At 68.0% G+C, this 57,671-nt stretch carries 36 protein-coding genes (2 of these 36 only partly in view); 29 read left to right on the forward strand and 7 right to left on the reverse strand.

Going from position 1 to position 57,671, the window contains the following annotated elements:
- The 11 genes from argB to MSG_RS11555 form a co-directional block, all read left to right on the forward strand.
- On the forward strand, window positions 1-670 hold the 3' portion of the coding sequence (gene argB, locus MSG_RS11505) for an acetylglutamate kinase (RefSeq protein WP_096444378.1). It extends 221 nt beyond the left edge of the window; only the last 670 of its 891 coding nucleotides appear in the window; the start codon falls outside the window, past its left edge; its stop codon occupies window positions 668-670.
- 42 nt (window positions 671-712) lie between these two features.
- Window positions 713-1,909, forward strand: coding sequence for an acetylornithine transaminase (locus MSG_RS11510; RefSeq protein ID WP_096439706.1), 1,197 nt, complete (start codon window positions 713-715; stop codon window positions 1,907-1,909).
- Window positions 1,906-2,829, forward strand: coding sequence for an ornithine carbamoyltransferase (argF, locus tag MSG_RS11515; RefSeq protein WP_096439708.1), 924 nt, complete (start codon window positions 1,906-1,908; stop codon window positions 2,827-2,829). The genes MSG_RS11510 and argF overlap by 4 nt, the downstream gene beginning before the upstream one ends.
- Window positions 2,829-3,329 carry an arginine repressor gene (locus tag MSG_RS11520; RefSeq protein WP_096439710.1) on the forward strand — a complete coding sequence of 167 codons (501 nt, stop codon included), beginning with the start codon at window positions 2,829-2,831 and terminating at the stop codon, window positions 3,327-3,329. Before argF ends, MSG_RS11520 begins: the two co-directional genes overlap by 1 nt.
- Before the next feature lie 31 nt (window positions 3,330-3,360).
- Window positions 3,361-4,566: an argininosuccinate synthase gene (locus tag MSG_RS11525; RefSeq protein ID WP_096439712.1), complete on the forward strand. Its 1,206-nt coding sequence runs from the start codon at window positions 3,361-3,363 to the stop codon at window positions 4,564-4,566.
- A 64-nt stretch (window positions 4,567-4,630) separates the two neighbouring features.
- Entirely contained in the window at window positions 4,631-6,040 is a 1,410-nt protein-coding gene (argH, locus tag MSG_RS11530) for an argininosuccinate lyase (protein ID WP_096439714.1), read from the forward strand.
- A gap of 120 nt (window positions 6,041-6,160) precedes the next feature.
- Window positions 6,161-7,222 carry a type III polyketide synthase gene (locus MSG_RS11535; protein WP_096444380.1) on the forward strand — a complete coding sequence of 354 codons (1,062 nt, stop codon included), beginning with the start codon at window positions 6,161-6,163 and terminating at the stop codon, window positions 7,220-7,222.
- Between the two features lie 94 nt (window positions 7,223-7,316).
- Window positions 7,317-13,697, forward strand: coding sequence for a type I polyketide synthase (locus MSG_RS11540; protein ID WP_096439716.1), 6,381 nt, complete (start codon window positions 7,317-7,319; stop codon window positions 13,695-13,697).
- 17 nt (window positions 13,698-13,714) lie between these two features.
- Window positions 13,715-20,077 carry a type I polyketide synthase gene (locus MSG_RS11545; RefSeq protein ID WP_096439718.1) on the forward strand — a complete coding sequence of 2,121 codons (6,363 nt, stop codon included), beginning with the start codon at window positions 13,715-13,717 and terminating at the stop codon, window positions 20,075-20,077.
- Window positions 20,077-23,154 carry a type I polyketide synthase gene (locus MSG_RS11550; protein WP_096439720.1) on the forward strand — a complete coding sequence of 1,026 codons (3,078 nt, stop codon included), beginning with the start codon at window positions 20,077-20,079 and terminating at the stop codon, window positions 23,152-23,154. The genes MSG_RS11545 and MSG_RS11550 overlap by 1 nt, the downstream gene beginning before the upstream one ends.
- A 144-nt stretch (window positions 23,155-23,298) precedes the next feature.
- On the forward strand, window positions 23,299-24,369 hold the full coding sequence (locus MSG_RS11555; RefSeq protein ID WP_096439722.1) for a type III polyketide synthase: 1,071 nt from the start codon (window positions 23,299-23,301) through the stop codon (window positions 24,367-24,369).
- Window positions 24,370-24,386: 17 nt separating this feature from the next.
- On the opposite strand, the gene MSG_RS11560 is transcribed toward MSG_RS11555, so the two are convergent.
- Window positions 24,387-24,596, reverse strand: a complete 210-nt coding sequence (locus MSG_RS11560) for a hypothetical protein (protein ID WP_096439724.1) — start codon at window positions 24,594-24,596, stop codon at window positions 24,387-24,389.
- Between the two features lie 110 nt (window positions 24,597-24,706).
- Window positions 24,707-26,482 carry an ABC-F family ATP-binding cassette domain-containing protein gene (locus tag MSG_RS11565; protein WP_096439726.1) on the reverse strand — a complete coding sequence of 592 codons (1,776 nt, stop codon included), beginning with the start codon at window positions 26,480-26,482 and terminating at the stop codon, window positions 24,707-24,709.
- A 1,585-nt stretch (window positions 26,483-28,067) separates the two neighbouring features.
- On the opposite strand from MSG_RS11565, the gene MSG_RS11575 reads away from it, so the two are divergent.
- The 11 genes from MSG_RS11575 to MSG_RS11625 all read left to right on the forward strand — a co-directional run bounded on the left by MSG_RS11575 (window position 28,068) and on the right by MSG_RS11625 (window position 44,534).
- Entirely contained in the window at window positions 28,068-28,376 is a 309-nt protein-coding gene (locus MSG_RS11575; RefSeq protein ID WP_096439730.1) for a PE family protein, read from the forward strand.
- On the forward strand, window positions 28,373-29,965 hold the full coding sequence (locus MSG_RS11580; RefSeq protein WP_096439732.1) for a PPE family protein: 1,593 nt from the start codon (window positions 28,373-28,375) through the stop codon (window positions 29,963-29,965). Before MSG_RS11575 ends, MSG_RS11580 begins: the two co-directional genes overlap by 4 nt.
- 47 nt (window positions 29,966-30,012) lie before the next feature.
- The gene (locus MSG_RS11585; protein ID WP_096439734.1) at window positions 30,013-30,306 is read left to right on the forward strand and encodes a WXG100 family type VII secretion target; all 294 of its coding nucleotides are present in this window, start codon (window positions 30,013-30,015) and stop codon (window positions 30,304-30,306) included.
- Window positions 30,307-30,336: 30 nt separating this feature from the next.
- Window positions 30,337-30,627 (forward strand): WXG100 family type VII secretion target, encoded by a 291-nt coding sequence (locus MSG_RS11590; RefSeq protein WP_096439736.1) that lies wholly within the window; start codon window positions 30,337-30,339, stop codon window positions 30,625-30,627.
- 154 nt (window positions 30,628-30,781) lie between these two features.
- The gene (gene eccA / locus MSG_RS11595) at window positions 30,782-32,623 is read left to right on the forward strand and encodes a type VII secretion AAA-ATPase EccA (RefSeq protein ID WP_096439738.1); all 1,842 of its coding nucleotides are present in this window, start codon (window positions 30,782-30,784) and stop codon (window positions 32,621-32,623) included.
- Window positions 32,620-34,200 carry a type VII secretion protein EccB gene (gene eccB, locus MSG_RS11600; RefSeq protein ID WP_096439740.1) on the forward strand — a complete coding sequence of 527 codons (1,581 nt, stop codon included), beginning with the start codon at window positions 32,620-32,622 and terminating at the stop codon, window positions 34,198-34,200. The genes eccA and eccB overlap by 4 nt, the downstream gene beginning before the upstream one ends.
- Entirely contained in the window at window positions 34,200-38,159 is a 3,960-nt protein-coding gene (gene eccCa / locus MSG_RS11605; RefSeq protein WP_096439742.1) for a type VII secretion protein EccCa, read from the forward strand. The genes eccB and eccCa overlap by 1 nt, the downstream gene beginning before the upstream one ends.
- A gap of 144 nt (window positions 38,160-38,303) precedes the next feature.
- The gene (gene eccD, locus MSG_RS11610; protein ID WP_096439745.1) at window positions 38,304-39,728 is read left to right on the forward strand and encodes a type VII secretion integral membrane protein EccD; all 1,425 of its coding nucleotides are present in this window, start codon (window positions 38,304-38,306) and stop codon (window positions 39,726-39,728) included.
- Window positions 39,725-41,116 (forward strand): type VII secretion-associated serine protease mycosin, encoded by a 1,392-nt coding sequence (mycP, locus tag MSG_RS11615; RefSeq protein WP_096439747.1) that lies wholly within the window; start codon window positions 39,725-39,727, stop codon window positions 41,114-41,116. The genes eccD and mycP overlap by 4 nt, the downstream gene beginning before the upstream one ends.
- On the forward strand, window positions 41,113-42,117 hold the full coding sequence (gene eccE, locus MSG_RS11620) for a type VII secretion protein EccE (protein ID WP_096439749.1): 1,005 nt from the start codon (window positions 41,113-41,115) through the stop codon (window positions 42,115-42,117). Before mycP ends, eccE begins: the two co-directional genes overlap by 4 nt.
- A 65-nt stretch (window positions 42,118-42,182) precedes the next feature.
- On the forward strand, window positions 42,183-44,534 hold the full coding sequence (locus MSG_RS11625; protein WP_096439751.1) for an arylsulfatase: 2,352 nt from the start codon (window positions 42,183-42,185) through the stop codon (window positions 44,532-44,534).
- A gap of 544 nt (window positions 44,535-45,078) precedes the next feature.
- Here the strand turns inward: MSG_RS11625 and MSG_RS25165 are convergent.
- Window positions 45,079-45,234 (reverse strand): hypothetical protein, encoded by a 156-nt coding sequence (locus tag MSG_RS25165; protein ID WP_162899112.1) that lies wholly within the window; start codon window positions 45,232-45,234, stop codon window positions 45,079-45,081.
- Between the two features lie 1,275 nt (window positions 45,235-46,509).
- Here MSG_RS25165 and MSG_RS11635 point away from each other — a divergent pair.
- Together MSG_RS11635 and MSG_RS11640 are read left to right on the forward strand one after the other, a co-directional pair.
- The gene (locus MSG_RS11635) at window positions 46,510-49,503 is read left to right on the forward strand and encodes an acyl-CoA synthetase (RefSeq protein ID WP_096439755.1); all 2,994 of its coding nucleotides are present in this window, start codon (window positions 46,510-46,512) and stop codon (window positions 49,501-49,503) included.
- A complete protein-coding gene (locus tag MSG_RS11640) occupies window positions 49,496-49,723 on the forward strand; it encodes a Trm112 family protein (RefSeq protein WP_096439757.1) in 228 nt (75 codons plus the stop codon). The genes MSG_RS11635 and MSG_RS11640 overlap by 8 nt, the downstream gene beginning before the upstream one ends.
- Here MSG_RS11640 and MSG_RS11645 read toward each other — a convergent pair.
- The 4 genes from MSG_RS11645 to MSG_RS11660 form a co-directional block, all read right to left on the reverse strand.
- Window positions 49,689-50,315 carry a TetR/AcrR family transcriptional regulator gene (locus MSG_RS11645; protein ID WP_096439759.1) on the reverse strand — a complete coding sequence of 209 codons (627 nt, stop codon included), beginning with the start codon at window positions 50,313-50,315 and terminating at the stop codon, window positions 49,689-49,691. The genes MSG_RS11640 and MSG_RS11645 overlap by 35 nt on opposite strands.
- A gap of 163 nt (window positions 50,316-50,478) precedes the next feature.
- Window positions 50,479-51,294: an ABC transporter permease gene (locus tag MSG_RS11650; protein ID WP_096439761.1), complete on the reverse strand. Its 816-nt coding sequence runs from the start codon at window positions 51,292-51,294 to the stop codon at window positions 50,479-50,481.
- Entirely contained in the window at window positions 51,231-51,992 is a 762-nt protein-coding gene (locus MSG_RS11655; protein WP_096439763.1) for an ABC transporter ATP-binding protein, read from the reverse strand. Before MSG_RS11655 ends, MSG_RS11650 begins: the two co-directional genes overlap by 64 nt.
- 152 nt (window positions 51,993-52,144) lie before the next feature.
- Window positions 52,145-53,413: an ammonium transporter gene (locus tag MSG_RS11660; RefSeq protein WP_096439765.1), complete on the reverse strand. Its 1,269-nt coding sequence runs from the start codon at window positions 53,411-53,413 to the stop codon at window positions 52,145-52,147.
- A gap of 101 nt (window positions 53,414-53,514) precedes the next feature.
- Between MSG_RS11660 and MSG_RS11665 the strand changes: the two genes are divergently transcribed.
- From MSG_RS11665 to MSG_RS11685, 5 genes are all read left to right on the forward strand, one after another.
- Window positions 53,515-54,129: a DNA-3-methyladenine glycosylase gene (locus MSG_RS11665; RefSeq protein WP_096439767.1), complete on the forward strand. Its 615-nt coding sequence runs from the start codon at window positions 53,515-53,517 to the stop codon at window positions 54,127-54,129.
- 89 nt (window positions 54,130-54,218) lie between these two features.
- Window positions 54,219-55,490 (forward strand): tyrosine--tRNA ligase, encoded by a 1,272-nt coding sequence (tyrS, locus tag MSG_RS11670; protein ID WP_096439769.1) that lies wholly within the window; start codon window positions 54,219-54,221, stop codon window positions 55,488-55,490.
- Window positions 55,491-55,801: 311 nt separating this feature from the next.
- Entirely contained in the window at window positions 55,802-56,158 is a 357-nt protein-coding gene (locus MSG_RS11675; protein WP_096439771.1) for a DUF732 domain-containing protein, read from the forward strand.
- A 54-nt stretch (window positions 56,159-56,212) separates the two neighbouring features.
- A complete protein-coding gene (locus MSG_RS11680) occupies window positions 56,213-57,046 on the forward strand; it encodes a tetratricopeptide repeat protein (protein ID WP_096439773.1) in 834 nt (277 codons plus the stop codon).
- A gap of 19 nt (window positions 57,047-57,065) precedes the next feature.
- Window positions 57,066-57,671 carry the 5' portion of an HAD-IIA family hydrolase gene (locus tag MSG_RS11685; RefSeq protein WP_096444382.1) on the forward strand. The gene runs 405 nt beyond the window's last position, so the window shows 606 of its 1,011 coding nt (coding positions 1-606); the start codon lies at window positions 57,066-57,068; the stop codon falls past the right edge of the window.

Consider the following 57,671-nt stretch of genomic DNA (forward strand, 5'->3'; position numbering starts at 1 on the left):
CACCGCCATGCTGCGCCGCCTGGGCATCGACAAGGGCGACTTCAAGGGCGGATTCCGGGTCACCACACCGGAAGTGCTCGAGGTGGCGCGGATGGTGTTGTTCGGGCAGGTCGGCCGCGAGCTGGTGAACCTGATCAACGCGCACGGCCCCTACGCCGTGGGTATCACCGGCGAGGACGCCCAGCTATTCACCGCGGTTCGGCGCAGCGTTACCGTCGACGGCGTGGCCACCGACATCGGCCTGGTCGGCGACGTCGACACGGTGAACACCGCGGCGCTGCTGGATCTCATCGCGGCGCAGCGTATTCCGGTGGTCTCCACGCTAGCGCCGGATGCTGAAGGTGTGGTGCACAATATCAACGCCGACACCGCCGCGGCGGCGTTGGCCGAAGCCCTGGGAGCGGAAAAACTGTTGATGCTCACCGATGTAGAAGGCCTGTACACCAGCTGGCCGGACCGCGATTCGCTGGTCAGCGAAATCGACACCGCCACACTGGCACAACTGCTGCCCAGCCTGGAGACCGGCATGATCCCGAAGGTCGAGGCGTGCCTACGGGCGGTGACCGCGGGTGTGCCCAGCGCCCACGTCATCGACGGCCGGGTCGAGCACTGCGTGCTCGTGGAGCTGTTCACCGACGCGGGCACCGGCACCAAGGTGGTGCCCGCATGACGACGACGACGCAGAGCGCAGCGATGCTGAGGAGCGGCACCATTGACTAGGAGCAACACCGACACGATGCGGGCGCGGTGGGAAGCCGTGATGATGAACAACTACGGCACCCCGGCGCTGGCGCTGGCCAGCGGTGAGGGCGCCGTGGTCACCGACGTCGACGGCCGCAGCTACCTGGATCTGCTCGGCGGCATCGCGGTCAATGTGCTCGGTCATCGCCACCCCGCCGTCATCGAGGCTGTCACGCAGCAGATTTCGACGCTGGGACACACCTCGAACTTCTACGCCACCGAGCCGTCGTTGGCGCTCGCCGAGGAGCTGGTCGCGCTGCTCGGCGCAGACGGCCAGACCCGGGTGTTCTTCTGCAACTCCGGGACCGAGGCCAACGAGCTGGCCTTCAAGTTGTCCCGGCTCACCGGTCGCACGAAACTGGTTGCCGCACAAGAAGGTTTCCACGGTCGGACGATGGGTTCGCTGGCATTGACCGGTCAGCCGTCCAAGCAGGCGCCGTTCGAGCCGCTGCCCGGGTACGTCACACACGTGCCCTACGGCGACACCGGCGCGCTGGCCGCCGCCGTCGGCGACCAGACCGCGGCGGTGTTCCTGGAGCCGATCATGGGGGAGAGTGGCGTCGTCGTCCCACCCGCGGGCTATCTCGCCGCCGCCCGCGAGATCACGGCCCGGCACGGCGCGCTGCTGGTGCTCGACGAGGTGCAGACCGGAATAGGGCGCACCGGGGCCTTTTTCGCCCACCAGCACGACGGCATCACCCCGGATGTAGTGACCCTGGCCAAGGGGCTCGGCGGTGGCCTGCCGATCGGCGCGGTGCTGGCCGTCGGGCCCGCCGCTGACCTGCTCACCCCCGGACTGCACGGCAGCACCTTCGGCGGCAACCCGGTGTGCACCGCGGCGGCGCTGGCGGTGGTGCGCACGCTGGCCGCCGAGGATCTGGTGCGCCGCGCCGAGCTGCTGGGCAAGTCGTTGCGCCAGGGCGTCGAGGCGCTCGGCCATCCGCTGATCGACCACCTGCGCGGCCGCGGCCTGCTGTGGGGAATGGTGCTGACGGCGCCGCGCGCCAAGGACGCCGAGATCGCCGCCCGCGACGCAGGATTCCTGGTGAACGCCCCCGCTCCCGACGTGATTCGGCTGGCGCCGCCGCTGGTGATCACCGATGCGCAGATCGACAGCTTCGTCACCGCACTGCCGGGGATCCTCGACACCGTCGGGAGCCCGGCATGACCCGCCACTTCCTGCGCGACGACGCGCTGTCGCCGGCCGAGCAGGCCGAGGTCCTCGAGCTGGCCGCCGAGCTGAAGAAGAACCCGTTCAGCCGGCGTCCCCTGGAGGGGCCGCGGGGTGTCGCGGTGCTCTTCGACAAAAACTCCACCCGCACCCGGTTCTCGTTCGAGGTGGGGATCGCCCAGTTGGGCGGGCATCCTGTCGTCGTCGACAGCGGCAGCACCCAGCTGGGCCGCGACGAGACGCTGCAGGACACCGCGCAGGTGCTGTCCCGCTACGTCGACGCCATCGTCTGGCGTACTTTCGGCCAGGACCGGCTCGACGCGATGGCCTCGGTCGCGACCGTGCCGGTGGTCAACGCGCTGTCCGACGAGTTCCATCCCTGCCAGGTGCTGGCTGATCTGCAGACCATCGCCGAACGCAAGGGCGCGCTGAGCGGCTTGCGGCTGTCCTACTTCGGGGACGGCGCCAACAACATGGCCCACTCGCTGCTGCTGGGCGGCGTCACCGCGGGCATCCACGTCACCGTCGCGGCTCCTGAGGGCTTTGCGCCTGACCCGGCGTTCGTCGCGGCGGCCGAACATCGCGCCCAGGCGACCGGCGCCTCGGTGACGGTGACCGCCGACCCCGACGCGGCCGCCGCGGGCGCCGACGTCCTGGTCACCGACACCTGGACGTCGATGGGTCAGGAGGGCGACGGGTTGGACCGCCTCACACCGTTCCGCCCGTTCCAGGTCAACCGGCGGCTGCTCGGGCTGGCCGACGCGGAAGCCATTGTGCTGCATTGCCTTCCGGCTCATCGCGGCGATGAGATCACCGACGAGGTGATGGACGGGCCGGCCAGCGTGGTCTGGGACGAGGCCGAGAACCGGCTGCATGCGCAGAAGGCGCTGCTGGTGTGGTTGCTGGAGCGCGCCTGATGACGCGCAATGCCGCCAAGGCGGTTTCCGACATCACCCGCGCCGGCCGGCAAGCTCGTATCGTCACCATCCTGTCGTCGTCGGCGATCAGCAGCCAAGGTGAGCTGGCGGCCCGGCTGGCCGACGACGGGATCGACGTCACCCAGGCCACGCTGTCGCGCGACCTCGAAGAGCTCGGCGCGGTGAAGCTGCGCGGCGCGGACGGCGGCGTGGGGGTCTATGTCGTGCCCGAGGACGGCAGCCCGGTGCGCGGGGTGTCCGGCGGCACCGCGCGGCTGTCCCGGCTGCTGAGCGAGCTGCTGGTGTCCACCGACTCCAGCGCCAACCTCGCCGTGCTGCGGACCCCGCCCGGCGGAGCCGATTATTTGGCCAGCGCACTCGATCGTGCGGCGTTACCGTACGTCGTCGGCACCATCGCCGGCGATGACACCGTCTTCGTGGCGGCCCGGGAGCCGATGACCGGCGCCGAGCTGGCCAGCACGTTGGAAAACCTGAAGTAAAGCCTCACGGCTGCGGATTGGAGATTGATCGATGTCAGAGCGCGTCATCCTGGCGTATTCCGGCGGTCTGGACACCTCGGTGGCGATCAGCTGGATCGGCAAGGAGACCGGCCGGGAGGTCGTGGCGGTGGCGATCGACCTCGGCCAGGGCGGCGAAGACATGGAGCTCATCCGCCAGCGGGCCCTGGACTGCGGCGCGGTCGAGGCCGTCGTCGTCGATGCCCGCGACGAATTCGCGCAGGGCTACTGCCTGCCCACCATCCTGAACAACGCGCTGTACATGGACCGCTATCCGTTGGTGTCGGCGATCAGCCGGCCGCTGATCGCCAAGCATCTGGTCGCGGCCGCGCGCGAGCACGGCGGCACCATCGTCGCCCATGGGTGCACCGGCAAGGGCAACGACCAGGTGCGCTTCGAGGTCGGATTCGCCTCGCTGGCACCGGATCTCGAGGTGCTGGCGCCGGTCCGCGACTACGCATGGACGCGGGAGAAGGCGATCGCGTTCGCCGAGGAGAACGCCATCCCGATCAACGTCACCAAACGCTCGCCGTTCTCCATCGATCAGAACGTGTGGGGCCGTGCGGTGGAAACCGGCTTCCTAGAACACCTTTGGAACGCGCCCACCAAGGACATCTACGACTACACCGAGGACCCCACCCTCAACTGGAGCACACCCGACGAGGTGATCGTCGGGTTCGACAGGGGGGTGCCGGTGACGATCGACGGCAAACCGGTGTCGGTTCTCGAGGCCATCGTCGAGCTCAACGCCCGCGCCGGCGCGCAGGGCGTAGGGCGCCTCGACGTCGTCGAGGACCGGCTGGTGGGCATCAAGAGCCGCGAGATCTACGAGGCGCCCGGGGCGATGGTGCTCATCACCGCCCACGCCGAACTCGAACACGTGACCCTGGAGCGCGAGCTGGGCCGGTTCAAGCGGCACACCGACCAGCGCTGGGCCGAGCTGGTGTACGACGGGCTGTGGTACTCGCCGCTGAAGGTCGCGCTGGAAAGCTTCGTCGCCAAGACCCAAGAACACGTGTCCGGGGAAATCCGAATGGTGTTGCACGGTGGGCATATTGCGGTCAACGGCCGCCGCAGCGCCGAATCGCTCTACGACTTCAACCTGGCCACCTACGACGAGGGCGACAGCTTCGACCAGTCCATGTCGAAGGGCTTCGTGTACGTGCATGGGTTGTCGTCGAAGATCGCGTCGCGCCGGGACCTGGCCAGCGAGGCGTGAGTGTGAATTTCACGACGAGACACGCCGTCGAGCCGTCGCGGGAGGCACGCTCGCGGGGGACAGCGTGAGCACTCGCGAGGGGGCACTGTGGGGCGGGCGGTTCGCCGACGGGCCGGCTGACGCGCTGGCCGCGCTGAGCAAGTCCACCCACTTCGACTGGGTGTTGGCTCCCTACGACATCACGGCGTCGCGGGCGCACACCATCGTGCTGTTCCGGGCCGGGCTGCTCACCGAGGACCAGCGCGACGGCCTGCTGGCCGGCCTGGACAGCCTCGCCGCGGACGTGGCCGACGGCAGCTTTGCGCCGTTGGCGACCGACGAGGATGTGCACGGCGCCCTGGAGCGTGGACTGATCGACCGCGTCGGGCCGGATCTGGGCGGGCGGCTGCGGGCGGGCCGGTCGCGTAACGACCAGGTGGCCACGCTGTTCCGGATGTGGCTGCGCGACGCCGTGCGCCTGGTCGCCGCCGGGGCGCTGGACGTCGTCGCCGCTCTGGCCGCCCAGGCCGCCGCCCACCCGACGGCGATCATGCCGGGCAAGACCCACCTACAGGCCGCGCAGCCGATCCTGCTGGCCCATCATCTGCTGGCCCACGCGCATCCGCTGCTGCGCGACGTCGACCGCATCGTCGACTTCGACCGGCGCGCGGCGGTGTCGCCGTACGGCTCCGGGGCGCTGGCCGGCTCGTCGCTGGGCCTGGACCCCGATGCGATCGCCGCGGACCTGGGCTTCGCCACGGCCGCCGAGAACTCCGTCGACGCGACCGCCGCCCGGGATTTCGCCGCGGAGGCCGCCTTCGTGTTCGCCATGATTGGCGTGGACCTGTCCCGGCTGGCCGAGGACATCATCCTGTGGAGCTCGACGGAGTTCGGCTACGTCACGCTGCACGATTCGTGGTCGACCGGCAGCTCGATCATGCCGCAGAAGAAGAACCCCGACATCGCCGAGCTGGCCCGCGGCAAGTCCGGGCGGCTGATCGGAAACCTGGCCGGATTGCTGGCCACGCTGAAGGCCCAGCCGCTGGCCTACAACCGCGACCTGCAGGAGGACAAGGAACCGGTCTTCGATTCGGTGGCCCAGCTGGAGCTGCTGCTGCCGGCGATGGCGGGGCTGGTGGGCAGCCTCAGCTTCGACGTCGAGCGGATGGCGGCGCTGGCCCCGGCGGGTTACACGCTGGCCACCGACATTGCCGAGTGGCTGGTCCGCCAAGGCGTCCCGTTCCGCTCCGCCCACGAGGCCGCGGGCGCCGCGGTGCGGACCGCCGAGGGGCGCGGGGTGGGCCTCGAGGAGCTCACCGACGACGAGCTGGCGGCCCTCAGCCCCGACCTGACACCGCAGGTCCGCGAGGTGCTGACGATCGAGGGGTCGGTGGCATCCCGCGATGCCCGCGGCGGCACGGCGCCGAGCCGGGTGGCCGACCAACTCGAAGCGGTGCTGGCGACCAGCGCGGCGCTGCGCGACCGACTGAATTAGCCGGCGGCCTGCGGTCTGGGCCATTCTTTGCCGCAGCCCTGCGAGGACGACTAAACTTCCAGCTCAAAGCGAGCGGTTGAACCGTTCAGCCCAGATTTGCATACCCAAGGGGTGGGATCCATGAGCGTCATCGCAGGTGTATTTGGTGCGTTGCCGCCGTATCGCTATTCGCAGCGCGAACTCACGGACTTCTTCGTCAGCATTCCCGAATTCGAGGGCTACGAGGACATCGTCCGGCAGCTGCACACCAGCGCCAAGGTCAACGGCCGCCACCTGGTCATGCCGCTGGAGCGCTACCCCGAGCTCACCGACTTCGGCGTCGCCAACCAGATCTACATCGACAACGCCGTCGAGCTGGGCTGCCAGGCGCTGATGGGGGCGCTGGACGAGGCGGGCCTGCGGCCGGCCGACCTGGACGTGCTGATCACGACGACGGTCACCGGGCTGGCGATCCCGTCCATCGACGCCCGGATCGCCGGGCGGGTCGGGCTGCGCGACGACGTGCGGCGGGTGCCGCTGTTCGGGCTGGGCTGCGTGGCCGGGGCGGCCGGCGTCGCCCGGCTGAACGACTACCTGCGCGGTGCGCCCGACGGCGCGGCCGCGTTGATCTCGGTGGAACTGTGCTCGCTGACCTACCCCGGATACAAGCCCTCGCTGGCGGGCCTGGTCGGCAGCGCCCTGTTTGCTGACGGCGCGGCAGCGGTGGTCGCCGCCGGCGATCGTCGCGCCGAACGGATCGGCGCCGGCGGCCCCGACGTCATCGACTCGCGCAGCCATCTCTACCCCGATTCGCTGCGCACCATGGGCTACGACGTGGGTGCCACCGGATTCGAGCTGGTGCTGTCCAAGGATGTCGCGGCCGTCGTCGAGCAGTACATCGAGGACGACGTCACCGGCTTCCTCGGGGCGCACGGCCTGACCGTGACCGACGTCGGCGCGTTCGTCAGCCACCCCGGCGGTCCCAAGGTCATCGAGGCGATCAACGCGGCGCTCAGCCTGCCACCCGATGCCTTGGAGCTGACCTGGCGGTCGCTCGGCGAGATCGGTAACCTCTCGTCGGCGTCGGTGCTGCACGTGCTGCGCGACACCATCGCCAAGAAGCCGAACAGCGGAAGCCCGGGCCTGATGCTCGCGATGGGTCCCGGCTTCTGCTCCGAACTCGTGTTGTTGCGCTGGCACTGATGCGAGCGTGTGGACTCTGTTTCACCCCGTAGGCAATGACGCGTGATTGCGCTGCTTCGCCCGTTCGGTGGGGCGATACGAAAGGCCGGGTTGCATGAACAGCACTCCTGAGGAGCTGGTCAGGGCCCTGCGCGCGTCGCTCAAGGAAAACGAGCGGCTGAAGCGGGAAAACCGCGAATACCTCGCCGTGCTCGCCGAGGAAGCGACCGAGCCGGTGGCGTTGGTGGGCATGGCCTGCCGATATCCGGGCGGAGTGGACTCCCCGGAGGCGCTGTGGGAGATGGTCGCCGAGGGGCGCGACGTCGTGTCGGATTTTCCGACCGACCGCGGCTGGGATCTGGCCGGGCTGTACGACTCCGATCCCGACGCGACCGGCAAGTCGTACACTCGCAGCGGCGGGTTCCTTTCGGACGTCGGCGATTTCGATGCCGCGTTCTTCGGTATCGCGCCCAGCGAGGCGCTGGCGATGGACCCGCAGCAGCGGCTGCTGCTGGAGATCTCGTGGGAGGCGTTGGAGCGGGCCGGAATTGACCCGGTCACCTTGCGCGGCACGGCGACGGGCGTGTTCGTCGGCATCTTCCACGGTTCGTACGGCGGCCAGGGCCGCGTCCCGGGCGACCTGGAGCGCTACGGGCTGCGCGGTTCCACGCTGAGCGTCGCCTCCGGACGGGTCGCCTATTCGCTCGGGTTGGAGGGCCCGGCGGTGTCGGTGGACACCGCGTGCTCGTCGTCGCTGGTGGCCTTGCATCTGGCCGCGCGGTCGCTGCGCTCGGGCGAGTGCGATGTGGCGCTGGTCGGCGGCGTGACGGTGATGGCCACCCCGGCGATGTTCGTGGAGTTCAGCCGGCAGCGCGCGTTGTCGCCCGATGGCCGGTGCAAGGCGTATGCCGGTGCCGCCGACGGGACCGGATTCTCCGAGGGTGTCGGCGCGTTGGTGCTGGAGCGGCTGGCCGATGCACGGCGGTTGGGGCATCGGGTGCTCGCGGTGGTGCGCGGTTCGGCGGTCAACCAAGACGGGGCCTCCAATGGGCTGGCGACCCCCAACGGGCCAGCGCAGCAACGGGTGATCCGCGCTGCGTTGGCCAGCGCCCGGTTGGGCACGGCGGACGTGGATCTGGTGGAAGGCCATGGAACCGGCACCACCCTAGGCGACCCCATTGAGGCGCAGGCGATTCTGGCAACCTACGGGCAGGACCGCCCGGCCGATCAGCCGTTGTGGTTGGGGTCGATCAAGTCCAACATGGGCCATACGTCGGCGGCGGCCGGAGTGGCCGGTGTCATCAAGATGGTGCAGGCCATGCGCCACGGCGTGATGCCCAAGACGTTGCACGTGGATGTGCCGACGCCGCATGTGGATTGGTCGGCGGGCGCGGTCTCCCTGCTGACCGAGCGGCAGGCGTGGCCGCCGCACGATCGGCCACGCCGTGCGGCGGTGTCGTCGTTCGGGATCAGCGGCACCAACGCCCACGTGATTCTCGAACAGGCGCCGACCATGGAAACCGTTGGCAAACCTACAGATAACGAGATGCCAGTAGTGCCGTGGGCGTTGTCGGCCCGTTCGCCCGAGGCGCTGGCCGGTCAGGCGCAGCGGTTGCTGGCCCGTGTGCAGGCCGATCCGGGTCTCCGGGCGACCGACGTGGGATGGTCGCTGGTCTCGACGCGGTCGGTGTTCGAGCATCGGGCCGTCGTCGTCGGCGCCCGCGCCGACCTGACGGCCGGATTGGCCGAACTGGCCGCCGGCGAGCCGGGCGCGAACGTGGTGGCCGGCCGAGCCCGCCCGGCCGGCAAGACCGTGTTCGTGTTTCCCGGTCAGGGATCGCAGTGGAGCGGGATGGGGGCCCAATTACTCGACACCGCACCGATATTCGCCGAGCATCTGAACCGTTGTGAGAAGGCTCTCGGCGAGCACGTCCAGTGGTCGCTGATCGACGTCATCCGCGGCGCGCCCGGCGCGCCGGGTCTCGATCGGGTGGACGTGGTGCAGCCCGTTCTGTGGGCCATGATGGTGTCGCTGGCCGAACTGTGGCGCTCGGTGGGCGTGCATCCCGATGCGGTCATCGGCCATTCGCAGGGCGAGATCGCCGCGGCCTACGTGGCCGGTGCGCTGTCGTTGGAAGACGCCGCGCGGGTGGTGGCGCTGCGTAGCCGGCTGCTGGTGCAGCTGTCGGGGGCCGGGGGTATGGTCTCGCTGGCGTGTGGTCGATCGCAGGCGGACGAGCTGCTGGCGCCGGCGGGCGAGCACCTGAATATCGCTGCGGTCAACGGTGTTTCGGCGATCGTCGTATCGGGTGAGGTCGGCGCGCTGGACGAGCTGATGCGGCGTTGTGAGGCCGCCCAGGTGCGGGCCCGCCGCATCGACGTCGACTATGCCTCGCACTCGGCGCAGGTCGACGCGATCCGTGAGCCGTTGACCCAGGCCCTGGCCGGCATCGAGCCGCGCTCGTCCTCGGTCACCTTCTTCTCGACGGTCACCGGCGCGGCCGTCGACACCGCGGGCTTGGACGCGGAATACTGGTACCGCAGCATCCGTCAGACCGTGCAATTCGAAGCGGCGGTCCGCACCGCGAGTGACGCCGGGTACCGGGTGTTCATCGAATCCAGCCCGCACCCGGTGCTGATGGCCGGCATCGAAGGCACCGTCGGCGACGACGGCGTCGTCATTCCCTCGCTTGGCCGCGACGACGGCGGTCTGGACAGGTTCTGGCTGTCGGCGGCTCAGGCCCACGTCGCGGGCGTGGCGGTGGACTGGCGCTCGGTGTTCGCCGGGGGTCGTCAGGTGGACTTGCCAACGTATGCGTTCACCGGCCGGCGATTCTGGTTGCCGCCATTGGAGATCGGTGGCGGCGACCTGGGCGGCGTGGGCGTGGCCGGCGCCGAGCATGGACTGCTGGGGGCGGTGGTCGAGCGGCCGGATTCCGGTGGGGTGGTGTTGACGGGCTCGCTGTCCGTCGGCGGCGCGCCGTGGCTGGCCGACCATGCCGTCGCCGGTGTGGTGCTGTTTCCCGGCGCCGGGTTTGTGGAGCTGGCGTTGCGGGCCGGTGACGAGGTCGGCTGCACGGTGGTCGAGGAGTTGACCCTGTCGGCGCCGTTGCTGTTGCCGGCCGCCGACGGGGTGCACGTGCAGGTCGTGGTGGGTGCCGCCGCTGATTCGGGTCGCCGGGCCGTCTCGGTGTATTCCCGCGGCACACAGCCGGATTCGGAATGGGTACGGCATGCCGAGGGCGTGTTGAGCACCGCGTCGGCCGATCCGGCCGCCGACTTGTCGGTGTGGCCCCCGGTCGGGGCGGTCGTGGTGGACGTCGCCGACGCCTATGAACAGCTGACGCAACGCGGCTACGAATACGGCCCGGCGTTTCAGGGGCTGCAGGCCATGTGGCGGCTTGGCAACGAGGTCTTCGCCGAGGTTGCCGTGCCCGAGGCTGCCGGCGTCAAGGTCGACTCCTTCGGCATCCACCCGGTGCTGGTGGACGCCGCGCTGCACGCGATGGGTGTGGTCGGTGACCAGGCCGAGACGATGCTGCCGTTCTCGTGGCAGGGCGTCTGTCTGCACGCGGCGGGCGCGTCGCGTGCGCGAGTCCGGATCGCGCCGGTCGGCGTGAGCGCGGTGTCGGTGGACTTGGCCGACGGCGCGGGCCTGCCCATTCTGTCGGTGCGCGAGTTGGTGGTTCGGCCGGTCTCGGCGGCCCAGCTCACCGCGGTTTCGGCGGCCCCGCGGGCCGGCGGCGGGCTGTTGGAAGTCACGTGGTCACCGGTGTCTTTGCTGCCCAACGCGATTGGCAACGACGACCTGACGGTGTGGGAGCCGAGTCCCGGGGACACGGTGGCATCGGTGTATGCGGCTAGCCATGCGGCGTTGGTGGAGTTGCAGTCGTGGCTTTCCGGTGATGAGCCGCGGACGTTGGTGGTGCTGACGCGCGGCGCGGTGGGGTTGGCCGGTGAGGAGGTCACGGATCTGGCGGGCGCGGCGGTGTGGGGGTTGGTGCGTTCGGCGCAGGCTGAGCAGCCGGGCCGGGTGATGCTGGTCGACTCCGACGGCACGGTCGACGTCACCGACGTGATTGCCTGTGGTGAGCCGCAAGTGCTGGTTCGCTCGGGCGTCGCCCATGCGGCCCGCCTGGCCCCGGTGCGTTCGGTGTCGGCACTGCCCGCCGGGCGCTGGCGGATGGACGTCGGCGGTGCGGGCACGCTGGAGGATCTGGTGGTCGTTCCGGCAGCGCCGGCCGAGCTGGCGCCCGGGCAGGTCCGGGTCGCCGTGGGGGCGGTCGGGGTGAATTTCCGGGATGTGTTGGTGGCGTTGGGGATGTATCCCGGTGGCGGCGAACTCGGGGCCGAGGGCGCGGGCGTTGTGCTCGAGGTGGGTTCCGGCGTGACCGGGCTGGCTGTGGGCGACGCGGTGTTGGGTTTGCTGGGTGTGGTGGGTTCTGAGGCGGTGGTGGATGCCCGGTTGGTGACTGCGGTGCCGGCGGGCTGGTCGCTGGCGCAGGCGGCTGGGGTGCCGGTGGTGTTTTTGACGGCGTTGTATGGGTTGTCGGTGTTGGCCGGTGTGAGGGCCGGGGAGCGGGTGTTGGTGCATGCTGCCACCGGCGGTGTCGGGATGGCGGCGGTGCAGTTGGCTCGGTATTGGGGTGCCGAGGTGTTTGCCACCGCGAGTCGTGGTAAGTGGGACACGTTGCGCGCGATGGGTTTTGATGACGATCATATCGGTGATACGCGGACCACGGAGTTTGAGCGGAAGTTTTTGGTGACCACCGGCGGTGCGGGGGTGGACGTGGTGCTCAACTCGCTGGCCGGGGATTTTCTGGATGCGTCGTTGCGGCTGTTGGTTGGTGGCGGGCGGTTCATCGAGATGGGTAAGACCGACCTGCGTGATCCCGCGTCGATGCTTCCCGGCGTGCGGTATCGGGCGTTCGACCTGATGGAGGCGGGCCCTGACCGCATCGCGTCGATGTTGTCGGAGTTGCTGGGGTTGTTCGATGCGGGTGTGTTGACGCCGTTGCCGGTCAAGGCTTTTGATGTGCGGTCGGCGTCGGCGGCGTATCGTTTCGTCAGCCAGGCCCGTCACACCGGCAAGGTGATCCTGACCGTGCCGGACGGTCCCGGCAACGCGGAGCTTGTGGGTTCGGGCGGAAGTTTGGCCGGTGGCAGCGTGCTGATCACCGGGGGTACTGGTATGGCGGGTTCGGCTCTGGCCGAACATCTTGTCGCCCGCTATGGCGTTGCCCATGTGGTGTTGGTCAGCCGCCGCGGCGCCGACGGTGCGGGTGTGGCCGACGTGGTGGACCGGCTGAAGGGGGCAGGGGTCGAGGTGTCGGTGCTCGCCTGTGACGTGGCCGACCGGGACGCGGTGGCCGAGCTGATCGCCGAGCTGCCCGCGCAGTATCCGCTCAAGGGCGTGTTTCATGCCGCCGGTGTGCTCGATGACGGGTTGATCGCGTCGTTGACGCCGCAGCGGGTGGATACGGTGTTGCGGGCCAAGGTCGACGGCGCGTGGAACCTGCACGAGTTGACGCGGGATCTGGATTTGTCGGCCTTCGTGCTGTTTTCGTCGATGGCCGGCATCGTGGGCTCGCCGGGCCAGGCCAATTACGCGGCGGCCAACAGCTTCCTCGACGGCTTGGCCGCGGCCCGCCGCGCACGCGGCCTGCCGGGGTTGTCGGTGGCCTGGGGCCTGTGGGAGCAAGCCAGCGGCATGACCCAACACCTCGACGACCGCGACAAGGCCCGCATGAGCCGAATCGGGCTCGCGCCCATGGCAACCGAACAGGCGCTGCGGCTGTTCGACACGGCGATGCTCGCCGAGCGTGCGACGACGGTCGCCGCCCGCATCGACCCCGGCGCCCTCGCCGACAACGCCGCGTCGCTGCCGCCGCTGCTGAGCCAGCTGACCAGCCGCCCCATCCGGCGCGTCATCGACGACACCGATACGGCGGCCTCGATGACCAGCCTGGTCGCCCGCCTGCACGGCCTGTCCGCCGATCAGCGCCACGGAGAGCTGTTGGATCTGGTCTGCCGCAATGCCGCCACCGTGCTCGGTCGCCCCAACGCCGGAGACATCAACGCCGGCAGCATCTTCCAGGACCTCGGCTTCGACTCGCTGACCGCCGTCGAACTGCGTAACCGGCTCAAGACCGCCACCGGACTGACCCTGTCACCGACGTTGATCTTCGACTATCCCACCCCGATCGTCCTGGCCGAGCACCTCGACGGCCGGCTGGCGGTTCCCACAGCCACCGCCGAGCGGCCCGATGCGATGGCCCGCTTCAACGACATCACTCGAGAGCTGCAAACGCTGCTGAATCAGCCCGACTGGCAGCCCGAAGACAAGCCGCACCTCACCGCCCGCATCCAGTCGCTGCTGACCACGCTCAGCGCCCAGCTGGATCCGCACGACCAGCAGGGAGCCGATGACGAGGACATCCACACGGCCACCGAAAGCGAGCTCTTCGCCATCCTCGACGAAGAACTCGGCTCGTAGGACACCCAGGAGCATCAGTGTCGGACGCCGACAAACACCTTGACTACCTGAAGCGGCTCACCGCGGACTTGCGGCGAACAAAGCGGCGTGTCGCCGAGCTGGAGAGCAAGCTGTCCGACCCCGTCGCGGTCGTGGGCATGGCATGCCGGTACCCGGGCGGGGCCGATTCGCCGGACGCGTTGTGGGACATGGTGATCGACGGCCGCGATGCCATATCGGATTTTCCCGCCGACCGCGGCTGGGACATCGCGGGGCTGTACGATCCCGACCCGGACGCACCGGGAAAGATGTACGTGCGCCAGGGGTCGTTCCTCGCCGAGGCGGGTGACTTCGACGCCGGGTTCTTCGGCGTCGGGCCCAGCGAGGCACTGGCGATGGATCCCCAGCAACGGTTGATGCTGGAGCTGTCCTGGGAGGCGTTGGAGCGCACCGGGATCGACCCACTCGGATTGCGGGGTTCGGCGACCGGTGTGTTTGCCGGGGTGATTCATGCCGGCTATGGCGGTCAGGTGGAAGGCGAGCTGGAGGGCTACGGGCTCACCGGCTCGACGTTGAGCGTGGCCTCGGGCCGGGTGTCCTACGTGCTGGGCCTGGAGGGACCGGCGGTGTCGGTGGACACGGCGTGCTCGTCGTCGCTGGTGGCGCTGCACCTGGCCGCGCAGTCGTTGCGGTCCGGCGAATGCGACCTGGCCCTGGTCGGCGGAGTCACCGTGATGGCCACGCCTGCAGCGTTCGTCGAATTCAGCCGGCAGCGGGCGCTGGCCCCCGATGGCCGGTGCAAGGTGTACGCGGGGGCCGCCGACGGCACCGCGTGGTCGGAAGGCGCCGGCGTCCTGGTGGTGGAGCGGTTGGCCGACGCGCGGCGAGCGGGTCATCCGGTCCTGGCACTGGTGCGTGGCACCGCCGTCAACCAGGACGGTGCCTCCAACGGATTGACCGCTCCGAACGGGCCTGCGCAGCAGCGGGTTATCCGCACGGCGCTGGCCGGCGCAGGACTGACGGCGGCGGACGTGGACGTTGTCGAGGGACATGGCACGGGCACCGTGCTCGGGGATCCCATTGAGGCGCAGGCGTTGTTGGCGACCTACGGCCAGGACCGCCCGGCCGATCGCCCGCTGTGGCTGGGTTCGATCAAATCGAACATCGGCCATACGTCGGCGGCGGCCGGAGTGGCCGGTGTCATCAAGATGGTGCAGGCCATCCGCCACGGCGTGCTGCCGAAGACGTTGCACGTGGATGTGCCGTCACCGCACGTGGATTGGACAGCGGGCGCGGTCTCGGTGTTGACCGAATCGCGTGCGTGGCCGGACGGCGACGGACCGCGCCGGGCGGGCGTGTCGTCGTTCGGGATCAGCGGCACCAACGCCCACGTGATCATTGAACAGGCACCGGAACCCGAAAGCGTTGCGGTGCAGCCCGGTACGGGTGCGACCGCGTGGGTGCTGTCGGCGCGCTCGGAACCGGCGCTGGCGAACCAGGCCAACCGTTTGCTCGCGCACGTGTCCGGGGATGCGGACCTCGGCGCCGTCGACGTGGCGTGGTCCCTGGTGACCACACGCGCGGTGTTCGACCATCGCGCCGTGTTGGTCGGCGCCGACCGAGACCGGCTGCTTCGGGGACTGACCCAACTCGCGAGCGGTGAGCCGGGCGCGGGCGTAGCGGCCGGGCGGGTCCGTTCGGCGGGCAAGACAGTGTTCGTCTTTCCCGGGCAGGGGGCGCAGTGGCTGGGGATGGGCCACGAACTCTACGACCGTTACCCGGAATTCGCGCGCGCGTTCGATGAGGTGGCCGCGGCGCTGGATGCGCAGCTGCGCTTGCCGCTGCGCCAGGTGATGTGGGGCGACGACGCCGCGCTCCTGGAAAGCACCGAATTCGCCCAGCCCGCACTGTTTGCCGTCGAGGTGGCGCTGGCGGCGCTGCTGCGGGACTGGGGCGTGACGCCCGACGTGGTGACCGGGCATTCCGTCGGCGAGATCACCGCGGCCTACGTCGCCGGCGTGTTGTCGCTGTCGGACGCGGCCACGGTGGTCGCCGGGCGTGGCCGGCTGATGGTGGCGCTGCCGGCGGGCGGCGCGATGATCGCGGTCGCGGCGGGCGAAGCCGACGTGTCGCCGCTGCTGAGCGAGCAGGTGAATCTCGCGGCGGTCAACGGTCCCGACGCCGTGGTGATTTCGGGTGCCGATGCCGCGGTCACCGCCGTCGCCGACGGGTTGGCACAGCAGGGGCGGCGCGTCCACCGGCTGGCCGTATCGCACGCGTTCCATTCCTCACTCATGGAGCCGGTGCTTGACGCGTTCACCCGGCTGCTCGCCGGAATCACGGTATCGGCGCCGCGAATCCCGTTGGTGTCCAACCTGACTGGTCATCTGGCTGGCCCAGGATACGGGTCGCCGCAGTATTGGGTCGACCACGTGCGCCGAACCGTCCGTTTCGCCGACGGGGTGCAGGCCGCCGAGTCTTTGGGCGCGAAGGTCTTCGTGGAGGTCGGGCCGGGCCGCGGCCTGACTGCCGCCGTCGAGCAGTCGTTGACCACTGGGCAGGCGACCTCGGTCGCCGCGTTGGCCAAGGATCGCCCGGAAGCGGAGTCGGCTCTGGCAGCGCTCGGACACCTGTTCACCATCGGCGTTGCGGTGGATTGGCGCGCGGTGATAGGGGACGGCCGCCGGGTCGATCTGCCCACCTACGGCTTTACCCACCAGCGGTTCTGGCTGCCGCTCGGCGCGGTCGGTTCCGGAAACGTCAGCGGGGTCGGCCTGACCCGTGCCACGCACCCGTTGCTGGGGGCGGTGGTCGAGCGGCCGGATTCCGGTGGGGTGGTGTTGACGGGCTCGCTGTCCGTCGGCGGCGCACCGTGGCTGGCGGACCACGTCGTCGACGGGGTGGTGCTGTTTCCCGGCGCCGGGTTTGTGGAGCTGGCGTTGCGGGCCGGTGACGAGGTCGGCTGCACGGTGGTGGACGAGCTGACGCTGTTGGCGCCGCTGGTGTTGCCGACGGGCGCCGCCGCCCGAGTGCAGGTCGTCGTCGATGCCGCGGGCGCGTCGGATTCGCGCGCAGTCTGGGTGTATTCGCGCGGTGCGGCCGCGGATTCGCCCTGGGTGCTGCACGCGCAGGGCGCCTTGAGCGCCGCGGAGCCCGAATTGGCCGCGGACCTGTCGGTGTGGCCGCCAGCAGGAGCCACCGGGGTCGAAGCCGGTGACGTGTACGAGGTGCTGGCAGCGCGGGGGTACGACTACGGGCCCGCGTTCCGCGGCGTTCGGAACATTTGGCGGCGCGGTGAGGAGGTCTTCGCCGACGTGACCGCCGCTGAGGGTGTGACGTTGGGCGGCTTCGGGATTCATCCCGTCGTGCTCGATGCCGCGCTGCACGCGATGGGTGTGGTCGGTGACCAGGCCGAGACGATGCTGCCGTTCTCGTGGCAGGGCGTCTGTCTGCACGCGGCGGGCGCGTCGCGGGTCCGGGTCCGCATCGCACCCGCTGACAGCGGCGCGGTGTCGGTGGACCTAGCCGACGCTACGGGGTTGCCGGTGCTATCGGTGCGCGAATTGGTGGTGCGCCCGATTTCGGCCGGGGCGCTCTCGGCCGCGGTGGCGGCCGCTTCCGGTGGCGCCGGTGGTGGGTTGTTGGAGGTGATCTGGTCGCCGATATCTCTGGGGTCCAAGGCTATTGGTGCTGGGGATCTGGTGGTGTGGGAGCCGAGTCCCGGGGACACGGTGGCATCGGTGTATGCGGCTAGCCATGCGGCGTTGGTGGAGTTGCAGTCGTGGCTTTCCGGTGATGAGCCGCGGACGTTGGTGGTGCTGACGCGCGGCGCGGTGGGGTTGGCCGGTGAGGAGGTCACGGATCTGGCGGGCGCGGCGGTGTGGGGGTTGGTGCGTTCGGCGCAGGCTGAGCAGCCGGGCCGGGTGATGCTGGTCGACACCGACGGCACGGTCGACGTCACCGACGTGATTGCCTGTGGTGAGCCGCAAGTGGTGGTCCGGTCCGGCGTCGCGCACGCTGCCCGGCTGGGCGCGGTGGGGGCCGCAGCGGTGTTGGAATTGCCGGGCGGCGGCTGGCGGTTGGCCGCTGGCGCCGGCGGCACCCTGGAAGACGTTGTGGTCGTTCCGGCAGCGCCGGCCGAGCTGGCGCCCGGGCAGGTCCGGGTCGCCGTGGGGGCGGTCGGGGTGAATTTCCGGGATGTGTTGGTGGCGTTGGGGATGTATCCCGGTGGCGGCGAACTCGGGGCCGAGGGCGCGGGCGTTGTGCTCGAGGTGGGTTCCGGCGTGACCGGGCTGGCTGTGGGCGACGCGGTGTTGGGTTTGCTGGGTGTGGTGGGTTCTGAGGCGGTGGTGGATGCCCGGTTGGTGACTGCGGTGCCGGCGGGCTGGTCGCTGGCGCAGGCGGCTGGGGTGCCGGTGGTGTTTTTGACGGCGTTGTATGGGTTGTCGGTGTTGGCCGGTGTGAGGGCCGGGGAGCGGGTGTTGGTGCATGCTGCCACCGGCGGTGTCGGGATGGCGGCGGTGCAGTTGGCTCGGTATTGGGGTGCCGAGGTGTTTGCCACCGCGAGTCGTGGTAAGTGGGACACGTTGCGCGCGATGGGTTTTGATGACGATCATATCGGTGATACGCGGACCACGGAGTTTGAGCGGAAGTTTTTGGTGACCACCGGCGGTGCGGGGGTGGACGTGGTGCTCAACTCGCTGGCCGGGGATTTTCTGGATGCGTCGTTGCGGCTGTTGGTTGGTGGCGGGCGGTTCATCGAGATGGGTAAGACCGACCTGCGTGATCCCGCGTCGATGCTTCCCGGCGTGCGGTATCGGGCGTTCGACCTGATGGAGGCGGGCCCTGACCGCATCGCGTCGATGTTGTCGGAGTTGCTGGGGTTGTTCGATGCGGGTGTGTTGACGCCGTTGCCGGTCAAGGCTTTTGATGTGCGGTCGGCGTCGGCGGCGTATCGTTTCGTCAGCCAGGCCCGTCACACCGGCAAGGTGATCCTGACCGTGCCGGACGGTCCCGGCAACGCGGAGCTTGTGGGTTCGGGCGGAAGTTTGGCCGGTGGCAGCGTGCTGATCACCGGGGGTACTGGTATGGCGGGTTCGGCTCTGGCCGAACATCTTGTCGCCCGCTATGGCGTTGCCCATGTGGTGTTGGTCAGCCGCCGCGGCGCCGACGGTGCGGGTGTGGCCGACGTGGTGGACCGGCTGAAGGGGGCGGGGGTCGAGGTGTCGGTGCTCGCCTGTGACGTGGCCGACCGGGACGCGGTGGCCGAGCTGATCGCCGAGCTGCCCGCGCAGTATCCGCTCAAGGGCGTGTTTCATGCCGCCGGTGTGCTCGATGACGGGTTGATCGCGTCGTTGACGCCGCAGCGGGTGGATACGGTGTTGCGGGCCAAGGTCGACGGCGCGTGGAACCTGCACGAGTTGACGCGGGATCTGGATTTGTCGGCCTTCGTGCTGTTTTCGTCGATGGCCGGCATCGTGGGCTCGCCGGGCCAGGCCAATTACGCGGCGGCCAACAGCTTCCTCGACGGCTTGGCCGCGGCCCGCCGCGCACGCGGCCTGCCGGGGTTGTCGGTGGCCTGGGGCCTGTGGGAGCAAGCCAGCGGCATGACCCAACACCTCGACGACCGCGACAAGGCCCGCATGAGCCGCGGCGGACTCGCGTCGCTGTCCACCCCGCATGCGCTGCAATTGTTCGACGAGGCCATGCTGGCCGACCGCCCGCTGCTGGTGGCCGCCCGCATCGACGCGGCCGGGCTGGGGGCAACCGGGGCTGTGCCGCCCGTGCTCCGCGACCTCGTCGCGCGGCCGGGGCGGCGGCTGATCAGCGACACCGGCGCCGCGGTGTCGACGTCGGGCCTGGCGGCCCGGCTGCAGGGACTGAGTCCCGAGCAGCGCCGCCACCAGCTGGTCGAATTGGTGTGCACCAACGCAGCAACGGTGCTGGGTCGGTCCAGCGCGGATATCGAAGCCCAGCTGCCGTTCCAGGACCTCGGGTTCGACTCGCTGACCGCGGTCGAATTGCGCAATCGCCTGAAAATGGCCACCGGGCTTACCCTTTCGCCCAGCCTGATCTTCGACTTTCCCACGCCCGCGGCGCTGGCTGAACACGTCGACGAACAGCTGAGCTCGGTGACGACCGGCGCGCCGGCCGCCGAGCCCGACCAGCTGACCCGCTTCAACGACATCGCCCGCGAGCTACAGGTATTGGTCAACCGGCCGCAGTGGACGCCGGACGACAAGACCCGCCTGGCTGCGCGCATCCAGGTCATCCTGACCGAGCTGGAAAGCCCGCCGCCACCGCTGCTGCCCGACGAAACCCAGTTCCTCGCCGACGACGACATCGCCACCGCCACCGAACGCGAGCTGTTCGCCATCCTTGACGACGATTTCGGCCCCTGATGCCGTGCACCGACGTCGCCATCATCGGCCTCGCCTGCAGGTTGCCCGGTGCCGCCAACCCCCGTGCCTTCTGGCGGCTCGTGCGTGACGGACGGGAAGAGACCGAGTTACCGGGCAACGGAACCGAATTCGACGCAGACTTCTTCAACCTGTCGCCCCGCGAGACCCGCGCGATGGACCCGCGTCAGCGGCTGGCACTCGAATTGGCCTGGGAGGTCTTTGAGGACGCGTTCCTGCTCCCCGAAGCCTTACGCGGCGAACAGGTTTCGATTTTCCTCGGCGCCACGACCGACGACTACGCCGTCTTGACCCTCCGCGAGGGTGCCGACCACCTCGATCATCATTCGTTCGGCGGGGTCAGCCGCGGCATGATCGCCAACAGGATCTCCTACACCCTCGGGTTGCGGGGCGCCAGCCTGATCGTCGATTCCGGGCAATCGTCGTCACTGGTCGCGGTCCACCTCGCCTGCGAAAGCCTGCGCGCGGGCCAGTCGGCGCTGGCGATCGCCGGCGGCATCCACCTCAACCTGGCCGACGAGACCGCAATGCTGGAACAGGAATTCGGCGCGACGTCGGCGTCCGGCCACACCTACGCCTTCGACCGACGCGCGGACGGCTACGTGCGCTCGGAGGGCGCCGGCCTGGTGCTGCTGAAACCACTGGGCGCCGCCCTCGAGGACGGCGACAGGATCCGGGCCGTCATCCGGGGGAGTGCGGTCGGCAACGCCGGGCACAGCTCCGCCGGCCAGACCGTGCCCTCGGTTTCGGGCGAGGCCGACGTCATCCGCCGGGCGCTCGCCGCCGCCGGTCTCGGCAGCGACGACATCGACTATGTCGAGGCACACGGCACCGGAACCCCAGTCGGGGACCCCATCGAAGCGCGGGCGCTGGGCGAGATCTTCGCCGCACGCCGGCAATACCCGGTGCGCGTCGGCTCGGTGAAAACCAACATCGGCCACACCGGGGGCGCCGCCGGAATCGCGGGCCTGCTCAAGACGGCGCTGTCGATCGAAAACGACGTGATCCCGCCAAGCCTCAACTACGACAGCACGTCTCCCGGCATTGACCTGAAAAGCCTTGGTCTGCAAGTTAACACCACGACGGCGCGGTGGCCGGCAAACCGGGTGCGGCGAGCCGGGGTGTCGTCGTTCGGCATGGGCGGGACCAACGCGCACGTGATCCTCGAGCAAGCGCCGGCGCAGCCGGAAGCGGCCGAGCCCCGACGGGATGCCACGGTGGCATGGGTGCTCTCGGCACGTTCCGAGCAGGCGCTGGTAAATCAGGCCGAACGGTTGGCGGCGCACCTCGCGGCCGGCGGCGACGTCGCCCCCACCGACGTCGCATGGTCGCTGGCCACCACGCGTTCGGTTTTCGAGCAGCGGGCGGTTCTGGTCGGCGACGACCGCCAGGCTCTCACGACGGGTTTGGCGCGGTTGGCCGCCGGCGATCCCGGTGCAATGGCGGGCCGGACGACGCCGACCGGCAAGACGGTGTTCGTGTTTCCCGGCCAGGGCTCCCAGTGGCCGGGGATGGGGCAGCAGCTGTATGACCGATATCCGGCATTCGCCGCGTCGTTCGACGAGGTCGTCGACGCGCTCAACCCGCAGTTGCGCTCGGATGTGCGCGACGTCATGTGGGGTGCCGACCCGGAACTACTGGCCAACACCGAATTCGCGCAACCGGCGCTGTTCGTCATCGGCGTCGCGCTGACGGCCCTGCTGGGAGCCTGGGGCATCCAACCCGATCTGGTGATGGGCCACTCGGTGGGCGAGATCACCGCGGCCCACGTCGCGGGGGTGCTGACGCTCGACGATGCCGCGCGGCTCGTGGCGGCCCGCGGCCGGTTGATGGCCGGGCTGCCGGCCGGCGGGGCGATGATCGCGGTTGCCGCCGGCGAGAGCGAGGTGGCCGCGTTGCTCGGCGACAGCGAGAGCGACGGCGTGGCAATCGCGGCGGTCAATACCGCGAATTCCGTGGTGCTTTCGGGCGCCGAGACTCCGGTGGCCGAGCTCGCGGACTTGTTCGCCCAGGGTGGGACCCGGGTGCATCGGCTGGCGGTGTCGCATGCGTTCCATTCGGCCTTGGTCGAGCCCATGGTGGGCGAGTTCGGTCGGCTGATTGCCGACATCGAGCCCGCCGAGCCGCGAATTGGCGTGGTGTCCAACCTGACCGGGCAACTGGCCGGCGCCGACTACGGGTCGGCACAATATTGGGTCGCCCATGTCCGTCGCCCGGTACGGTTCGTCGACGGCGTGCGGGCGGCCGAGTCGCTCGGAGCGGGCGTGTTCGTCGAAGTGGGTCCCGCCGCCGGCTTGGCCGCCGCGGTGGAGCAGTCGCTGCGCGCCGAGCACGCAGGCGCGATCGCGACGCTGACCAAAGACCGGCCCGAGATCGACGCGGTGCTGGCCGCCGTCGGCCAACTGTTTTGCCAAGGCGTGCATGTTCTTTGGCCGTCGGTACTCGACGGTCTCGGTGCCCGCCGAATAGAGCTGCCGACGTACGGCTTTGCCCGGCAGCGGTTTTGGCTGGGCGCCGGCGGTGACGTGCCCGCCCCGGTCAACCGGGCCGCCGATCTGGTGCAGCAGCTGCAAGTGCTGGCACCCGACGAGCAGCAACGCCGGCTGCTGGACCTGGTGTGCACGCACGCGGCGACCGTGTTGGGGCATTCAAGCAGTCGCGACATCGATGCCGAGCGTGCCTTCCAAGACATCGGCTTTGAATCACTCACCGGCGTCGAACTTCGCAACCGGCTGAAAACCGCGACCGGATTGGCCTTGTCGCGCACGCTGATTTTCGACTTTCCGACGCCTTCGGCGTTGGCGGCCGCGCTGCGTCGCAAACTGCTGCACGATGACCACGAGGCTCCCGATGAGGACAGGGTTTGGGCCGCGCTGAGAAGAATTCCGCTGCGCGAACTTCGGCGTACCGGGTTACTCGACAAACTCATGGCGCTCGCCGGCGATTCCGAAATACCGCGTGCCGATTCGGAGGCGACCGATGACCTCATCGATTCGTTGAGCACCGATGCGTTGATCGCTATGGCATTGGAATCCAATAGGGCGGATGATGCCGAATAGCGAAATCCATGCTGGTGGGCGCGATGACACGTCGGCTTCCGGCACGTATCTGACACGTGTTGAATAGCTATATCTTTGCGGGCCTGAACCCGACCGCATAAACTTTCGTGTACTCGGGGGATCGTTCTTCAGCAGAGGCCAGGTATGAGCGTCATCGCAGGTGTATTCGGTGCATTGCCACCACACCGGTACAGCCAGAGCGAGATCACCGATCAATTCGTTCAATTGCCGGCGCTGCAGGAGCACGAGGAAATCGTTCGGCGTCTGCACGCCGGCGCCAAGGTCAACAGCCGCCATCTGGCCCTGCCGCTCGAGCGGTATTCGTCGCTCACCGACTTCAGCGAGACGAACGAGATTTTCATCGAAAAGGCGGTCGACCTCGGCTGCGAGGCGCTGCTGGGCGCTCTGGACGAGGCGGGGTTGGCGCCCGAAAGCATCGACATGATCGCGACCACGACCGTCACCGGCGTCGCGGTGCCGTCGCTGGATGCCCGCATCACCGGGCGGCTGGGCCTGCGCCCGGACGTCCGCCGGGTGCCGCTGTTCGGCCTGGGTTGTGCCGCCGGGGCCGCCGGGGTCGCCACGCTGCACGACTACCTGCGCGGCGCGCCCGACGGCGTCGCGGCCCTGGTATCGGTCGAGCTCTGTTCGCTGACGTTTCCCACGGTCAGGCCGACGGTGTCGGGGCTGGTCGGCACCGCAATGTTCGGCGACGGGGCGGCCGCGGTGGTCGCGGTCGGCGATCGGCGCGCCGAGCACGACCGGCAGGTCCGGGCGAGTGGGCCTGACATCGTCGATTCCCGCAGTCGCCTCTACCCGGATTCGCTGCACATCATGGCGTGGAACGTGAGTTCGGCCGGCCTGCAGCCGGTACTGTCCCCGGAGCTGGCCACGGTGATCGAGCGGCACCTCGCCGGCGACGTCGACCGGTTCCTCGGCGGGCACGGTCTGACCAGGGACGACATCGAAGCGTGGGTGAGCCATCCGGGTGGCCCGAAGGTGATCGAGGCGATCGGCAGCGGCCTCGATCTGCCGCCCGAGGCGCTCGAGCTGACCTGGCGGTCGCTGGGCGAGATCGCCAACCTTTCGTCGGCGTCCGTGCTGCACATCCTGCGCGACGCCATCGCCAAACCGCCGTCCAGCGGCAGCCCCGGGCTGATCGTCGCGATGGGTCCCGGGTTCTCCTCCGAGTTAGTGTTACTTCGCTGGCACTGAGCCGGCGACATCGACCATCAGGCCCGGCTTCGGGCTCGGTGCCACGAGGTTGGCGGCGCCGATGCGCTGGTGGGCAGCCCTAGCGTCGTCCGGGCGACCAGCCGGGCCAGCATCATCGTCATCTGGGTCGTGGCCATCGCCGCCCCGATGCGCCGGTGCAGGCGCTTGACGGTGTGGAACGCCAGGATCCCCACCCACCCCCAGATTGACGAGCCGGAACCGGGCATTTTGTCCTCGGCCCGCCAGCTCGCTGATCCACCGGTAGGTTCCCTTGGCGGCGGTCGTGCTCGAACCGGGGCAGGCCACCGTTTCGACTGGGCCAGGATGCACGATCCGATTATTCGAGCATCTCCGAGAACTCCAGCCAGCGCCCCTCCGCGACGGCGACCTCGTCTTCGAGGGCGAGCAGCTCGCCGGTCAGGCGGGTGATGCCCACGTGATCGGACTGGTCGTGCTCGGCGAGTTCGATGTGTTTGGCGGCGATGCGATCGGCCAGCTGGGCCAGCTTGCGGTCGACCGAGGCCAGCTCTTTTTCGGCGGCGCGGCGCTGTGCGCCGGATATCGCCGCGGACTGCGGCGTCGCCGTCGGCGCCGGTTCCGCGGCGTCCCGGGACTGCGCGGCCAGCCGCAGGTATTCGTCGATGCCGCCGGGCAGATGCCGCAGCCGGCCGTCGAGGATCGCGTACTGCTGATCGGTGACCCGTTCGAGCAGGTACCGGTCGTGGGAGACGACGATCAGCGTGCCCGCCCACGAGTCGAGCAGATCCTCGGTGGCGGTCAGCATGTCGGTGTCCACGTCGTTGGTGGGCTCGTCGAGCAGCAAGACGTTCGGTTCGGAGAGCAGCGTGAGCATCAGCTGCAACCGGCGGCGCTGCCCGCCGGACAGTTCGCTGACGCGCGCGGAGAGCTGGCCGCGACCGAAACCGAGCTGCTCCAGCAACTGGGCCGGGGTTACTTCGCGGCCCTCCACCTGGTAGCCGCCGCGCAACCCGCCGAGCACGTCGGCGATCCGGTCGCCGGCGACGTCGCTCAGAGCGTCGCCCTGCTGGTCGAGCACGGCGAGTTGGACGGTCTTGCCGCGCTTGACCCGCCCGCTGTCGGGTGTGACGGTGCCCGCGATCAGGCCCAGCAGCGTTGACTTGCCCGCACCATTGGCGCCGACGATGCCGGTGCGCTCGCCGGGGCCGATCCGCCATTCGACGTCACGCAGCACCGGGTGGCCCCCGAACGAGACGGACACGTCGAGCAGGTCGATGACGTCCTTGCCGAGCCGCGCCGTCGCCAGTTTGGCCAGCTCGACTGTGTTGCGTAGCGGCGGCACGTCGGCGATCAGCTGGTTGGCCGCATCGATGCGGAATTTGGGCTTCGAGGTGCGGGCCGGCGGGCCGCGGCGCAGCCAGGCCAGCTCCTTGCGCATCAGGTTCTGCCGTTTTGCCTCGGCGACGGCGGCCAGCCGGTCGCGCTCGACGCGTTGCAGCACGTACGCGGCGTAGCCGCCCTCGAAAGGCTCGACGATCCCGTCGTGCACTTCCCAGGTCGCGGTGGCGACCTCGTCGAGGAACCAGCGGTCGTGGGTCACCACCAGCAGGCCGCCGGTGTTGGCCGCCCAGCGGCGCCGCAGGTGCTCGGCCAGCCAGGTGATGCCCTCGATGTCGAGGTGGTTGGTGGGCTCGTCCAGGGCGATGACGTCCCAGTCGCCGATCAGTAGCTGGGCCAGCTGCACTCGCCGCCGCTGGCCGCCGCTGAGTGTGGAAATCGTTGCTTTCCAGTCGATGTCGGCGACCAGGCCGCCGACCACCTCGCGTATGCGGGCGTCGCCGGCCCACTTGTGCTCGGGCTGATCGCCGACCAGCGTCCAGCCGACCGTGTGGGTGGGGTCGAGGTTGTCGGCCTGCCTGAGCGCGCTGACCCGCAATCCGCTGCGGTGGGTGACCCGGCCCGAGTCGGGTTGCAGCTGACCGGTCAGCAGCCGCAGCAGGCTGGACTTGCCGTCGCCGTTGCGTCCGACGATGCCGATGCGGGAGCCGTCGTTGACCCCGAGTGTGACCGACTCGAACACCACCTGAGTCGGATATTCCAGGTGTATCGCTTCGGCCCCCAGTAGATGTGCCACCGGGCCGACCCTACTGGCGCCGTTCCGGAGGCAGATGAGGCCGGTCGACTTGACTTCGTTTCGGCCTCGGCCTCGGCCTTGGCGGCCACCGACCACCGCCCGGCGTCGCGGTGCTGGACGTCCAGCCCGCATCCGAACCTCGGCCCTGACCGCCGCGGCGTCCGGTGGCGCGACGACGCCCCGGACTCCATGGCGAAAGTCTGCAGAAGGCTGCGCGGTGTCCGCGATTGCCGTCGTCGGCTCGCTGGGCAGCCAGCGAGGTCACGATAAGCGGGATCCGCGCGCCGCACGACGAAAACGAACCCAATGGCGATCAAAGTTGCGATGGTGCCGTAAAGGGCTGGCAGAGTAGCACTCTCAGTGCTAGTCAGCCGGCGTGGCGGCAGGAAACCGACGGTCGAGCTGATCGCGCAGAACGATACGACGGCCCGCTCGGCGCGGCGAGACCCTAAATCGGTGACTGTCAGGGTCAACCCGACAGCCTCTATGACCGTGACGACGACCAACGGAAAAAGACCGGTTGTCCATCACAGGCCGAGTTTCGGGCACAGACTGCCGCGAGGGGGTAGCTGGGCGGAAGGCGACTAGGCGAAGATGCGACAGCGACTCGGCTTGGCTTGCATGACAGCAAGTTAGCCGATCGGCGCGACGACCGCTTACCCGCGACGGACGCGGGGCGGCCGTACCGTTCGGCGCCGCATCGGACACTCAATCTGGATATCGCGCAGCATTCCCCTCGTCCAGCGCGATGGATCAGTACCTAGGGTCAGGGCCGGCTGTCGGGTTGCCCAACCCCGCGTACGCCACTGCCGCTTTGCTGCCTTTCGACGTACCCGTGGCGTCGCAAAGAGACGTAAAGTGCTGTAGCAGTGCGTATTTCAAGGAAGTAAGACGGTCGCCGGCCGGGCTGTTCGCATGCGTAGCAACGATCCGCTACGCGGCGAACGCCACCGCTGAACCGGGCCGGCCGGGCCACGCCTGCGTGGCGATGGCGGCCTCCGGATGACGCTGCGGATGGCAAATCCCCGTCCGGGTGATGCGGGCAGCCAGCGCATTCCTGTTCGGCTCGAACCTCGAGCCGAACAGGAATCATGGTGAGCGAAATAGTCTGCCGACGTCCACTGCGATAGCAGATGCCTGGTGTGTCCGCGACACGAACAGCAATCAGATCCCGTTGCTGGGATGGCTCGCGGCCACCGATTGTCGGGCCACCGGGTCCGATCGAACGACCACACCCAACCGCACCGACATCAATTAATAAAGGCATCTAACTAATGGTGACCGCCGATGGTGATTAGGTGCCGACGAACAATCCGAAGTCGTTACGACCGCACTGATTCAAATCCATCCGGTTACCCGGTTCATGACGCACCTAAACTTGCCCCCGGTAGTCGGAATCCGCACAGTATTAGTAGTTTTGGAGCCCCGACAGCGCCCACACGGAACACGATTGAGCGCCACATGGACGGTCGCCCGTAGTCAAATTTCGGCGAGATGCCGCCACTGTTCATGGATTAACTTCTTGACACCACCATGTTGACACCACTGTGTCCAACTTGTTGTCGGTAACCCGAGGAGTGAAGTCATGACATTGCGTGTCGTTCCCGAGGGACTTGCGGCTGCCAGTGCGGGCATCGAGGCGTTGACCGCCAGGCTGGCGGCGGCGCAGGCCGGTGCGGTTCCGCTGATCGAGGCTGTGCTGCCCCCCGCCGCAGATCCAGTCTCTCTTGAGAGCGCGGTTGGATTCAGCCTGCGCGGTGCACAGCATGCGGCAGCGGCCGGCCAAGGCACCGTGGAGCTCGGCCGCTCGGGCTTCGGCGTCGGTGAGTCGGGTGTCAGCTACGCCGCCGGTGATGCGGCGGCGACGTATCCCCTCGCGAGCCGCTGGAGATGACCGCACCGATTTGGTTGGCCGCACCACCGGAGGTGCACTCGACGCTGTTGAGCAGTGGCCCTGGCCCCGGATCTTTGTTGGCGTCAGCAGAAGCGTGGAACTCGTTGAGCGTCGAATATTCGGAGGTGGCCGAGGAACTCAGCGCCATGCTGGGGCAGGTCCAGGTCGGAGCTTGGCAGGGGCCGAGCGCGGAGTCGTTCGTCGCTGCCCATGCGCCGTATCTCGCGTGGCTCGAACAAGCCAGCGCAGATAGCGCCGCCGCGGCCCTCCAGAATGAGACGGTGGCTGCTGCCTATGTAGCCGCGCTCGCGGCCATGCCGACTCTGCCCGAGCTTGCCACGAACCATGTGGTTCATGGCGCATTGGTGGCCACCAATTTTTTCGGTATCAACACGATTCCGATTGCAGTCAACGAAGCGGACTACGCGCGCATGTGGGTTCAGGCCGCCACCACGATGAGTACCTATCAAGCCGTCGCCGGTGCCGCAGTGGCGGCGACACCGCAGACCACTCAGGCGCCGGCCATTGTGACGTCGGATTCGCAAACAGACTCTGCCGTGTCCTCGACGCAGTCCGACGCGAACACGTACTCGGAAACCCTGCTGGACAAATTCATCGAGCAATACCTGCAATCCAGAGGTATTACTTGGGATCCCAACGCCGGCACCCTCAACGGGCTGCCCTACTCGGCGTACACCAATCCGCTGACGGAAATGTATTGGGTGAGGAACACCGTCACAGCCATCCAGACCTTTGAGCAGTTCTTCCAGTTGCTGGCGACCAACCCGGAAGCGGCCTTCAGTGGTATCACTCCGGTCAATACCATCGCGTTCGCCGTCGCGCATCCAGTGATCGCCGCAGTGGTCGCCTCGACACCGCTGTCGTCGCTATCTGCCACCCCCGCCGCCGCGGCAGCCGTGGCGGTGGTGGCCGTGGTCGCCCTTGTTGACCCGAACGCGTTCTTGCCCGTCGCCCCACCGGCGCCTGTAGAGGCCCTCCTTCCGGCGCCGGCCGCACCCGCCCCGCATGCCGTTGTCACGGCGCCGGCACCGGTAACCGCTCCGTCGCCCGTGACCGCGCCTGCGCCGGGCACTGTTTCGGCCACCGCACCGGCGCCGGCGGGGCCACCGGCCGCAGGCCTCCCGGGATTCGGCTTCCCCTATGTCGTCGCTGTCGGGGGTGGTCCCGGGACCAACTTCGGATCCGGGGCGACGACGAAGGCCAGTGTCCGCTCAAAGCTGCAGGCGCCGGGCGAGTCCGCTGCGATCGCGACGGCGACGGCCGCGCAGCGGCGGGCACGCAAGCGGCGCCGTGCCCAAATGCACGACCACGGCGACGCATTCATGGATGTCGACGTCGAGCCGGACTGGGACGCACCGCCCCCGGAGGAACCGCTGGTGTCCGCGGCGGCCTCGGATCGAGGGTCGGGGCCGTTGGGGTTTGCCGGGACGGTGAGCAAGGAGACGGCCGCGCAGGCGGCCGGTTTGGCGACGTTGCCCGGAGATGATTTCGGTGATGCGCCCCAAGCGCCGATGCTGCCCACCACGTGGACGCCCGGGGCGCCCGAGGGGGACCCGCAGGGTAGCTGAGTACGCCTGTACCGCAACAGTAATCAATTCACGGAAGGACCTAAGAGATGAGTTTGTTGGATGCCCATATTCCCCAGCTGGTGGCGTCGCAGTCGGCGTTTGACGCCAAGGCGGGGTTGATGCGGTCCGTCATTGGTCAAGCTGAGCAAGAGGCCTTGGGGGCACAGGCGTTTCATGCCGGGGAATCGGCGGCCGCGTTTCAGGCCGCGCATGCCCGGTTCGTACAGGCAGCGGCAAAGGTGAACACCTTGCTCGATATCGCGCAGACCAACCTCGGCGATGCGGCGGGCAGCTACGTGGCCGCTGACGCCGCCGGTGCCGGCAGCTACACCGGCTTCTGAGCCGGCTGAAACAATACGGAAAGGACGATCATGTCGCAGATCCTCTATACCTACCCGGCGATGCTCGCGCATGCGGCTGACATGGCGGGGTACGCGGGCACCTTACAAAGTTTAGGCTCTGATATCTCGGCTGAGCAGGCCGCCTTGTCGTCGGCCTGGCAGGGTGACACGGGGTTGAGTTATCAAGCGTGGCAGGGCCAGTGGAATCAGGCGCTGGAACAACTGGTGTTGGCCTACCAGGCAATGGCAAGCAGCCATGAGAACAACACCACCTCGATGCTGGCTCGCGATCAGGCCGAAGCCGCGAAGTGGGGCGGCTAGTCCCCGTCGGCGAATCACGGCTTGCCAGCGGCGAACACGAACACCAGCAGGTCGGTGCGCCGCTAGAGCCTGGCAGGAGTCAGTACTCCGCGTAATTCGTGGTGACCCAATCCATCGGCTTGAACAGCACTATGCCTGAAAGAGAGTGTGAAGCGTGGGAAGCGCTGACAGCAGCGTCGTCGTAACTCCGCGACCGGCGGCCGCGGTAGATGATGATGTGTTGAGCCGCTTTGCGGCATGTTCCCGGGCGCTTGGACTGAATGTCCATAACCGTAAGCGTCCGGCAGACCTGGCAGCTGCCCGGTCCGGATTTACCGCGCTTACCCGCATCGCTCACGACCAGTGTGACGCCTGGTTGGGGCAGGCGGCCGCAGGAGATACTTCCATCCATGTGCTGGAAGCGATTTCGCGCACCGCGGCGACGCTGGGGCTGCTGCAGCGCCACGCCGAGCTGGTGCCGGGCACCTTGGGATTCCACTACGACAGCGGTCTGTACCTGCGGTTCCGTGCGACCGAACCCGACGATTTCCACCTCGCTTACGCCGCGGCACTGGCCGACGAAGGCAAATTCGTCGAGGCGTACAAACTAGTCGGCGACATCACGGAGCGGCGACCGAGATCACGGGAGGCCCGCTGGATCGCGGCCACCATCAACTACCGCGCGGAGCGCTGGTCGGACGTGGTCAAGCTGTTGTCGCCGATCGTCAACGATCCCGGTCTCGACGAGCAGTTCAGACACGCCGTCCGGATAGCCCTGGGGATCGCGCTCGCCAGGCTGGGCATGTTTGCCGCGGCGCTGGCTTACCTGGAGGAACCCGACGGTGCGGTCGCTGTGGCCGCGGTGGACGGAGCGCTGGCCAAGGCGCTGGCATTGCGCGCGGAGGGTGACGAGGACACCGCCCGCGAGGTGCTGCAGGACCTCTATGCCGCGAACCCGGAAAACGCACAGGTCGCAGAGGCGTTGGGGGATTCCAGTTTCGGGATCGTGCCCACGACCGAGGACCGCATCGGCGCCCGCACCGATCCGTGGGACCCGGCCACCGAACCCGAGCCCGGCGATTTCATCGACCCCGCGGCCCATGAACGTAAAGCCTTGCTGCTGGCCGACGCTGAGCGTGAGCTCGATGAGTTCATCGGGTTGGAGAAAGTCAAAGACCAGGTAGCGCGCCTCAAGAGCGCGGTCGCCATGGAATTGGTGCGCAAAGCACGCGGCCTTGAGGTGGCGCGGCGCACCCACCACCTCGTCTTCACCGGTCCGCCCGGGACTGGCAAGACGACCATCGCCCGTGTCGTCGCGAAAATCTATTGCGGCCTCGGACTTTTGAAGAAAGAGAACGTCCGCGAGGTGCATCGCGCCGATTTGATCGGCCAGCACATCGGGGAGACCGAGGCCAAGACGAACGCGATCATCGACAGCGCGTTGGACGGGGTGTTGTTCCTCGACGAGGCCTATGCGCTGGTGGCCACCGGGGCCAAGAACGACTTCGGGCTGGTGGCCATCGACACGTTGCTCGCCCGGATGGAGAACGACCGCGATCGGCTGGTGGTCATCATCGCGGGCTACCGCGCGGACTTGGATCGGTTCCTGGACACGAATCAGGGTCTGCGATCGCGGTTCACCCGCACCATCGACTTCCCCTCTTATCAACCGGCCGAGCTGATCGAGATCGCCAATTTCATGGCCAAGAAACGCGACGGCGTGTTCGAACAGTCAGCGCTCGACGACCTGCAGAAGTTGTTCGCCCATCTGGCCACCACGACGAATCCTGATTCGGCCGGGGTCGAACGCCGTGGTCTGGACATCGCCGGTAACGGCCGGTTCGTCCGCAACGTCGTCGAAAAGTCGGAAGAAGAGCGTGAATTCAGGCTGGATCATTCCGAACATTCACAAACAGGTGAATTCACCGACGAGGAGCTGATCACGATCACTGCTACCGACGTCGCCAACGCCGTGCCGGCGCTGTTGGAGGGTCTGCGGCTGGGGACCCCCGCATGACCTATCCAGAGTCACCCGAAGAACGGCGCACGTTCGCGTCGCGTACCCCGTCTAACGACAACCCCGACAAGGTCGTCTACCGGCGCGGCTTCGTCACCCGTCACCAGGTCAGTGGTTGGCGATTCACCGTGCGCCGCATCGCTTCTGGCATCGCTCTGCACGACACCCGGATGCTCGTCGACCCGCTACGCACCCAGACGCGTGCGGTGTTGATTGGCGCGCTGGCCCTGGTCACCGCGCTCGCGGGCTGCTTCGTGTTCTCGCTGATCCGGCCGAACGGGTCGGCGGCCAACAATCCGGTACTGGCCGACCAGGCGACTGCCGCCTTGTACGTAAGGGTGGGCGACGAACTGCATCCGGTGCTGAACTTGACCTCGGCCCGGCTTATCGCGGGTCGGCCGGTCAACCCCACGCAGGTGAGAAGCACTGAGCTGGACAAGTTTCCACGCGGCAACCTGATCGGTATTCCGGGAGCGCCCGAACGGTTGGTCCAAAGCGCCGATAGGGACGCCAACTGGACGGTGTGCGATGCCGCCGGTGGTCCGGCAGCCGGGGTCACCGTGATCGCCGGAGTTCCCGACAGCACCGGCAGCCGCGCCGCGGTGCTGGGCGCCGGGCGCGCGGTGCTGGTGAGCAGCGCCAACAGCACCTGGCTACTGTGGGATGGCCGGCGCAGCCGGGTCGACCTCGCCGACCATGCGGTGACCGGCGCGTTGGGCCTCGGCACCGACGTACCCGCACCGCGGCCGATCGCCGTCGGCTTGTTCAATGCGATCCCCGAGGCGCCGCCGCTGTCCGCGCCGGCCATCGCGGAGGCCGGAAGCCTGCCACGGTACGGCCTACCGGCACCCGCACCGATAGGCGCGGTGGTCGAATCCTATGCACTGCAAGGCGGTTCCGCCGGCGGCGTGATCTACTACGCGGTGCTGCCCGACGGCCTGCAGCCGATCTCCCCAGTATTGGCCGCCGTGCTGCGGAACTCGAACTCCTACGGCCTCGATCAGCCACCGCGGCTGAGCGCCGATCAGGTTGCCAGGGCACCGGTTTCGCGGGCGCTGGACGCCGGCCGTTATCCCGATCAGCGGGTCAGCCTCGTCGATGCCGTCCATGACCCGGTCACCTGCGCGTACTGGAGCAAGGCCGCCGGGGCCAGCACGAATTCGCTGACGCTGCTATCCGGTTCGGCTCTTCCGATTCCGGAACGCCTGCACACCGAGGATCTGGTCGCGGCCGGTACCGAGGGCACCGCCAGGCGCGTCGCGATCACCCCCGGAGCCGGGTACTTCGCCCAAGCCGTCGGGCAAAACTCGGTGTCACCGACCGGTGGATCGCTTTTCTGGATCGCCGACACCGGCGTCCGCTACGGCATCGACAACGAAGCCACCGGGAGCGGGGCCGGACCAGCCAAAACCGCTGAGGTTCTTGGTCTGAAGCCGCCGCCGACCCCGATTCCCTGGTCCATCCTGTCGTTATACGCGCCCGGGCCGACGTTGTCGCGGGACGACGCGTTGCTCGCCCACGACGGCCTGGCGCCAGACTCTCGACCAGGTCGCATTTCAGCCGAAGGGCAAAACTGATGAGCCGTTTGATCTTCGAGGCCCGCCGGCGGCTGCCGGTGCCGGTCACCCGTAAGGGCAGCATCGGCATCGAAGCGCCGCCGGAATTACCCCGGGTGATTCCGCCGTCGCTGCTGCGGCGGGCGCTGCCGGTGATCATCGTGGTCCTGATCGTCGGCATGATCATCGCACTAGTGGCCACCGGCATTCGGCTCATCTCTCCGCAGACGCTGTTCTTCCCTTTCGTGTTGTTGCTGGCGGCCACGGCCTTCTTCCGCGGGAACGACAACAAGACGCGCGCCGAAGAAGTCGACGCCGAGCGGGCTGACTACTTGCGGTACCTGTCGACGATCCGGGACAACGTCCGGGCCCAGGCCGCTGCGCAACGCGCCGCCGCCGAATGGTCACACCCCGAGCCGGCGGCGCTGGCCGTCATACCCGGGTCGCGTCGACAATGGGAACGCGACCCGCAAGACCTTGATTTCCTGGTCGTGCGCGCCGGCTTGCGGACGGTAGCGCTGGAGACGACGCTGAGGGTCCACGACACCGCCGACGAGATTGACCTGGAACCTTTGTCGCACAGCGCATTACGCAGCCTGCTGGATACTCAGCGCACGCTTCGCGACACGCCGAGCGGCATCGATCTGGCCAGGGTTTCACGGATCACGGTGCTTGGTGATCCCGAGGAGGTACGCGCGGCGTTGCGTTCCTGGATCGCCCAAGCGGTGACGTGGCACGACCCGACCGTCCTGGGCATCGCAGTGGCCACCCCCGATCTCGACACGCCGGAATGGTCATGGCTGAAGTGGTTGCCGCACGTCGACGTGCCGGACGAGTTCGACGGTGTCGGCCCGGCCCGTTACCTGTCCACCAGGCCCGAGGAGCTCGAGGCCCTGATTGGACCGACGCTGGCCGACCGCCCGGCATTCGGCAGTGCGTCGCCTGACGCGTTGCGGCACTTGGTGGTCATCGTCGACGATCCGGGTTTCGACCTTGATGGTTCGCCCCTGGCGACGGGCCGGGCCGGAGTCACCATCGTGCACCGATCGACCGCCCCGCCACATCGCGAACAGTATGCAGATCCCGAACGGCCGATCCTGCGCGTCGCCGGCGGGGTGATCGATCGTTGGCAGAACGGGGACTGGCAGCGCTATTTCGACAGCGCCGACCGCCTGAGCACCGATGCCGCCGCCCACGTCGCGCGTCAACTGTCTCGTTGGGACTCCAATCCCACCCACAGTGGTCTGCAGTCGTCCGCCTCCCGAGGTGCGACTTTCAGCACGCTGCTGGGAATACCGGATGCGTCCCGGCTTGATGTCCCGACGCTGTGGGCACCGCGGCACCGCGACGATGAGTTGCGGGTTCCGATCGGCGTGACCGCGAACGGCGACCCCCTGATCTTCGACCTCAAGGACGAGGCGGAGGGCGGCATGGGGCCGCACGGCCTGATGATCGGTATGACCGGGTCGGGCAAGTCGCAGACCCTGATGTCGATTCTGTTGTCGCTGTTGACGACTCACTCCGCTGACCGGCTGATCGTGATCTATGCGGACTTCAAGGGTGAGGCCGGGGCCGACATCTTCCGTAATTTCCCGCAGGTCGTCGCGGTGATCTCGAACCTGGCCGAGAAGAAGTCGCTGGCCGACCGGTTCGCCGACACCCTGCGCGGCGAGGTAGCACGCCGGGAAGTGATCCTGCGGGACGCCGGTCGCCGCGTCCAGGGCAGCGCGTTCAACTCGGTTACCGAGTACGAAAACGCTCAGGCATCCGGCGCGCCGGGCGCCGCAGATCTCCCGCCGATCCCGACGCTGTTCGTGGTCGCCGACGAGTTCACCCTGATGCTGGCCGACCACCCGGAGTATGCCGAGCTTTTCGACTACGTCGCACGTAAGGGCCGGTCGTTCCGCATCCACATCCTATTCGCGTCGCAGACGCTGGACGTGGGCAAGATCAAGGACATCGACAAGAACACCTCCTACCGAATCGGGTTGAAGGTGGCGAGCCCTTCGGTATCACGCCAGATCATCGGCGTGGACGACGCCTACCACATCGAATCCGGCAAGGACCACAAGGGCGTGGGCTTCCTGTTGCCGGCCCCTGGCGCCACGCCGATCAAATTCCGCAGTACTTACGTCGACGGCATCTACGATCCGCCGCGTCAAGCGAAAACGCTTGTGGTGCATGCGGGTCCCGAAGCGAAGGTGTTCACCGCCAGCCGGGTGGAGCCGGATCTGACCACGGTGATCACGACCAACGGCCACGAAGAACCGGATGTACCGGCGCGAAAGTTGGTCACCACCATCGGCGATCAGCTCGCGCGCTTTGGCCCGCGCGCACCGGAACTCTGGCTGCCACCGCTCGACGACGTGATCCCCCTCGGCGCGCTGCTGTCCCGCACGACGTTGCAGCCGGGGGAGTGGCAGTGGCCGCTGGGCGAAATCGACAAACCATTCGAGATGCGCCGCGACCCGCTGGTGTTTGATGCACTGTCGTCGGCCGCTAACCTGGTGATCCATGGTGGGGCAAAGTCCGGGAAATCGACTTCCCTGCAGACGTTTATCTTGTCGGCAGCAAGCCTGCACTCGCCCCGCGAGGTGAGTTTCTACGTCCTCGACTACGGCGGCGGACAGCTGCGGGCGTTGGAGGAGCTGGCGCACGTCGGCAGCGTGGCCTCGCCGCTGGAACCGGAGCGCATCCGTCGCACCTTCGGAGAGCTCGAGCAGCTGTTGCGGTCGCGTCAGCAACAGGAATTATCTCGGGACCGCCAACGCGCCAATGACGAATTCGGCCGCGTCTTCCTGGTCATCGACAACCTGTATGCCTTCAGCCGGGATAACACCGATCAATTCAACACGCGCAATCCCTTATTGGCCAAGGTGACCGAACTTGTCAACGTCGGACTTGCCTACGGTATCCACGTGGTCATCACCACTCCCAGCTGGCTGGAGGTGCCGCTGGCCATGCGCGACGGCCTTGGGCTGCGACTGGAGCTGAAGTTGCACGACTCGCGTGACAGCAATGTCCGGCTGCCGGGCGCGCTGCATCGTCCCGCCGATGCGGTGCCCGCCGACCAACCGGGGCGTGGGTTGACGCCGGCTGCCGAGCACTTCCTCTTCGCGGCACCCGAATTGGACCAGGTTGCCGCCATCAATGCACGCCATCCCGGCGTCGCGGCGCCGCCGGTGCGGTTGCTTCCCACCAACCTGGCGCCGGCCGCGGTCCGCCCGCTGTATCGGGGCGCCGACCGAATCGTGGTCGGCCAGCGCGAAGAAGACTTGGCCGCAGTCGAACTCGATTTCGCCGAGAACCCGTTGCTATTGGTCCTGGGCGATACGAAATCCGGCAAGACCACCCTGCTGCGGCACATCATCCGTACCATTCGAGACAACTCCACGCCGGACCAGGTCGCGTTCACCGTGCTGGACCGCCGGTTGCATCTCGTCGACGAGCCGCTGTTTCCCGACAACGAGTACACCGCCAACATCGACCGGGTGATCCCGGTGATCCTCGGGCTGTCCTCGCTCATCGAGAAGAGGCGACCTCCGGCAGGGCTCTCGGCGGCCCAGCTGGCCGCCTGGTCGTTCGAAGGCCACACGCACTACTTGATCATCGACGACGTCGACCAAATACCGGATGCTCCGCTGCAGACGGGTCCGTATATCGGGCAGCGGACGTGGACCCCGCTGATCGGGCTGCTATCGCAGGCCGGCGACCTTGGACTGCGGGTCATCGTCACTGCCCGCGCATCTGGAGCCGCCCACGCCCTGCTGACCAGCCCGTTACTGCGCCGGTTCAGCGACCTGCAGGCAACCACATTGCTGTTGTCGGGCAACCCAGTCGACGGCGGCAAGATTCGTGGTCAGCGCTTCGATCGGTTGCCTGCCGGCCGGGGAATCCTGCTCGGCGACACCGACGCCCCGACTTACGTGCAGTTGGTCAACCCGCTAGTCGACGAAAGTGTTGGCGTTGATGGGCTATGAGTTTGGCCGGCAGCAGTATTGGTCATCGCACCGCTCCTGCGGACCAGGGTGTGCGGTGCCGGAATCATCCCAATGTGCAACGGCAATCGTTGTCTGTGAAGGAGAAAGTGATCTCATGTGCCGCCAACGAGTGAGGAGTCGCTGATGTCGAGTGCCGTGGTGCCTATTGTGCGGGTCGCCGTCCTCGCGGACAGTAGGCTGACCGAGATAGCGTTGCCCGCGGAGTTGCCGCTCCGCGAAATCCTGCCAGCGGTAAAGCGCTTGGCGATTCCTGCGGTATCCGAGGACGAGACCGGTGACGGCAGTAGTGGCACCGAGCCGGCAACACCGGCTCTGCTCAGCCTCGCTCCGGTCGGCGGCGCCCCGTTCAGCCTGGATGCGAGTCTGGGGACGGTCGGAGTCGTGGACGGTGATTTGTTGACCTTGCAGCCGGTCCCCGCCGGACCGGCCGCGCCCGGCATCGTGGAGGACATCGCAGACGCGGCGGTGATCTTCTCGACATCACGGCTGAGGCCGTGGGGGCCCGCCCATATCCAACGTGCCGCGCTGGCGGCAATCGTCGGGTTGGTCTGGGTGGCAACCGGACTGGGCGTTACCCACCGGGCCGTCACGGGTACGGCGGCCGGGCTGTTCGCCGTCGGCGTCATCGCCGTTCTCACGGCGTTGGCGGGCCTGGTGATACGAGCGCCTCGAGGCGGCGCGGTGTTGTCGGCGACCGCACTGGTGCCCATCGCGGCGGCGCTGGCGTTGGTGGTCCCGGGCAGGTTCGGACCGGCGCAGGTGACGCTGGCCGCCGCGGGAGTGACCGCATGGTCGCTCATCAGTCTGCTTCTTCGGCGCCGCGAAGCCAGCAGCTTCGTCGGATTCTTCACCGCGACGACGGTGCTGGGCGCAGGTGTGCTGTTGGCTGCCGGTGCGGAATCGTTGTGGCGGCTACCGCTGCTGACCCTCGGCGCGGGACTGATCCTGGTGGCGTTACTGATCACCGTCGAGGCACCGCAATTGTCCGCGCTGTGGGCGCGTTTCCCGTTGCCGGCCATCCCGGCGCCCGGGGATCCCACGCCGTCCGCGCCGTCATTGCGGGTGCTTGAAGACCTGCCGCGGCGGGTGCGGATCAGCGACGCCCATCAAACGGGATTCATCGCCGGGGCCGTACTGCTCAGTGTGATCGGCTCCGTCGCGATCGCTTTGCGGCCCGAAACGCTGTCCGCCTGGGGCTGGTACGTGGTGGCCGCCACCGCGGCCGCGGCCGCGCTGCGTGCCCGGATTTGGGACTCCGCCGCCGCCAAGGCGTGGTTGCTTGCCCAGCCTTACTTGATCACCGTGGTGCTTGCGGTCGTCTACACCTCGACCGGGCGGTACCTGGCCGGGCTGATCGCCGCGGTGGTGGCGGCGGTATTGGTAGCGGCATGGGTAGTGGCGGCTCTGAACCCGACAATCGCGTCCCCTGAGAGCTACTCGCTGCCGGTGCGGAGGCTGCTGGGATTCGTCGCGTCGGGAATCGATGCGTCGCTGATCCCGGTGATCGCTTACCTGGTCGGCCTCTTCAGTTTGGTGCTTAATCGATGAGCTGGGTCCTCGCCCGGCGATGTGGTTGCCTCGCAGTGGCTTTCGTTACTGCGGTGTGGGCCTCTCCATCCGCCCTCGCGATCAATCGCCCCGAGGTCGACCCGGGCGCGGCGCCACCGAACGGTGCCCCGGGTCCGGTGCAGCCGACGGAGAAAATCGGCGAGTGCATCACTACCGGAATCCTCGCCGGAACCGATTTCGGTGCGGTGACGCCCGGCCAGCAGTCGCTGGATCTTCCCGCGGCGTGGAGGTTTTCGCGTGGCGACGGCCAACTGGTCGCGGTGCTGGACACCGGGGTCCGGCCGGGGCCACGGCTGCCTGGCGTGCAACCCGGCGGCGACTACGTCGAATCGACCGATGGCCTCACCGACTGCGACGGGCGCGGAACGGCGGTCGCCGGTCTCATCGCCGGCCAGCCCGGCCCTGACGGCTTCGCCGGGATAGCGCCCGCGGCGCGTCTGGTGTCGTTGCGAGTCACCTCCGCCAGGTTCTCGGCTCGAACCGGGGGCGGCGATCCGACCGTGACGCGGGCGTCCGGCGACATCGCCGCGCTGGGCCGAGCGATTGTGCACGCTGCCGACCTCGGCGCCCGGGTGATCACCGTCTCGGCGGCCACCTGCTTGCCCGCCGACCGGAACATCGACCAATCTGCGCTGGGTGCCGCGATCCGGTACGCGGCGGTGACCAAGGACGCCGTCATCGTCGCTGCCGCAGGGAACAACGGTTCCGTCGGCACCTCCAGCGGAACGGCCTGCGACTCAAATCCGCTCACCGACCTGGGTCGTCCCGGCGATCCGCGCAACTGGGCAGGCGTGACATCGGTGTCGGTGCCTTCTTGGTGGCAGCCTTATGTGTTGTCGGTGGCGTCGCTGGCGCCGGACGAGCAGCCGTCGAAATTCACGGCGGCCGGTCCCTGGGTGGGTATCGCCGCGCCCGGTGAGAACATCGTCTCGGTGAGCAACCGAGACGATGGCGGATTGGCCAACGGCCTGCCGAACCAAAACCACCAACTGGTACCCCTGCTCGGCACCGGTTACGCGGCCGGGTACGCGGCGGGCGTCGCGGCGCTGGTCCGCGCCAAGTATCCGGAATTGACTGCCGCCCAGGTGATCCAGCGCATTGCCGCCACCGCACACAATGCGGCGCGCGCGCCGTCCAACGTCGTGGGCGCCGGAGCCATCGACCCGTTGGCTGCCCTGACCTGGGAGTTGCCCGCCTCCACCAACCACGAGACCTGGCCGGTGAAGCAGGTCGCAACCCCACCGCCACCGACGCCGGACAACCCGTTACCGCGGACCGTAGCGTTCGCCGGAACCGCGGCCCTGACCGTGGCAGTTGTGGTTGCCGCCGCGATTGCCGCACGCCGACGGAAGGAACCCAACCTATGAGCGCTCGCGCATCGCTGTCGCCGCCCACCGGGCGGATCACCTTGGTGTCGTTGGCTGCCGCTGCCGCGGCTGTCGCCTTCCCGTGGCATTCCGGGCGCGAGCGCTGGGTGCTCGGTGTCGGCATCGCCGTAGTGGTCTTGTTGCTGGCCCGGTGGCACGGACTGCCCGTCACGACAATCCTGCGCCGCCGGCTGGCGCTGTTGCGCCCTGAGCGCCCCGTGCGGCAGACCAACGGATCCGGCATCGATGCCCGAACCACCGCACTGTTGCGCGTCGCCTCGTCGGGATCGGCTCCCGACGTCCTGCCGCTGACGCTGATCGCGGGCTATGCGGAACGGTACGGCCTGCGTGCGGATGCCGTTCGGGTCACCAGCCTCGACAGCGTGTCCGAAAGCGGGTTGCGTCAACGGGAGACCTGGATCGGTCTGACGTTGTCGGCCGCGGACAATCTGGCCGCCCTGCAAGCCCGTTCGCCGCGAATTCCGCTGAAAGACACCGCCGAGGCCGCGGCGCGCCGGCTCGCCGATCACCTCCGCGAGAGCGGCTGGACCGCCGTCCTTGCCGAGTCCGGCGAAGTTCCGGCGCTCTATCCGGAATCCGCTCGCGAAGCCTGGAGCGCGGTCCTGCTCGGCAACTCGGATTACATCGCGGGATACGGGGTCAAGGTCGACGCGGCGCTGCCGGAGACCCTCGCGGCCATCTGGGCGTATCCGGCGGCGGAAGTCTGGACCGCCCTGGAGGTCGCCGGTGCCGGTGATCGTCAGACGCTGGCCGTCGCAGCTGCGTTCCGCACCGATACGCCCCCCGCGGCGGGCGGACCACTACCCGGGCTGACCTCGCAATCCGGTGACCAGCGTGCGGCGCTGATGGCGCTGGACCCGCTGTCGAACCACCGGCTAGGTGGTCACGTCGCCCGTCCCGAATCCCTGCTGCTGGAAGGCCTGGACTGGCCGACCACCAGCCGACTGCACCTCACGCCGGCGCAGCCCACGGTGGCCTGACGGCGGTGCGCGGTTTCGGGTGGCACTGAACAGATCTGGGAATCGACCACGAGAGTGAGCCAGCGATAGTGACCGAGTTCAACGGCAAGATCGAGTTAGACATTCGCGATTCGGTGCCCGATTGGGGGCCGTATGCGGCTCCGACCGCACCCGAGAACTCGCCGAACATCCTTTATCTGGTGTGGGACGACACGGGCATCGCAACGTGGGATTGCTTCGGCGGTCTGGTGGAGATGCCCGCGATGACGCGCATCGCCGACCGGGGGGTGCGATTGTCGCAGTTTCATACCACCGCCTTGTGCTCCCCGACCCGGGCCTCACTACTGACTGGTCGCAATGCGACGACGGTGGGCATGGCGACGATCGAGGAGTTCACCGAGGGCTTTCCGAACTTGAACGGACGGATTCCGTTCGAGACGGCATTGCTTTCAGAAGTACTCGCCGAACAGGGCTACAACACCTATGCGATCGGCAAGTGGCACCTCACGCCTCTTGAAGAGTCCAATCTGGCGGGCACCAAGCGGCACTGGCCGACGTCGCGCGGCTTCGAACGCTTCTACGGCTTTCTGGGCGGCGAAACCGATCAGTGGTATCCGGATCTGGTGTACGACAACCACCCGATCAACCCGCCCGGCACGCCCGAGGACGGCTACCACCTGTCGAAGGACCTTGCGGACAAGGCAATCGAATTCATCCGCGACGCCAAGGTGATCGCGCCGGATAAGCCCTGGTTCAGTTACGTGTGCCCCGGCGCCGGACACGCCCCGCATCACGTCTTCAAAGAATGGGCCGACAAGTACGCGGGCAAGTTCGATATGGGCTACGAGAAATACCGCGAGATCGTGCTGGAACGGCAGAAGTCGCTGGGCATCGTGCCGGTCGACACCGAATTGTCGCCGGTGAACCCGTATCTGGATGTCAAGGGGCCCAACGGCGAACCGTGGCCGCTGCAGGACACGGTGCGGCCGTGGGACTCGCTCAACGACGAAGAGAAGCGGCTGTTCAGCCGTTTTGCCGAGGTGTTCGCCGGTTTCCTCAGCTACACCGACGCCCAGATCGGCCGGATCCTGGACTATCTCGAGGAGTCCGGTCAGCTGGACAACACGATCATCGTGGTGATCTCCGACAACGGCGCCAGCGGTGAGGGTGGCCCGAACGGGTCGGTCAACGAGGGCAAGTTCTTCAACGGCTACATCGACACCGTCGAAGAGAGCATGAAGCTGTTCGACCACCTCGGCGGGCCGCAGACCTACAATCATTACCCGATCGGGTGGGCGATGGCGTTCAACACGCCCTACAAGCTCTACAAGCGCTACGCCTCGCACGAGGGTGGTATCGCTGACACGGCAATCATTTCCTGGCCCAATGGTATTGCGGCGCACGGGGAGATCCGCGACAACTACGTCAACGTCGCTGACATCACTCCGACCGTGTATGACCTGCTGGATCTGACGCCCCCAGCGACCGTGAAAGGCATCGCGCAGAAGCCGCTGGATGGGGTGAGTTTCAAAGCGGCCCTTGCTGATCCAGCAGCAGACACTGGAAAGCTGACCCAGTTCTACACCATGTTGGGCACCCGGGGGATCTGGCATCAGGGCTGGTTCGCCAACACCGTGCATGCGGCAACGCCGGCCGGATGGTCCCATTTCGAATCCGATCGTTGGGAACTGTTCCACATCGAGGCCGACCGCAGTCAATGCCATGACCTGGCCGTTGAGTATCCGGACAAGCTCGCCGAGCTGCAGGCGTTGTGGTTCTCAGAGGCGGCCAAGTACAACGGCCTGCCGCTGTCGGATCTGAGCATTTTCGAAACGATCGGGCGCTCACGGCCATACCTGACGGGAGAGCGGTCGAGCTACCTCTACTATCCGGGTGGCGCCGATGTCGGGGTAGGTGCGGCGGCCGAAATTCGCGGCCGGTCGTTTTCCTTGCTGGCCGAGGTCACCGTCGACACCACCGGCGCCGAGGGGGTGTTGTTCAAGCAGGGCGGCGCGCACGGCGGCCATGTGCTGTTCATCCAGGACGGGCGTTTGCACTACGTGTACAACTTCCTCGGCGAGCGCCTGCAGGAGGTCGCCTCCTCCGGCGCGATCCCGTTGGGCAGGAGTCTCTTCGGCGCCACCTATACGCGGACGGGGACCCTCCCTAACAGCCATACCCCGCTCGGTGAGCTCACGCTGTTCGTCGACGACGAGGTTGTCGGCACCCTCGCCGACGTGATCACCCACCCTGGGACATTTGGTCTGGCGGGCGCCGGCATCACTGTGGGCCGCAACGGCGGTTCGGCGGTATCCACCCGCTACAAGGCACCGTTCACGTTCACCGGTGGCACCATTGCCCAGGTCACCGTCGACCTGTCAGGCCGACCCTACCTCGACGTGAAAACCGAGACTGCTCTTGCCTTCTCGCGCGACTGAAAAGTGGGTCTTTCGCGCCTAAGCCATAGCGTGTGAGAAATCCATTGGCGGCTCGGTTGTCGTCCAAGGAAAAGTCCACGACGTTTCCATGACACCTCGATTCTGAAGTTGTCGGCAGGCCGTTGTTGACGAAGACGTGACCCAGCACCTCGGCACATCCAGCTGACCTCGCGCGGCGGGCCAGGTCAATGCGTCGCGTTCGCCGGCGGCGAGCAGCGCGTACAACTCGGCGAACAACGCCTGCGGCCGGACCCGAGGCGGGCCTTCCTCGCGGTGTAGCAACGCCAGCAGCTCCGTCAGGGGGTGCTTGCTTTCCCCGACCAACGCCGGGTCCGTCGGATAGCGCATTCGGCCGGCCGGGTCCACCTGGACGACCGTGACCTTGCAAGGTGTCGGCACCCATCATCGTGTCCCGGCTCGGCCGGGTGCCCAGCGGTCTGATCGACTCCGTGCAGAACGGCGCGTCGTCGGGCACACGGCAGCCATTTTCTGGACGGCGACCGGGATGATCACAGCGCCCGATCGGGCCCGCCCCCTAGTCGCATTACGCCGTCGCGACATCGGAGAACAGCTGCAGCAGCTTGACCTCCTGCTGGAAGTGCCCGCTCAGCGCCCGGACGAACATCTGCCCGACGATCGCCATCACGGGCTGGTGGTCGAGCTTGGCGTCGGACAGCCCGTTTAGACGACCGCGGCACACGCCAGAGGGGTCAGCGGGTGCCGGTTAACCGGTTAAGCGGCGGAGCGGGCAGCCGGGCCGCAGGCTGATGCCCCGCGACCGGGGCGATCGCATTGCCGCCCAGTGGATGTCGGAGGCGGGCCCGCCGGCAGGCGGGGGACGCGCGGATCGCGGCGGCGTGTAGGCGCTATTTGCACCGAAGACCGGGCCGAACGCGGTTCGAACCGGCCGTACGAGGAGCTGGAGCAAAAAATTTTTCGGCTGCTGCGGCAGCAAAACACCTACAGCAAAGCGTACTTCGATGCATTACGTTTTCGGTTTTTCCTTCGCCGGGGAGGTAAAACTCCAGCGGTCCATTGCGCCGGTATGAGGTTTCGCGCGCCGTGACATATTGCTCGTAACCAGTAACCTGTTGTGCTGCAATCATTGTGAGCGAAATTGGGGTTGCTGGGCGACGGCGGTCGGCTCGGCGGCGCGCCGTAGGGGCCGAAATCCCTACTGCGGGAAGGACATGCGTGCCGCTAGCCGAACGGTCGGCACCGAAAAAAATGTTTGTTGAAATCTATCCAATAAGGCCTTCGAAGACATACGCTAATCGCGTCTCGGGCAACAGAATCGGGGATCTGGCAACAGATTGCCCTTAGACGAAGGGGGTAGTTTCGTGTCTCGTGTCAGCAGCAAAGTCGTCATCGCCGTGGTTCTCGGCTTTACCGCATTGACCGCTTCGGGGTGTACGTTCCCGATCACGCTTACGTGCACCGGAACAACCTGCACCACTGGGTAGCAATGCATTTCGTACAAGCGCACGCCGGCTGGCTAGCGGCATCCGCCGTCGGGGAAAACAGGCCCGGGATTCCGGGCGGCGATTCCGCGACCATGCCGGCGTGCGCTTGTAACCCACGAAACGGCAGTGCATTTGGGATCGCCACGAAGTCGATCGGCGAATTGCATTCCTTCTCACGGCTTAAACGCTGGGCGCTGCGGCGCGAGTGGACCCGGCCCGCGCTCTGATCGGGTGAGGCCGGATCGGCGGCCTTGCCGTCCTTGGTACTGAGGGGTTACCCAGGACGGCAGGTCCTCGCCGGACGCCAGGCCCGTGCCGGGCAGCGACCGCCTTGTGATCTCGGTATTGAGGGGTTACCGGGAGCTGCAGGGCGGCCGCCGCCGTTTCGGGCCTGGCAATTGGCGTGACCGCTGTGGGTCTCCTACCGGTCCATCGGAGCAAACTGCCTGACCAGAACCGTTGGACGCGCCCGTGTGCCATGATGTCCAAGCTGTCAACAATGGGGAGCGGCCGTGGACGTCAACTTTTCGCTGATCACGCGACCGGTCGAGCGACTGGTGGCAACGGCGCAAAACGGGCTGGAAGTAATACGCCTGGGCGGTTTGGAAACCGGAAGCGTTCCCTCGCCGTCCCAGATTGTCGAGAGCGTACCGATGTACAAGCTCCGACGGTACTTTCCGCCCGCCAGCCGTCCCGGCCAGAAGCCGGTGGGCCCACCGGTGCTGATGGTGCACCCGATGATGATGTCGGCGGACATGTGGGACGTCACCCGCGACGAGGGCGCGGTCGGCATCCTGCACTCCCACGGGTTGGATCCCTGGGTCATTGACTTCGGATCGCCCGACAAGATGGAGGGCGGCATGCGCCGCAACCTCGCCGACCACATCGTCGCGCTCAGCCAGGCCATTGACACCGTGCGGGACACCACCGGCAGCGACGTGCACCTGGTCGGCTACTCGCAGGGCGGAATGTTCTGCTACCAGGCCGCCGCGTATCGGCGCTCGAAGAACCTCGCCAGCATCGTGACTTTCGGTTCGCCCGTCGACACGCTGGCCGCCTTGCCCATGGGCATACCCGCGAACTTCGCGGCGCCGGCCGCCAACTTCATGGCCGACCACGTTTTCAGCCGGCTGGCGATCCCGGGCTGGTTGGCGCGTGCCGGTTTTCAGATGTTGGATCCGCTCAAGACGGCCAAGGCCCGGGTCGACTTCGTACGTCAGCTCCATGACCGCCAGGCGCTGCTGCCCCGCGAGCAGCAGCGCAGATTCCTCGAGTCCGAGGGCTGGATCGCGTGGTCGGGCCCTGCCATATCGGAGTTGCTCAAGCAGTTCATCGCGCACAATCGGATGATGACCGGTGGCTTCGCCGTCAACGGCCAGATGGTGACGCTGACCGATATCACCTGCCCGGTCCTTGCCTTCGTCGGCGAAGTCGACGACATCGGCCAGCCGGCGTCGGTGCGCGGCATCCGGCGCGCCGCACCGGACGCCGAGGTCTACGAATCTCGAATCAGGACAGGGCATTTCGGCCTTGTTGTGGGATCCAAAGCGGCGGAACACGGTTGGCCCACCGTCGCCGCGTGGGTGCAGTGGCTCACCACCGGCGGGGACAAGCCGGCCGGCATCGACCTGATGGCCGACCAGCCGGTCGAGCACACCGACAGCGGTGTCGCCCTGAGTTCGCGGCTCGTGCACGGCATCGGCGAGGTCTCCGAGACGGCGCTGGGATTGGCGCGCGGTGCGGCCGACGCCGTCGTGGCGGCCAACAAGTCAATGCGGACCATGGCCGTGGAGACCGTGCGCACCCTGCCGCGGCTGGCCCGGCTGGGCCAGATCAACGACCACACCCGAATCTCGCTGGGCCGCATCATCAGCGAGCAGGCGAGCAACGCCCCGCGGGGCGAATTCCTACTTTTTGACGGCCGGGTGCACACCTACGAGGCGGTCGACCGGCGCATCAACAACGTCGTGCGCGGCCTGATCGAGGTCGGGGTGCGCCAGGGTGACCGGGTCGGCGTACTGATGGAGACGCGGCCCAGCGCCCTGGTCGCGATCGCTGCGTTGTCGAGGCTGGGTGCGGTCGCCGTGGTAATGCGACCGGACGCCGACCTGGCCGCGTCGGTCCGGCTCGGGGGAGTGACCGAGGTCCTCACCGATCCCACCCACCTCGACGCCGCGCGTGAATGGGGCGGTCAGGTGCTGGTGTTGGGCGGCGGCGAAACCCGCGACCTGCACCTGCCCAAGGGTGGCCTGGACCACCAGGTCATCGACATGGAGCAGATCGATCCCGACGCCGTCCAGCTGCCGGCGTGGTACCGGCCCAACCCGGGTCTGGCCCGGGATCTGGCGTTCATCGCGTTCAGCGCGGTGGGTGGCGAACTGGTCGCCAAGCAGATCACCAATTACCGGTGGGCGGTGTCGGCACTCGGAACCGCGTCCGCGGCCGGCCTGGACCGCCGTGACACCGTGTACTGCCTCACGCCGCTGCACCACGAGTCCGCCCTGCTGGTCAGCCTGGGTGGCGCGGTCGTCGGCGGCACCCGCATCGCCCTGTCCCGCGGCCTGCGGCCGGACCGTTTCGTCCAGGAGGTACGGCAGTACGGCGTCACGGTGGTGTCCTATACCTGGGCAATGCTGCGCGAGGTCGTCGACGATCCGGCGTTCGTGCTGCACGGGAATCATCCGGTGCGGTTGTTCATCGGATCGGGCATGCCAACGGGCCTGTGGGGCCGGGTCGTCGACGCGTTTGCGCCCGCTCACGTCGTCGAGTTCTTCGCCACGACGGACGGGCAGGCGGTGCTGGCCAACGTGTCGGGCGCCAAGATCGCCAGCAAGGGCCGCCCGCTGCCCGGCGCCGGCCGCGTCGAGCTGGGCGCCTACGATACGGAAAACGACCTGATCCTGGAGGACGAACGGGGCTTCGTACAGGTCGCCGGTGTCAACGAGGTCGGGATGCTGCTCGCCGCCTCGAACGGACCGATCGATCCGACCGCGCAGGTCAAGCGCGGGGTGTTCCGGGCCGGCGACACGTGGATCTCCTCGGACTATCTATTCCGTCGGGACGAGGACGGCGACTACTGGTTGATGGGCCGGCGCGGGTCGGTGATCCGCACCGCGCGCGGGCTCGTCTACGCCGAGCCGGTCACCGACGCGCTGGGGCTGATCAACGGCGTCGACCTCGCGGTGACCTACAACGTGCCGTTCGGCAATCTGGAAGTGGCGGTCTCGGCCGTGACTTTGCTGCCCGGCGCGAGTATCACCGCGGCGGATCTGACCGAGGCCGTCGCCACGATGCCCGTCGGGCTGGGGCCCGACATCGTGCAGGTCTGTCCGGAGATGGCGCTCAGTGCCACGTATCGGCCGACCGTCAGCGCGCTGCGGGCGGCCGGGCTCCCGAAGGCCAAGCGGCAAGCCTGGTATTTCGACACCGCCGGCGAGCAGTTCCGGCGGTTGACCCCGGCGGTCCGGGCGGAGCTGAGCGAGCAGTATCGGGGCAACGATGCTTGACGAGGCCCTGCTGAAGATCCTGGTCTGCCCGGCTGACCGGGGTCCGCTGCTACTGGTCTCTCAGGAAGGCGGGGGCGAGCTGCTGTACAACCCGCGGCTGCGGCGCGCCTACCGCATCGAGGACGGCATCCCGGTGCTACTGGTCGACGAGGCCCGCGACGTTGGCGACGACGAGCACGCCTGGCTCACGGAGCGAGGCCGTCCGGCAGCTCCCCGGTGAGGTAACGCTGCAGGTTCGGCGCGATGGTCTGGGCGACCTGCTCGGCCGGAAGCGACGCGAAGGGCTCCAGTTTCAGGATGTGGCGGGCCAGCAGCACGCCCACCAGTTGCGATGCGACGAACTGGACGCGGACGATGCCGCTTCCGGGTGGATTGTCTACGCGGGAACCAACCTGCACACCGATCACGTCTTTGATGAATGTGCTGAAGAGGTTGACTTCGGTGCCGGCCAGGACCGACCGCAGCGTGGCGATGAACGCCGTGCCGATCTCGGAGTCCCACAGCGGCAACAACATCGACGGTATCCGGTGCCCGAGTTCCTCGATGGGCGCCTCACGCAACGGGCCGATGATGTCCATCGGGTCGATCGGAATGTGCACGGCCGCGGCGAACAGCTTTTCCTTGGTGCCGAAGTAGTGATGCACCAACGCCGAATCTACACCGGCCGCCGTGGCCACTGCGCGTATCGATGTGTTACCAATGCCATTGCGCGCGAACAGCTCTCGCGCGCTCGCCAAAATTCGGTCACGGGTGTCGGAGCTGCCGGCCGGTCGTCCGGGCCGGCGCTTTCGCCCCGCGTTGGTTGTCGTCATGCTAGGACCCCCTGTGGCGATCCGCTTCGCCGCGCTTGTGATCGCCACGCTAGAACTCCCCGTGGCGATCCGCTGCGCCCGGCTGCGCCGCGCTTGTGATCGCCACGCTAGAACTCCCCGTGTCGATCCGCTGCGCCCGGCTGCGCCGCGCTTGCGATCGCCACTAGGCGGTCCGGCGCCGCAGTGTCGCCGCAGCCAGGCACAGCGCTGCGAAGGCAGAACCGGCCACGACGACGATGTCGCGCGCCGCGACCCCGGTCAGTTCGGCGTGCGAGTTGACCTGTTGCAGGGCCTCCAGCGCGTAGCTGGCCGGCATGACATTGCTGATCCATTGCAACCAGTCTGGCATCAGCGGGCGAGGCACGATGATGCCGGCCAGCAGCAGTTGCGGCACCATCACCAGTGGGATGAATTGCACGGCCTGAAACTCGGTGCGGGCGAACGCACTACACAGCAGACCCAAACCGACGCCCAGCACCGCGTTGGCGATCGCGATCACGAAGACCCACACCCAATTGCCTTTGGTGTCGAAGCCGAGGAACCAGAACGACACGGTGCATGCCACCGTCGCCTGTGCCGCCGCGGCGACCGAGAAGGCGGTGCCGTAGGCGATCAACAGGTCCAGCCGGCGCAGGGGAGTGGTCAGAATGCGCTCCAGCGTCCCCGAGGCGCGTTCCCGTTGCATGGTGATCGCCGTGATGATGAACATCACGAACAGCGGGAACAGGCCCAGCAGTATCAGGCAGGCGTTGTTGAACGGCGACGGCGTGCCCGGCAGGTGCCGGGCATTGTGAAACATGCAGTACATCAACAGGATCACCAGAACGGGCACCGCGAGGATCATCGCGACGCTGCGGTGATCCGCGGCGAGCTGGCGCAGGATCCGCGCCGTCGTGGCGGAATAGCCCCGCAGCCCTAGCCGGCTTTGCGCATGCTTCGCTTGATGATGGACAGAAACGCGTCCTCCAGTGACGTGCATCCGGTGTCCTCTCGTAGCTGGGTCGGCGTGGTGTGGGCGACCAGGCTTCCGTCGCGCATCAGCAGCAGGTCACCGCAGTGGTCGGCTTCGTCCATCACATGGCTGGAGACCAGCAGGGTGGTCCCGGCGCGCGCGAGATCGGCGAACTGTTCCCACAGGTCGGCCCGCAGCACGGGGTCCAGGCCGACCGTGGGCTCGTCGAGAATCAGCAGGTCCGGCTGGCAGACCAACGCGCAGGCCAGCGAGACCCTGGTGCGCTGCCCACCGGAGAGATTGGCGCAGAACGCCGTTCGATGGTCGGCGAGCCCGACGCGGTCGACGGCGGCGTCGGCGGCCCGGCTGTCGAATCCGTACAGGGCCGCGAAATAGCGGACATTGTCGATGACTCGCAGGTCGTTGTAGATGGTCGGGTCTTGCGGCAGGTAGCCGACGCGGCGGCGCAGTTCGGCGCAGCCGGCGGGTTCGCCGAGCACCCTGACCTCGCCCGACGTCACGATCTGCGTGCCGACGATGCAGCGGATCAGGGTGGTCTTGCCGCAGCCGGACGGCCCGAGCAAACCGGTGATGCTGCCGCGCCCTATCTGCACCGAAAAGTCATGCAGTGCTGGGTGTTTGCCGCGGATGACACGCAATCGCTCGATGCTGATCGCCGGCTCGGCGCGGTCGGATCCTAATTCATCATGAGATGAAATCATCATATGATGAATATCCGTCCGCAGCGCGGAGCTGTCAAGAGGGCGCTGCAACCACTTGCGGCTCTGCCGGGGCGATATCGCACCCCAAACCGACCCGATGCTCAGGTCATCGTTCGGACGCGACCTCGGTGATCACGGGCGCGCGGCCCGCACCTTCAGCCCGTCGAACCGGGGCGGTGCAACGGCAGATGGCCGTGCACGCCTTCGGCGTAGGCGCTTTCGGCGTGCTGCGTGAAGTCGACGCCGGTGGTCTCGTCCTCGGCGCTGAGGCGGAAACCCATCACCCGCTCGATCGCCTTGGCCAGGACGAAGGTCACCGCGAACGCATACACCGCGACGACGACGATCGCGAGCGCCTGCTTGCCGAGCTGGGCGAAGCCGCCGCCGTAGAACAATCCCTGCGGGCCCGCCGTCATGACCGCCGTCGCGAACAGCCCGATCAGCGACACCCCGACCACGCCGCCGACGAAGTGCACACCGACCACGTCAAGTGAATCATCATAGTTGAAGCGCAATTTCGCGGTCACCGCGAACGCGCACACGACGCCCGCCGCGAGGCCGACCGCCGTCGCGCCGAGTGTGTTCACGGTTCCGCAGGACGGGGTGATGGCGACTAGGCCGGCGACCACACCGGAGGCCGCCCCGAACGTCGTCGGCCTGCCGTCGCGAATCTGCTCGACCGTCAGCCAGCCCAGCATGCCCAGGCTGCCGGCCACGAGCGTGTTGAGGAAAATGGCCGCGGCGGTTCCGTTGGCCGCCAACGCGGAACCGGCGTTGAAGCCGAACCAGCCGAACCACAGCAGCCCGACACCGACGAACAGCAGCGGTAGGTTGTGCGGGCGCATCGCGTCTTTCTTGAAGCCGATGCGGGGCCCGAGCGCCAGCGCCAGCGCCAAAGCCGAGGACCCGGAGACGATCTCGACGACCAGGCCTCCCGCGTAGTCGAGCACACCCATCTTGTTCAGCCAGCCGCCGGGACCCCATACCCAATGCGCGACAACCGAATACACGAAGATCGCCCATATCGGGACGAACACCATCCAGGCGGCGAACTTAGCGCGGTCGGCGATTGCGCCACTCACCAGCGCCGCGGTGATGATCGCGAAAGTCAATTGGAATGTGGCGTAGAGGAGTTCGGGAACGGTGCCGTGTGCGGTGTCGGGCGTGATGCCCAGCATCCCGATATGCCCGAGGCCACCGATGAATCCGCCCGCGCCGCCCTGGGAGAACGCCAGCGTGTACCCGACCAGCAACCACGCGACAGTGACCAGCGGGATGGAGACGAAGCTCATCATGATCATGTTGAGCACCCCGGTGGTGCGCACCATGCCGCCGTAGAAGATCGCCAGTCCGGGCGTCATCAGCAGGACCAGGGCGGTGCTGGCCAGCAGCCACGCGGTGGCGGCGGGGTCGATTGCATGCATCGTGTTGGGCTCCTTCGCCAAAGGCAACCGGGATATTGCCATGTTCGTGCTGCCGGTACGTTCGGTGGGTGCGATCCGGTCGAAGCGCTGCCGTCGGCGGGTTGACAGTCGACCCGGTCGCGGCCGCCCATCGTCTGCTCGGCGCCACGCTCACCGGACGGGACGTGCGTGCCGTCGTCGTCGAGGTGGAGGCCTACGGCGGGGTTCCCGACGGTCCCTGGCCGGACGCGGCGGCCCACTCATATCGCGGCCCCAGCGCCCGCAACACGGTGATGTTCGGGCCCCCCGGCCGCCTGTACACCTACCGCAGCCACGGCATCCACGTCTGCGCCAACGTGTCGTGCGGTCCCGACGGCACGGCCGCCGCCGTGTTGCTACGAGCCGCCGCGATCGAGGAGGGCCTCGACGTCGCCCAGGCCCGGCGCGGGGCTGCGGTGCGGGGCGTGGCGCTGGCCCGCGGTCCCGGAAATCTGTGCTCCGCACTGGGAATCACCATGTTTGACAACGGAATTGACTTGTTCGACTCGAGCAGCCCGGTGCGGCTGACGCTCCACGACGCCGACGCCGACGCCGACGCCGACGGCGCGGTCGCGGGCCCCCGGGTGGGCGTCAGCAGGGCCGCCGACCGACCGTGGCGGTTATGGCTGACGGGCCGCCCGGAGGTCTCCGCGTATCGGCGAAGTCCTCGGGCGCCTGCGCCCGGCGCCAGCGACTAGCCGAACGGCGAATTGGCGGGCTCGGCTGCCCCCGAGCCGCACGACAAGTCGACGCTGGCCGGTTCGGACAGCGACTAGAGTCTTGCGGGATGTCTTCTGGGATCCTCGACGAGCTGAACTGGCGAGGGCTGATCGCGCAGTCCACCGACCTCGACGCGCTGGCCGCCGAGACGCAGCGCGGGCCGCTGACGGTGTACGCCGGCTTCGACCCGACCGCGTCGAGCCTGCACGCCGGACACCTGGTGCCGCTGCTGGCGCTGCGGCGCTTCCAACGCGCCGGCCATCGCCCGATCGTGCTCGCCGGTGGTGCCACCGGCATGATCGGCGATCCCCGCGACGTCGGCGAGCGGACCCTGAACGAGGCGGACACCGTCGCCGATTGGACCGAGCGGATCCGCGGCCAGCTGGAGCGGTTCGTCGACTTCGACGACTCGCCGACCGGCGCGATCGTCGAGAACAACCTCGAGTGGACCGGCGCCATGTCGGCGATCGAATTCCTGCGCGACGTCGGCAAGCATTTTTCGGTCAACGTGATGCTCGACCGCGACACCGTGCGGCGGCGCCTGGACGGCGACGGGATCTCCTACACCGAATTCAGCTATATGCTGCTGCAGGCCAACGACTTCGTCGAACTGCACCAGCGCCACGGCTGCACGCTGCAGATCGGCGGGTCGGACCAGTGGGGCAACATCATCGCCGGTGTCCGTCTGGTCCGCCAGAAGCACGGCGCGTCGGTGCATGCGCTGACCGTGCCGCTGGTGACCGCGGCCGACGGCACCAAGTTCGGCAAGTCCACCGGCGGCGGCAGTCTGTGGCTGGACCCCCAGCTGACCAGCCCCTACGCCTGGTATCAGTACTTCGTCAACACCGCCGACGCCGACGTGATCCGCTACCTGCGGTGGTTCACCTTCCTGCCGGCCGAGGAGCTGGCCGAGCTGGAGCGGGCCACCGCGGAGCGCCCGCAACGGCGCGCGGCGCAGCGCCGGCTGGCGACCGAGCTCACCGTCCTGGTGCACGGCGAGGCGGCGACCGAGGCCGTCGAACACGCCAGCCGGGCGCTGTTCGGACAGGGCGAACTGGACCGCCTGGACGAGGCGACCCTGGCCGCCGCGCTGCGCGAGGCGTCGGTCGCCGCGTTCAAACCCGGCGACACCATCGTCGACGTGCTCGTGGCCAGCGGCCTGGCGGCCAGCAAGGGGGCCGCGCGCCGGACGATCGGCGAAGGCGGTGTTTCGGTCAACAATGTTCGGGTCGACAGCGACGAATGGGCCCCGCAGGCCTCGGATTTCCTCTACGGTCGCTGGCTGGTACTGCGCCGCGGCAAGCGCAACATCGCCGGCATTGAGAAGGCGGACGGGTAGGGGGTCCCAGCGGGGATCCCGTCTCGGACGGAGAAGCCGAACTCGAGGAGGGGGGACTCGAGGGAGAAGTGACGAGATCCCCGCTGCAACAACAAGTTTCCGGTAGTTGGGGTGCCGCGCTATCCCACGAACGGCGGAATCGCCGGAGGAAATCCGTTGTCCCCCAATCGGCGGACGCTCCGGTGCGGGAAAAGCCAAGCCGGGCATGGTGCACCAGATCCCATGCATGTAGTTCGAGCAAAACGCGTTGCTGCGCAAACGGTGATCTGTTCGTGTTGCCAACGTGACCAACATTGAGCAGTCTTGTCACAGTGATTTGCGCCCCCAAGACACCCACCCTGTGGTTCCTCGCGTTGACCGCGGCCCTGGCCGCCGCGGCTGCGACGCTGGCGGCTCCCATCCGTGCCGACATGATCGGCAACACGTTCCTCAACGCGCTGACGAGCGCCGGGGTCCCCTACAGCCAACCGGCGACCACGACGGCCGCGGGCGAATCGGTCTGCCCGATGCTCATCGCGCCGGGCGGGGATTTCGACTCCGTCGTGTCCAAGATGGCGGCCGGCAACGGCATGTCGGAAAAGACGGCGGGCATCTTCACGATCGTTGCGATCGCGACATACTGCCCGGCGATGATCGCCCCGCTGGTGCCCAACCGGCTGAAGGGCTGATTCACGCCCGTATCCTTTGCAGGGTGCGAGAGGCGATCGAGGTGAACGGCGCGCGTGGCCGACGACAGTAAGCGTCGCGGCGGCGACCGGCGACTGCACCCGGCTTCGGGGGGTGTGGGGCGCCCCCGTCGCGACTCGCGCCCCCGCACCGAGCGGGACGAGCGCTGGTCGGGCCCGGGGCGTGCGCGCTCGGCGCAGCCGCAACCGAGCGGCGACGACCCTGCGCCGCAGGGTCCCTGCATCCCGGTCGATGTGGAGGCAAAGGATCTGGCGCCCGAGGTTCGGCGCGAGCTGAGCACGCTGGACCGTGCCACCGCGGACACCGTCGCACGCCATCTGGTGGCCGCCGGCGAGCTGCTCGACGAGGATCCCGGCGCCGCGCTGAGTCACGCTCGGGCGGCCCGCGCCAAGACCAGCAGGATCGCCGCGGTGCGCGAAGCCGTCGGCATCGCCGCCTACCGCTGCGGGGATTGGGCCCAGGCGCTGGCCGAGCTGCGAGCCGCCCGCCGGATGGGCAGTAAGTCGTCGCTGCTGGCGTTGATCGCCGATTGCGAACGTGGCCTTGGCCGCCCGGAACGGGCGATCGAACTGGCCCGCGGTCCGGAGGCGGCGGAGCTCAGCGGCGACGACGCCGACGAGTTGCGCATCGTCGCCGCAGGCGCGCGGTCCGATCTAGGGCAGCTGGAGCAGGCGTTGACCGTGTTGTCGACCCCGCAGCTGGACCCGGGTCGCACCGGATCGACCGCGGCCCGGTTGCTCTACGCCTACGCCGACATCTTGCTGGCGCTGGGCCGCGACGACGAGGCGCTGCAGTGGTTTCTGCGTTCGGCGGCCGCCGACACCGAGGGCGTGACCGACGCCGAAGAGCGGGTCACCGAGCTTGGCTGACGCGACGGAGCCCGAGAACTTGAAAACCATTGCGCAGGAATATGATTGCCTGCTGATCGACCTGGACGGAACGGTGTTTCGTGGACATCGGCCCACCGACGGCGCGGTGCCGACGCTGGATGCGGTGACCAGCCGGAAACTGTTCGTCACCAACAACGCCTCCCGCAGCGCCGAGGAGGTCGCCACCCATCTGCGCGAGCTCGGCTTCGCCGTCAGCGGCGAGGACGTCGTGACCAGCGCCCAGAGCGCCGCGCACCTGCTCGCCGCCGAGCTGCCGGCGGACTCGCCGGTGCTGATCGTAGGCACCGAGTCGCTGGCCGCCGAGGTGTCCGCAGTGGGGCTGCGGCCGGTGCGCCGCTTCGACGACGATCCGGCGGCCGTCGTGCAGGGGCTCTCGCTGACCATCGGGTGGCCCGAGCTGGCCGAGGCCGCACTGGCGATCCGGGCCGGCGCGCTGTGGGTGGCGGCCAACGTCGACACCACGTTGCCCACCGAACGCGGCCTGCTGCCCGGAAACGGCGCCCTGGTGGCGGCGTTGCGCGCGGCGACTGGCGCCGAGCCCACGGTGGCCGGCAAGCCCGCGCCCACGCTGCTCAGAGACGCCGTGGCGCGCGGCGACTTCCGC

Origin of the sequence: Mycobacterium shigaense (genome assembly GCF_002356315.1) — a bacterium.
GTDB lineage: Bacteria > Actinomycetota > Actinomycetes > Mycobacteriales > Mycobacteriaceae > Mycobacterium > Mycobacterium shigaense.

Bases quoted from the DNA above. Each gene is read 5' to 3' on its own strand.
- MSG_RS11590 (WP_096439736.1), top strand. From the start codon at position 30,337: ATGTCGCAGATCCTCTATACCTACCCGGCGATGCTCGCGCATGCGGCT.
- MSG_RS11525 (WP_096439712.1), top strand. From the start codon at position 3,361: ATGTCAGAGCGCGTCATCCTGGCGTATTCCGGCGGTCTGGACACCTCG.
- MSG_RS11555 (WP_096439722.1), top strand. From the start codon at position 23,299: ATGAGCGTCATCGCAGGTGTATTCGGTGCATTGCCACCACACCGGTAC.
- MSG_RS11550 (WP_096439720.1), top strand. From the start codon at position 20,077: ATGCCGTGCACCGACGTCGCCATCATCGGCCTCGCCTGCAGGTTGCCC.
- MSG_RS11535 (WP_096444380.1), top strand. From the start codon at position 6,161: ATGAGCGTCATCGCAGGTGTATTTGGTGCGTTGCCGCCGTATCGCTAT.
- MSG_RS11640 (WP_096439757.1), top strand. From the start codon at position 49,496: ATGCTTGACGAGGCCCTGCTGAAGATCCTGGTCTGCCCGGCTGACCGG.
- MSG_RS11655 (WP_096439763.1), bottom strand. From the start codon at position 51,992: ATGATGATTTCATCTCATGATGAATTAGGATCCGACCGCGCCGAGCCG.
- MSG_RS11520 (WP_096439710.1), top strand. From the start codon at position 2,829: ATGACGCGCAATGCCGCCAAGGCGGTTTCCGACATCACCCGCGCCGGC.
- MSG_RS11585 (WP_096439734.1), top strand. From the start codon at position 30,013: ATGAGTTTGTTGGATGCCCATATTCCCCAGCTGGTGGCGTCGCAGTCG.
- MSG_RS11540 (WP_096439716.1), top strand. From the start codon at position 7,317: ATGAACAGCACTCCTGAGGAGCTGGTCAGGGCCCTGCGCGCGTCGCTC.
- eccE (WP_096439749.1), top strand. From the start codon at position 41,113: ATGAGCGCTCGCGCATCGCTGTCGCCGCCCACCGGGCGGATCACCTTG.
- MSG_RS11660 (WP_096439765.1), bottom strand. From the start codon at position 53,413: ATGCATGCAATCGACCCCGCCGCCACCGCGTGGCTGCTGGCCAGCACC.
- MSG_RS11650 (WP_096439761.1), bottom strand. From the start codon at position 51,294: ATGCACGTCACTGGAGGACGCGTTTCTGTCCATCATCAAGCGAAGCAT.
- mycP (WP_096439747.1), top strand. From the start codon at position 39,725: ATGAGCTGGGTCCTCGCCCGGCGATGTGGTTGCCTCGCAGTGGCTTTC.
- eccCa (WP_096439742.1), top strand. From the start codon at position 34,200: ATGAGCCGTTTGATCTTCGAGGCCCGCCGGCGGCTGCCGGTGCCGGTC.
- MSG_RS11580 (WP_096439732.1), top strand. From the start codon at position 28,373: ATGACCGCACCGATTTGGTTGGCCGCACCACCGGAGGTGCACTCGACG.
- MSG_RS11575 (WP_096439730.1), top strand. From the start codon at position 28,068: ATGACATTGCGTGTCGTTCCCGAGGGACTTGCGGCTGCCAGTGCGGGC.
- argF (WP_096439708.1), top strand. From the start codon at position 1,906: ATGACCCGCCACTTCCTGCGCGACGACGCGCTGTCGCCGGCCGAGCAG.
- eccD (WP_096439745.1), top strand. From the start codon at position 38,304: ATGTCGAGTGCCGTGGTGCCTATTGTGCGGGTCGCCGTCCTCGCGGAC.
- eccB (WP_096439740.1), top strand. From the start codon at position 32,620: ATGACCTATCCAGAGTCACCCGAAGAACGGCGCACGTTCGCGTCGCGT.
- MSG_RS11645 (WP_096439759.1), bottom strand. From the start codon at position 50,315: ATGACGACAACCAACGCGGGGCGAAAGCGCCGGCCCGGACGACCGGCC.
- tyrS (WP_096439769.1), top strand. From the start codon at position 54,219: ATGTCTTCTGGGATCCTCGACGAGCTGAACTGGCGAGGGCTGATCGCG.
- MSG_RS11560 (WP_096439724.1), bottom strand. From the start codon at position 24,596: ATGCCCGGTTCCGGCTCGTCAATCTGGGGGTGGGTGGGGATCCTGGCG.